This window comes from Deltaproteobacteria bacterium (genome assembly GCA_016218975.1).
Classification (GTDB): domain Bacteria; phylum Desulfobacterota; class Deferrimicrobia; order Deferrimicrobiales; family Deferrimicrobiaceae; genus JAENIX01.
The window spans coordinates 1-57671 of record JACRCO010000053.1; the positions used below are offsets into that span (position 1 = coordinate 1).

Below are 57671 nucleotides of genomic sequence, written 5' to 3' on the forward strand. Positions count from 1 at the left end.
GTCAAAAACAGGGACGAGTCAAAAACAGGGACGTTCTTAAAAACTCGAACCAAAGACGGCAGTCGATGTGTCACCCGAGTTTTTAAGAACGTCACTGTTTTTGACTCGTCCCTGTTTTTGACTATTTTTGAGTTTTTAAGAACGTCCCTGTTTTTGAGTTTTTACCTGTTTTTGCGTCCCGGTTTTTAAGTTGTTGCGTGCTTCCTTCGTTCGGAGAGGAAGAAGAGGATCGGGACCGTCATGCGCGAAATCAGCAGGGAGGCGACTTCGCCCGCCATCAGGGATATAGCCAGCCCCTGGAAGATAGGGTCGAACAGAATGACGGAAGCGCCGACGATGACGGCCGCGGCGGTCAGCAGCATCGGGCGGAACCGGACCGCACCGGCATCGATCACCGCCTTGTCCAGCGGCATCCCCTGGGAAAGCCGCAGTTCCACGAAGTCCACAAGGATGATGGAATTGCGGACGACGATCCCGGCTCCGGCGATGAATCCGATCATGGAGGTGGCGGTGAAGAAGGCCCCCATGAAGCCGTGGCCCGGGAGGATCCCCACCAGTGAGAACGGAATGGCGGCCATGATCGTGAAGGGCGTGCGGAAGGACTGGAACCACCCCACCACGAGGATGTAGATCAGCACCATCACCGCGGCGAAGGCCAGCCCAAGGTCGCGGAACACTTCGTACGTGATGTGCCACTCCCCGTCCCACTTCATGGCGATCTTGCGATCCGTCTCCGGCAGGGAGGCCACGTACCGCTCCATCCCGTACCCTTCGGGCAGGACCAGCTTGTCGAGTTCCCGGTTGATCCCCAGGATTGCGTAGACCGGGCTTTCCACTTTCCCCGCTACGTCGGCGGTCACGTACACCACCGGCATAAGATTCTTGTGGTGGATGCTTTTCTCCGCAATCTCCTCGCGCACCCGAACGATTTCTCCGAGGGGGACCAGGTTCCCCTGCCTCCCCGCTACCCGGACCGCTTTAAGGCTCTCGATCTTCGAACGTTCTGCCCGCGGGAGGCGCAGGACGATCGGAACGTCCTCCTTTTCCGAGGGCTGGTGAAGCAGCCCCGCCGCCGTCCCATCCACGGCAAGGCGCAATGTCTCGGCCGCCTGCCCGGTCGACACCCCGTTCTGTGCCGCCTTGGCCTGGTCCACCTCGAACCGGAACCGCGGCTGGTCGTCTTCCACGTACCAGTCCACATCCACGACACCCTCGGATTTTTCCAGGATATCCTTTACCCGCCTCGCGGCCTCGATCTGCCCCCGGTAATCGGGACCGTACACCTCCGCGACAAGCGTCTGGAGGACAGGAGGCCCCGGGGGGACCTCGGCGACCTTGACCCTGGCGCCGTGGCGGGCCGCAGCTTCCTGGATCTTCGGCCTGACACGGGTGGCGATATCGTGGCTCTGCGCCTTGCGCTCCCCCTTGGGAGCCAGGTTCACCTGGATGTCCGCGACGTTCGCCCCCCGGCGCAGGAAATAGTGCCGCACGAGCCCGTTGAAGTTGTAAGGAGAAGAAGCGCCTACGTACATCTGGTAATTCGCCACCTCCGGGACGGTGGAGAGGATTCCCCCGATCTCCCTGGTGACGGATGCGGTTTCTTCCAGCGTGGTCCCTTCCGGCATGTCGATCACCACCTGGAACTCGCTTTTGTTGTCGAAGGGGAGCATCTTCACCTTCACCCACTTAAGCGCGACGAGAGAAGCCGAGCCCAGAAGGAGAAAAACGACGAGGAGGAGAAATCCGTACCGCCATGCGGGCCGGTGGAGCAGGCGGCCCATCGCCTCCCGGTACAGCCGTGTGGCTCTCCCCTCGACGCCGTGATCCCCGCGTCCATCATCCGGCTTCAGCAGGCGCACGCTCGCCCATGGAGTGATGATGAACGCCACCAGCAGGGAGAAAAGCATCGCGGCAGTCGCTCCTACCGGGATGGGACGCATGTACGGGCCCATGAGCCCCCGCACGAAGGCCATGGGGAGTATCGCGGCGATCACGGTGAAAGTGGCGAGGATGGTGGGGTTCCCCACCTCGTCCACAGCCTCTATGGCGATCTCAGACAAGGGCCGGCCGCGGTTTTCCGGGAGACGGATGTGCCGGACGACGTTCTCGACGACGACAATTGCGTCGTCCACCAGGATGCCGATGGAGAAGATGAGCGCGAAAAGCGTCACCCGGTTCAGTGTGTAACCGGCGAGGTAGAAGACGGCGAGCGTAAGCGCAAGCGTTACGGGAATGGCCGTGGCCACGATTCCCGACTCACGGAACCCCAGCGTGATCCAGATGAGTACCGACACCGAGATCACGGCGAGCAGCATGTGCAGGAGCAGCTCGTTCGACTTGTCCGCCGCCGTCTCGCCGTAATTCCGCGTCACGGTGAGGCGCACGTCGCCGGGCAGGAGGGCTCCCCTGATCCCATCCACCTTCGCAAGGACCCTATCCGCCACCGCGATGGCGTTGGTACCTTTACGTTTCGCTACCGACAGCGTGACGGCGGGTACCGCGGATTTCGCTTTCTCGCGGGACGAAGGGCCGTCCGCGTGGAGCACGTAGTCTGACGGCTCCTCGGGCCCGTCCACGATACGCGCGACATCGCGCAGGTACACCGGCCGGCCGCCGGAGACTCCCGCAACCACGCTCCCCACGTCGTCGGCGTTTCGCAGGAAACCGCCGGTCTCCACCAGGAACTCGCGGTTCCCGGAGGCGAAGCTTCCGGCCTGGAGCTGCCGGTTGGCCTGCCCGATGGCGCCGACGAGCCCGGCGGGCGCAACCCCGCGCGACGCCATAGCCGCGGGGTCGAGGAGCACGCGCACCTGGCGCCGCTGCCCGCCGATGATCTTCACCTCCGACACGTCCGGGACCGTTTTTATCTGCTCGTGAAGCTGCACGGCGACACGGCGCAGCGTGAAGGGGTCGTACCGTTCGCCCGAAAGGGTGAGAGCCAGTATGGGCACGTCGTCTATGGATCGCGGCTTGACCAGCGGAGGCGTTGCGCCCGGCGGGATCAGGTCGAAGTTGGCGAACATCTTCTGGTTCAGGCGGACGATGCTCTTCTCCTCGTCCTCGCCGACCTTGAACCGTACGACCGCCATGGATTGCCCCGGCGACGACGTGGAGTAGATGTATTCGACACCCGGTATCTCCCAGAGGAGTTTCTCCATCGGCCTTGTGACCCGGTCCTCGACCTCCTTCGCGGACGCCCCCGGCATCTGAACGAAGACATCGATCATCGGAACGACGATCTGCGGCTCTTCCTCGCGGGGGAGAAGCAGCACGGCCCCCACGCCGAGCAGGATGGATGCAAGGACGATGAGCGGCGTCAGGCGGGAATCGATGAAGGCCGCGGCGATCCGGCCCGCGATCCCGCGCCGCGCGTTCTTTTGCCGGTCCGTCACTTGCGGACCTCCGCCCGGACGCCGTCGGCAAGCCGGTCTACGGGCGACACGGCTATGCGAGCCCCGGCCGAAAGCCCGGAAAGAACCTCCACCCGGTCGCCTTCGGGAGCGCCGAGGGTGACGGGGGAAAGCCGGACCACGTTATCGTTCGAGAGGACGAAGACCCAATCGCTCCCGCCGGATCGGACGACCGCCTGTTTCGGGACGGCAATCCCGGAGCCCTTCCCGGCGGCGTACCGCACCCGGCCGGATTGGCCGGATCGGACCGATCCGGGCGGGAGATCGACTTTCACGAGGAAGGTTCGCGTGGCTGGGTCGATCGCGGGGACGACCTCCGTGACCGCCGCGGGTATTTCCCGCTCAGGGTCGGCGTCGAGCGTCACTCGGACCGGGGAGCCCGCCTTGAGCAGCGGGAGGTGAGACTCGGAGACGGCCGCTTCGATGCGATGCCGCCTCGGGTCCTCGAGGATGAACAGGGGCACGCCCGGCGTCGCCATGGATCCGGCGTCCGCTCTCTTCTCCACGATCACCCCGGCGAACGGCGCGGTTACCCGCGTCCAAGCCAGCGCCGTACGCGCGGAATTTACATGGCCCCTGGCCTGCGCGATCCTGCCGTCCAGCTGTGCACGCCGCCTCAACGCACGCTCTCGCTCCTGCGCCGCTACAGTCCGTCGCGCCTCGACCTCGTCGAACTCCTGGGGTGTGATCACCTTCTCCTCCAGGAGTTTCCGGTAGCGCCCGTACGTTTTTTCGGCAAGCGACCTGCCGGCCTCGGCCTGCTCGACGCCGCGGTCCGCCTCTTCGCGCGCCGCTTCCGCCTCGGCAAGCGCTCCATCGGCCGAGGCAAGCTGCGCCCGGGCCGCCTGGTCATCGATGGTCGCCAGCAATCCGCCCGCTTCGACACGCGCACCGGCCTCCGTGAAAACCGCGGTCAGGCGCCCCATCGCCTGCGGAGCCACCGCGGCGGTCGTCTTCGCCCGCACCGTGCCCACCGCCTCTCCCGCCGATTCCCGGGAGGACGGCGCAACCGTGAACACCTCAACGCCCTGCACCACGTGAATCGGAGAGACCTCTTTCCCATGTTTCGCCCTATCCCCGCAGGAAGCGAGAAGGATCGCGGCCGAAACAAAAGCCGCCACGGTCACGAAGTGTCCGGTTGTTACGGCGCGAAACCTCACTGTCGTGCCTCCTTCCCTTCCCGAAAAGCCCATTCCAGCAGCGTCCCCGAAGCGAACATCAGGCGGGCATGCGAGCGGCGCACGTCGTTCTCCGCCTTTACGGCTTCCGCGCGTGCCCTGTCGAGCGCCGCCTGCGCATCAAGGACGTCGATCATCCGGCCGATCTGATTCTCATACCTGCTGCGGATCAACCTCGCCCCCTCTTCCGCGGCCGCAACCGCCGCCCCTGCGATCTCCGCCCGCCGCTGCGCATCGCGGACTTCCAGGTACGCCTGCGCCACCTGGAACGATGCAAGGTCCTTCTCTCCCCTGTAATTCTCTTCCGCCTTCCTCCGTTCGGACGCCGCCCTTGAAACCGCCGCCTCCCTCCGCAGTCCGTCGAAGACGTTCCAGGAAAGCCCCACGCCCGCCTTCCAGCTTCTGTTGTCGACCGAGAACGGCCCGTTCGCTGCGTCGAGCCTGTACTCGCCGATGAAACCCAGGGTGGGCAGGTACTCGGACTTCCGGAGGGTCTCGCCCGTAGCGGCATTCGCGACGCGCATGGAGGCCGCCCGCAGGTCCGTACGCCTTTCCACGGCAGCCTGCAGTTCCTCGAGCGTTTCCGGGGGGGGGAACGCCGGCGGCGGTCCCAGTGCGTCCGTCGGGGGGGCGTTTTTCTCCCCCATCGCAAGCGACAACCCGCGGCGCGCCAGTTCGAGCCGGCTCTCCGCGGTCACCATCTCCCCTTCCGCCGCTGCAACCGACACCTTCGTCCTAAGGACATCCGCGGACAAGCCCGTTCCCGCTTTTTCGGCCGCCTCCGCCAGCCGCCTGTGCTCCTTCGCATCGGAAAACCCCTGCGCCGCGACGCCGGCGTAAGCCTTCGCGGTAAGAACGTCGAGATACGCGGCGAGCACCTTGTAAACCGCCTCCTCCCTTGTCCTCGAGTAGTCGAACTCCTTCGCGCCGGCCTCCTTCCGCGCCATCTTGTATCCCAGGTACGCCTGGGGCGCGAAGATCGGCTGCCGGAGGGTGAATGTCGTGAAGTAGCCGTTCAGGGGTGGGGGATTGTTGAAGTTGTTCACATCCAGGAAGTCTGACGCGGAGAGCTTTTCCTGGTTGATCTTGAGTGCGAAAACTTCGGCGGGTACGTCGGTGCGCAGGAACTGGAGCCCGGCGGAGAGTTCGGGGAGATAGCGGCCGCGGGCGGCCAGGACATCGTGCCTTGCCGCCGCCAGATCATGTCCTTCGGCGGACACGGCGGGATTTGCCTTCAGGGCTCGCGCCACCGCCTGCGGCAGGTCGACGGAATCCATGGCCTCCGCAGCGCGAAGAGGCAAAGCCGTCGCGGCAATGAAAACGAATAAAATGGCCGGTCCCGATATTTTCGGCAACAAGGATATTTTCGACGATATCGATATTTTCAACATTTTGATGTGCTCCCTGCCTCCGGCGGATCGGTTCCCCCGGCTTGTTTAGCATCCGCCGTGCCATAACCGATTTCTTTGAAAACATTGCGTTTTGGCGAATTCCGGATTATGATTGCAACATGAACCGCAACGATATATTGCAAATAGAGGGCGGGGCTGCGCTTACCGGCGAAAAGAAGCTGACCGCGATTTTGAACAGCGTGTGGGAAGCCGTGATCACAGTCGATCGCGATCACCGGATCGCCTCCTTCAACCGGGCCGCCGAACGTCTGGTCGGCATCCCTGAGAATGAGGCTATCGGCAAGGATTGCCGGGATATCCTTCGAGCCAATTTCGGACCGGCGCAATCCCAATGCCCGATGGGAGACATCTCCGCCGCGGGTAAACCGCAAACCGAAGTCACCGGAACCCTGGTGCGCGCCGACGGAGGTATCGTTCCCGTCAGCGCAAGCTGGTCGTTCCTGGAGGAACCGCCGGGCAACATCCTCGGGTTCGTCATCTCCTTTCGCAGTTTCGAGGAAATCGAACGGCTTGCCGACGAACGCCGGTCCCGGTTTCCTTTTCGGGACATCGTCGGGAAAACGGCCCGCCTCCAGAAGATCTTCGACCTGGTAGAGGCGGTAAGGGACACCGATTCCACCGTCCTGATCGAGGGGGAGAGCGGCACGGGAAAAGGGCTTTTCGCCCGGGCGATACACGACCTCTCGCCGCGGCGCGACGGACCGTTCGTCAAGGTCAACTGCGCAGCGCTCACTGAAACACTGCTTGAATCCGAACTGTTCGGTCACGTAAAAGGCGCCTTCACCGGAGCCATATCCGACAAGACGGGCCGCTTCGAAGCGGCTTCCGGCGGAACGATCTTCCTCGACGAGATCGGCGAGATATCCCCTTTCCTGCAGGCCAAGCTGCTCCACGTCGTGCAGGACCGGGAATTCCAGCGGGTGGGCAGCAGCAGGACGCTCCACGCCGATTTCCGGATCATCGCCGCGACCAACCGCAACGTCCGCGAGGCGGTGAAAGAAGGCCTTTTCCGGGAAGACCTTTATTACAGGCTGAACGTCATACCCTTGCGGGTTCCGCCGTTGCGGGAGAGGACGGAGGATATACCCATGCTCGTGGAACATATCCTGGAAGGGCTTCGCAGGCGCGGTCTGGACCGGGTGCGCGGAGTGTCGCCCGAGGCGATGCGGCGCCTTATGGCCTACAGGTGGCCGGGCAATGTGCGCGAACTGGAAAACGTGCTCGAACGGGGCGTTGTCGTGGCCCGGGGGCCCGTGATGTCCGTCGCCGACCTTGCGGAGGAAGTGGCCGACGCCGGGCATCGCGAACCCGCCGCGGATTCTGCCGCAACGGAAACCAGCCGGGACGATGAACGGGGGCGCATCTCTCATGCCCTCGAAGCAAACCGTTGGAACCGCATCGCCGCAGCGGCAGCGCTGGGAATGGATCGCACCACCCTTTGGAGGAAGATGAAGCGTCTTGGCCTCGCCTGAGCGTGAATTTCATCGGCTGGCGTTGGGATGATCCTGTACGCATTCCGTTTCCGTTCGATTTTCCATAGCCGCGGCTCCCGGCCGCGGCATCAGCACCTTGGGCCTCAACCGCCCCCGTCTCCCCTGATAAGCACGAACACTACGACCGCAGCCGCAATCAGGACCACCTGAAGCCAGTCACCACCCATTGCCTACCTCGTAGACCGGATTCCGCCGCTGCAACACAAGCTCCGTGTGAGATGCGGGTGTTCCCGGCGACCGCCGGGCGATACGATCACACTCATCCGAAAGGCGAGCGGCGCGAGCCGCCTCCGCAGGACGATCCGCCGGAAGAGCCGCTTCCGCTCATGCGGAACAACGAGATCCTCACCCGTTCGGCGAGGCCGCCGCAGGAGGGACACGTTTCATCCTTCCCCGTGTCGGACAATTTCCGGAACGATTCGAACTCCCGCCCGCATTTCTCGCACCTGTACTCGTAAAGCGGCATCTGCGCCTCCTCCCTATCGCTCGGGCACGCCCAGTTTTTTCAAAAACGTCTCCATCAGGCACCAGTTCGTCCAGCCCGACTGGAACAGGTTCAAGCCCACGAAGGCCGTGAACAGGAAAAACCAGGGGGAGATGTACCATCCAAGAGAAAGGCTCACCATCACAAACGTTCCCGCGATCACGCGGATCCATCGCTCGACATTCACAGCTATCCTCCTTAACCAATCCCCCGCAAGAGTTGCAACGGGGGATGATCGATGAAATCAATGAAAGCATGGGGTATGCCAACCCGGGAAAAGCTTGACGCAATCATCCATATCTGGTCGAAAATAAAAGCGTATATGATGGTAATTTCATCGGCCTTATGTAGATGAAACACGGAGCGGAAACGTTTCACAAGCACCGATGCAACTAATTGTTGCGATCAACCCGATGCGATTTCAACATTCCCGGATGGAATAAAGGATGCGTGTGAAGCGATCTATTTCCCCTGGATCTTAGGACGTCCGCTTCTCGTTCATGGCTGGTGTAAGGCTGATATGGACGGCGCGTCTTCCGCTTTCCCGCCGTATTGGAGCATGTAGAGGCGGCTGTAGATGCCGCCGGCATTCATCAGTTCCCGATGCGTGCCCGTTTCGCGAACCTTCCCCTTGTGCAGCACTATGATTCGGTCCGCGGACAGGATCGTGGAGAGCCGGTGTGCGACTACAAGCGAAGTGCGGCCCGCAAGGATGTTCGCAAGCGCTTTCCGGATATCGCTCTCGGTGACGGGATCCACGCTCGAGGTTGCCTCGTCCAGGATCAGAACGTCCGGGCTCCTGGCCAGCGCGCGCGCGAACGCCACAAGCTGGCGCTGTCCGACGGACAACCTTCCGCCTCGCTCTCCTACGGCGGTCTCGAGACCCTTCTCCCATCTTCCCGCAAAATCGGCGACACCCGATGCGGCGACCGCATTTTCCACGGCACTCCCCCCCGCCTCCACGTTCTGGAGGACGGTTCCCGAGAAAAGAAACGGATCCTGCAGGACAAGCGATATCCTTCCGCGCAGTTCCTCCCGGGGGATTTCCCGGATGTCCTGCCCGAACAGAAGGATCCTGCCGCGCTCGATTTCGTAAAGCCTGCACAGAAGAGAAAGGATCGTCGTCTTCCCCGCACCCGTTGCGCCGACGATCGCACCCATCTCACCTTCCCCGATGGAGAAGGATACCCCCCGCAGTACAGGTCCCCTGTCCGGCGTATTTCCCGCGCCGCCGTCGCCGTAGGAAAACCAGACATCGCGGAACTCGATGGCGGGCGCACTCACGTGTCCGGGCGTCCCCACATCCGGCTCATGCCTCGCCGCCTCGTGTCCGGGGTCCTTGTCGGAGCCCGGGTCCGGAGTTGCCGCAGGCGCCGCGGCGCGTGCGGGTGCGCGAACGTACTCGGGAGAAGGTTCCGCATCCAGGATATGGAAGATCCGCTCGCAGGATGCCAGGGCCGACTGGAGTATGTTGTACTTGTCGCTCATGTCCTTTATGGGGTTGAAGAACTTCTGCGCGTACTCGAGGAAGGCCACCAGCGTGCCGAACGTAATGGCGCCGGAAATCACCTGCCCGCCGCCACGCCATAGCAGCAGCGCCACGGCGATCGACGAGAAAAGCTCGACACCCGGGAAATAGAACGAGTAGTAATTGGTCAGGCGGACGCTCACGGACGCGTAATCTTCGTTCAGCGCGTCGAATTGCCGGTCCGATTTCTTTTCCTGCACGAACGCCTTGACCACGGCGACGCCGGAAATGTGCTCCTGGAGGAATGCGTTCAGCCGCGCAAGCCTCTTGCGCATCTCCCGGTTTCCCTCGCGTATGAATTTTTTGAGCACTTCCACGAAGAGAACCAGGGCGGGAAGTACGATGAACGTGACTAACGCCAAGGCGGGGTTCATGAACAGAAGGATGACCGCAATCCCCAGCAGGACCGTCACGTCGCCTACGGTCGACACCAGCCCCGATGATATGAGCTCCTGGAGCGCTTCCACATCGGAAGTGAGCCGCGTCATCAGCCGTCCGGTCGGCGTCCGATCGAAGAAGGAGACGGGCAGGCGCTCCAGCCGGGAGAACATCTCTTTCCGGATCGAAAGAATGACCCGCTGGCCGAGTATCGAAACCGAAAGCATCTCGAGATAAAGGAATCCCATCGCCCCACCGAGGGAAGCGAGATAGAGCGCGATCCACCCGATCATCCCCTCGAAGCGGCCTGCGGTTATGTGCCGGTCGATGATTATCTTGATAAGGTAAGGGCCGGCGAGCTGGCAGACGGTGCCCAACGCCAGCCCCAGGAGAGCCAGGGCGACCAGCGCCTTGTGAGGCCGGAGGTACGAGAGAAGACGGCGCAGAAGCCGAATGTCCAACGCCTGCGCGTCTGCCCGGTCTTCGAGGAAGAAAAGCTCGTGCCCGTTGCTCACGTCGACGCCTCCAGCTCGCGGGAGAGCATCTGGCGGGAGTACATGTCGAAGTACACTCCGCGAAGGGAAAGCAGCTCGTCGTGCGTTCCCTGCTCAGCGATCCTCCCTTCGGAGAGAACCAGGATGCGGTCGCAGCGCGCAAGCGACGATAGCCGATGCGTGCTGTAAAGGATCGTCCTGAAGCCGCGCAGCGAGAGGATCTCGCGGAAAATCTCCTGTTCCGTTTCCGCGTCCACGGACGAGAGAGCGTCGTCCAGGAGAAGGACCTTCGCTCCGGTGCCGAGCGCCCTCGCGATGGTCGCCCGCTGCTTCTGCCCGCCTGAGAGGGAGACCCCCCGCTCTCCGATGACCGTTCCGAACCCGTCCGGCATTTCTTCTATCTCGGCAAGGAGACGCGCCTGCCCGGCCGCCCGCCGCGCCGTTTCGGGATCCGTTTCCTCCAACCCGAAGCAGAGGTTGGCAAGGACCGTGTCCGAGAAGAGGAAGGGATCCTGCGCGACGAATGCCACGGAGCGTCGAAGTTCCTCCACAGGGATGCCGTTGATGTCCTTGCCATTGAAAAATACCGTCCCCGGAGCGACCGGATAAAGCCGCAGGATCGCCGATAGCAATGTGCTCTTCCCGCTGCCCGTGGACCCCGCAAGGCCGACCACCTCGCCCGCGCGTATGACGAACGATACGTCCCGAAGCGCTTCTCCTCGTCCTTCACCCGGATAGGAATAAGAAAGATTCCGGAATTCGAGAGCGGCTTCGCCATCCCTGGCCGCCTCGGGCGCTTCGGAGCGCTCCGTCTCATCCATTGAAAGCTCGGTGGGGAGTCGCAAGAACTCGTTGATGCGGCCCATGGCGCTTCCGCCCCTCTGAACGAGGTTGATGACCCATCCAAGCGCCATGGTCGGGAACGAGAGCATCGCAAGGTACGCGTTGAACGCGACGAATCCGCCCAGTGTCAGGCGGCCGCGGATGACGAGCCATCCGCCGGCCAGCAGCACCATTGCGATCCCGGCGCCCGCGAGAAATCCGATCGCCCCGTGGAACACCGCGGATGTTTTCGCGACGGCCACGTTCTTCCGGAGATATTCCTCGCAATCGAGGGCGAACCGGTCTGCTTCATGCTCCTCGAGACCGTACGCCTTGACCAGCCTGATGCCGCTCAGATTTTCCTGGAGAGTTGCGTTCATCCCTGCGAGCGTTTCCTGGACATTTCGATAGAGGCGGTGGAACGTTTTTCCGTATTGCTTCGACACAAGGATGACCGCAGGCGCCAGCACCAGGGAAATGGCCGTGAGGAGAACGCTGATCCGGAACATGAAGCCGAGGGCAAGGACGTAGGAGATGATCGTTCCCGCAAGCATAAGCAGCCCGGGGCCCAGGAAGAGCCACACCGCGGAAATGTCGTTCGTCATCCGGGACATGACGTCCCCGGTGGGGGTTGCGCCGAAAAAGGAAAGCGGCAGGCGGATCACATGGCGGAACACGTCTTTTCGAAGCTCGAGTTCCACCAGGCGCGCTACGACCAGCAAGCCCCGGCGGGAAAAGTATCGGAACGTACCGTGCAGGGCCGCGAAGAGCAGCATCCAGGATACGGCTCGCGCCAGACGCGCCGCCCCGTCGGGCGCGGCGATGCCGTCGATCGCCTCCCGCGTCATCCAGGGGATCAGAAGCCCGAAGAGGCTGGAAGCCAGCAGTCCGAGGGCGCACAGGACGAACGCCGTCCCGTGGCGCTCCAGGTAAGGACGCAGGGTAAAGAGCTCGCGGATGGCTCATCCCCCCTTACATGGGAACCGGGGTGGGGGTGAAGCAAACCAGGAAAAGAAGCCCGGAAAAGATGCCTACGGCGCGGCGCCCCCGTGACAGGGGGATCTCCGCGTGCAACGGCGCCGGATGGGCCGTTCCTATCACGAAAAGCATGACCGCCCAGATGATCCACCCCCCCCAGAAATACCCCATGGGAAGGAGCAGGTACGGGATCGCGCGCGCGAATTTCATATACGAACCGCCGAAAAGGGCATACGCGATGTGCCCCCCGTCGAGCTGCCCCGCCGGCAGGAGGTTCAGGGCCGTCACGAGAAGGCCGATCCACCCGGCGAATGCAACGGGGTGGAGGACGACGTCGTAGCCCTTCGGAATATCGCCGAGAACAAGGTTCGATGCGGCGCGGAAAAGTAGAGACTCTCCGAGCGGGATGCCGGTGAGACCGACCGTCGGGCGGATCGCCGACATCTTCAATCCTATAATGAGGATGGGAACCGCGATCAGGGCTCCTGCTATCGGCCCTGCCGCGCCGATGTCGAGCAATGCGTCCCGGTGCGGAACCGGCGACTTGATGCGTATGAACGCCCCGAACGTGCCGATGAACGATGGCGCCGGGATGAAATACGGCGGAGTCACCGCGACGTTGTGCCGCCTGGCGGCAGTGTAGTGTCCCAGTTCGTGGATGCCGAGTATCGCCAGCAGGGGGATGGAGAACGTAAGCCCCACGACCAGTTGCGCCGGGTCGCGCAGGGGATCGGCGCCCGAGAGGTACGTCCCGGCGACCAGGGTGGAGAAAAACGTCGCTACGAACAGGAGGACCTGTAGGCCCATCGCTTTTCCTCCTTCTTTTCCATTCACGATTATATGATAAGGAAGAGAGAGGTTGGGTTCCGCAGATGAAGCTGCTTTCGGACGTTCCGGACGGCGAAAACGTTCTCCTGCATATCTGCTGCGGACCGGACGCCTGTTACGGCGTTCCGGCGATGCAGGAGAGGTTCCGCGTCACCGGGTTCTTCTTCAACCCGAATATTCCGCCGGGCGATGAGTACGACCGCCGCCTTCAGGCGACCCGCCAGGTGCAGGATTTCCTTCCGTTCGCACTCGAAACGGAAGATGGGGGTCGGGAGGATTGGGAGGACGCCGTTCGGGGGCTCGAGGAGGAACCCGAAAAAGGCCGCCGCTGCGAGGAATGCATCCGGATGAGGCTCCGCCGCACGGCGGAAAAAGCCAAAGCGATGGGGATTCCGGCCTTTTGCACCATCCTGACGGTAAGTCCGAAGAAGGATGCCACGATGGTGAACCGCATCGGCCGTGAAGAGGGACAAAAAGCAGGGGTACGGTTCGTCGAGGCTGACATGAAAAAAAACGACGGGTATCTAAAGAGCGTCAAAATATCGAAAAAGCTGGGTATTTACCGACAGGACTTCTGCGGGTGCCGATTTTCGAAACGTCCGTAAAGAAACGCTTCCCCGCCTCCGATAAGCTTTACATAATGCAAAAAGACTGCCCTCCAAAGCCCCGAGGCTACTTTTTGGTTCTGCCGAGGAGCGCAGGAGGATGGCGGAAGCGTGAGGGAATCGAACCCACCGGAGACATTGCTGCCTCCCGACCGGATTTGAAGTCCGGGGGGGCCACCAGCGCCCCATCCGCTTCCGTAGCCGGGAACATTTTCCGCCGGGAAACGAAACCGATCTTTTATTTGCTCCTGGCCGCTTTCTTCGAGCGTTGTTTCCTGGACTTCTCTTTCCGGTGCCTGCGGCGCCGGATTTCCCGTTTCCGTTCCGTCGTCATGCAACCCTCGCGAAGTGCGAATTTTCAAGGCGGACCATTATAACAATATCCTGCCCGTGAAAGGAGTATCGATGAAACGACCCCTTGTTTTCCTTGCCGTCCTCTTTCTTTCGGCGGCGGTCCCGGCGCATGCGTCGCCCGGTTTCGAGGTAGGCGCCCGCGGAATGTACTGGTTCCCGGACCTCGATGCGAACGTAAAAACGACGGTGAGCGGAGTGACCGGCGAGTTCGACGCCAAGAGCGACCTTGGCGTCGGGGACGAGAACTTCCCGTCGGGCGAGGCGTTCCTGCGAGTCGGGAGGGCGCACTTCCGGGTCGGGTACACCCCGGTGAGCTTCGACGGCAACAATACGATTTCGCGGAATATCACCTTCAACGGCCAGACTTACACGTCGGGCACCAACGTCATCACCGACCTTGAGCTGAAGATGGCGGATGGCGAGTTCCAGTTCGACATCGTTCGCCCGAACGTCGCCGTCGCAAACTTCAACCTCGGTCTCATCCTGAAGGTCAAGTACGTCGACGGGAAGGTCGAGCTTCGGAGCAGCGCCCAGACGCAGACGAAGGACTTCAAGGCGCCGATCCCCATGATTGGGCTCGGTGCGGGCGCCGGCTTCCTTAAAAATATGGTCCGCGCCGATGCGCGTGTGACCGGCGTGTCCTACTCGGGCAACCACCTCTTCGAGGGCGACGGATTCGTTTCCTTCTCTCCGGTTCCGTTCGTAAGCGTGCAGGGCGGTTACCGCATCATCGACTTGAAGATCGACGATGACGACATCGTCGCCAAGCTCAAGCTGAAGGGGCCGTACGTCGGCGTCCGGCTCTCATTCTAAAAAACAGGGACGTTCTTAAAAACTCGCAAGCAACAAACGTGCAATCAAGCTAACGCAGGGGGACGGGAAACCGGACCGTCCCCCCGCCGGACTTTTAAAGAACGTCCCTGTTTTTGTGTTTATGATTTGTGTCCTTGATTTGTGTTCAAGTATCTTGTTGAACGGGCATCGCCTCCCAAGTAGAATGAACATCCTGGACGGGCGCTTAACTCAGCGGTAGAGTGCCACCTTCACACGGTGGAAGTCACAGGTTCAAATCCTGTAGCGCCCACCATTCCCCACTTCACCAGGTGGCATCGAAGGCGCTTATGCCTTTCGTCTCCTCCTTTTGATGCCTACGAGAGCCACGACGCCGGACCCGAAGAGCCACACCGCGTTTGGGATCGGGGTCGCGGCCACGCTCGATTTGTCGTAGAAGGTTCCGCCGGTGCCGAACGTCGCGCCCAGCCAGGAAAAAGAGGATGCCAGTTGATCCTTGCCGATCGTCCAGGTCAGGCTGCTTCCGTTCGCCGAGAAAGTGGGCATCGGACTGAAATTGGGGGAATCGAACGTCCCGTTTTCAAGGAGTCCCTTGTACTTGCCGTACACTATGGAATTTGTATTTCCTCCAAGTGTATAGTTGACGTACGTGTAGGCATCGATATTCTCGCCAAGGGCGGTCGAAACGCCGAAATATTCCCCCTGGTTGCCTGGAGGGTTCGGCGCCCCCCCGATGAAATAGATCCCATACGAATTCGCGTAATCGTCCGCCCCGGTACCCCCGGGCGCTCCTGCCAGCTGTAAATTGAAATAATACTTCGTCGCATCGGATGTAAAGCTCGATCCGACGATGTCCTGCCCCGGCGTCAGCGCAGCATGGCATGGCAACGACGATAACGCCGGTAGAAAAATCGAAAACGCCAGGACAGTTTTCAGCAACGCGCGCAACATGTGTTACCTCCTTTTTTGGTGGTTTTACGACCACTTGTATATACTTTGTATACACGGTGAGAACACCGTCTCACCTGGTGAAATTAACGACAAGGATAGATAATCCACTGCGAAATATAAGCATTCCCGCGCCTTAACTTCACGCATGTCCATAATTCAGCAATACGTGTGCCGATAAGTTGCCAGGAACATTTATTGCTGTACCGGTGGGCTATCATTTATGATGGCCATGTAAACAGACGATTCGGAAGGTATGAGCGTATTATGAAAAGGTCGTTGCTTACCTGTGTGTTTGCCGTCCTGTGCCTCGTCATGTCTGAATGGAATACCGCGAATTCGTTCCCACGACCGGGAAAGGATCCGCAATCCATGCAGGGATGGCCTATCGTTTCGGGAACGGTCAACTGTCGCGAACGCGCCGATCTTCCCCGAACGGCTATGGTCCACGTCGAACTTATCGATTTATCGCAGAAGGATCCGACGAAGGCGTTATTGGGAGAAGAGTCGATCTGGCCCGCAGGAATAAAGTTGCCCGTCACCTTCCGGATTCCGTACGACCCTTCGCGGATCGATCCGTCGCACATCTACGTTTTGCGCGCACGCATCACAGATGGCGAGAAGACCTTGTTCGTAAGCTCGTCGATGTCGTACGTACTGACCAGGGGAGCGCCGAACATCGCCGATATCGTTGTCGTGCGGGTGATGATCCGTTATTGAACCTGGCTTTTTATCAGGCGGCCGTACGGCAGGTGGCCTGCATTTCCAATAACGAAATAGAAGCTGTTTTGGGGGAATTCCCCGATCCACTGGGGAAAATCACCCAATAGTTCCGGTCGGATCGCATCCCGCCCGAGTATTTTCTTTCGCCCTTCCATGCAGTCCCCCTCATACGGGGTTTACGGTTCTTCCCGCCGGAACGATCCGGGAGCGTGTATGCAATCGTAATCATTATATTTAAGGCTTGGCATCTATAGATGAAGTCCGTTCAGGCAAAGCGAACGGCCTGATTTGTCAAAGGAAAATAACTTCCCTTCTTTCCCTAAAATATCGGCTCCAGGCGGGACATCGTTCCCGGGTATGCATCTTGCTGTTTCCGCTGGTCCTGAAGTTTTAACTGCCGCGAGTTACTTCGCTTTTTCATTCATGAAGGGGGATGCAGATGGGAACGTTCACCGGATTGGATCATGCCATGTCGAAACGAAAGCGACGGGGGTGGACAGACCCGGTCATGCCCTTGTGCCTCGTACTTCTCTTTCTGTCGGTTGCAACAGCGCACGCACAGACAGGCATCTTCTGCGGGCCGACGGGAAGCGAAGCGATCCGCACCGACAAGTACGAATACCAGCCCGGCGAAGATGTCTACATAACCGGCACGGGCTTCCAGCCGCGCTGCGACGTATACGTCCGTGTGACGCGACCCGACGGGAAGGTCATGAAGGGCGACGGCACAACAACGCCGGGGATGGATATCGCAACAACCGACGATTCGGGAAATTTCGTCTCCGTATATGTCCGCCAGGGCAATTCCATCTCCGGGGAACACGTGGTCGATGTTCTGGACGGCGAAATAAACGTCGTCTCGTACTCCATCTTTTACAATCCCGAGCCTCCTGCGCCTCTCGCATGCCCCTTTACGGTCGATCCTTCGATCCCCGCGGACAACCTGGACGCGAGCACCTTCAAGACGATACAGTCCGCCGTCACCTATCTGCCCAACCCCGGACCCTGCACGATCGAAGTGCTCCCCGGAACGTACGACGAGTTCGTAAACCTCGTAACGAAAAATACCGCCGCGGCCGACGAATCGCAGAGGATCACGCTCGAAGCGCCGTACGGACCCGTCATCGTTGCCCCGAAAGTCCTGAATTCCGTCGGTTTCACATTGACCAATTCGAAATACATAACGATAACCGGCTTCACTGTGAAGGGAAGCAGCGTCCACAGAGGGATTTCGCTTAGCGGCGCAACCGGAAACTCCAACTGGGACATATCCATCGACGGGAATTTCCTGCAGGAAATCGGCACGCCTTCGGCCGCAGGGTCCGCCGGCATCGCGGTAGGATCGGGAAATCCGCGCACCTGGATAACCAACAACCTGATCAGGAACAACGCCAGGGGCGGCATCGACATTTCCAACGGGTCGGGCCCGACGTACATCGTCAACAACACGATTCACGGAAACGGATGGAACGGGATAACGCGGGCTTCCGGATCCGGAACCAATGCCGTGGCATCCATGATCAACAACCTGGTAACCGGCAACGGAGCCGCCGCGGACGTGGCATGGGGCAGGTGGGGGATTTACCAGTCCGGCACCGGCAACGCCGCCCAGGCGACACTCCGGAACAACATGTTTTTCTACAACGGAGCTTACTCGGGAGGTGCGTTGTCCAGCGGCGGAGACATCTCGACCGCAGGGCTGCTCGATTCCACCGATTGGGACAATTACACGACGAACGGGCGCGCTTCCAGTTCATCCAGTCCGGCGACGGGCATCGCGGGGTGCATCTTCACGGACTGCTACCCATCCCACCTCTTCACGGAAATATATTCGGACACGGTGGATTACGTCCCGCTGAAGACCGCTTCCCTGTTATCGCCCGCCGTAGACAAGGGGCTTAACTCTTTCTACGACTCGGGATATGAATGGGTTCCGGCAGTCGATCTTTACGGCGGCCCCCGCGTACTGGACGGAGACGGGAACGGGACGGCCATCGCGGACATGGGTTATTGCGAGGCTCCCGGAACCGATACGGCCCCGCCGGATACGATCATCGACAGCGGGCCTTCGGGGAGCGTAAATACGACATCGGCGACTTTCACTTTCCATGCGACGGAACCCGGCAGCACGTTCCTGTGCAGCCTGGACGGCGGCGCGGAAGCCGCCTGCAACACCCGCTCCGCGAGCTACGGCGGCTTGACGGAAGGCAGCCACACTTTCTCGGTCCGGGCGACCGACGGTTCGGGAAACGCGGACCCGGATCCGGCGATCCGCACATGGACGGTCGATACGACGCCTCCCGACACGATTATCGACACCGCTCCTCCATCGCCGGGAGGAGATACCGCCGCCTTTACGTTCCGCGCGACCGAGAGCGGAAGCACGTTCGAGTGCGGGATCGACGGCGGGCCGTTTACCGCCTGCACCAGCCCGAAATCGTATTCCGGACTGGCGGACGGCGGCCACAACTTCCAGGTGCGCGCAAAGGATCCGGCAGGCAACACCGACGCTTCGCCCGCCGTTTTTACCTGGACGGTGAACAACTTCCCCGATACTTTCATTACGATAAGTCCCCCGGCTATTTCCGGCAGCGGCAGCGCCGCATTCTATTTCACCGGGACCAAGGCGGGATCCAGCTTCGAGTGCAGCCTCGATGCCGCCGTTTTTGCGCCCTGTTCGAGCCCGGCAACCTGGTCCGGCTTGCAGGACGGCAGCCACTCGTTCTCCGTCAGGGCGATCGACGGAGCGGGCAAGATCGATCCGACTCCCGCAGCTTTCTCCTGGACGATCGACACGGTTGCGCCGGACACGATCATCGACAGCGGCCCGGCCGATCCGGCCAACCTGCTGAGCGCGACCTTCACGTTCCGCTCGACCGAAGCCGGCGGCACGTTCGATTGCAGCCTTGACGGGGAAACGTTTTCAGCGTGTTCAAGCCCTAAAAGCTACATCGGTCTCGCTTCGGGGCCCCATACCTTCCAGGCAAGGGCAAAGGACGCGGCGGGCAACGCCGATCCATCGCCCGCCGTATCGAGCTTCAACTGGAGCGTCGACACGTCCACACTGACGGTCGTGACGGACGTGACGAAAACCTACCAACCATATAACCAGGTGATTTACCTGACGGCCGCGATCAGTTCCTCCGCCGGACAGGTGAACGAAGGAAACGTGGTCTTCACGGTTAGGAACGCGTCATCCACCGTGTTGGGGCCGATAACCTCGCCGCCGGTTTCCGGGGGAATCGCCACGACTTATACTATCCTTCCCGCCGGCACGCCTGCGGGCATCTACACTATGGAAGCCAGGTACAGCGGCGGCCCTACATTCAAACCAGGCGTCGGGAACGGCGTACTGATCGTCAACCCGTGGCCCGCCACGATCACGTTGAGCAACCTGACCCGGAACTACGACGGCACGCCGAAGCAGGCAACCGTAACCACGAACCCGCCGGGGATCGCCGTCTCGGTGACATACGACGGCTCCGCATCTCCGCCGATAAACCCCGGCAGCTATGCGGTCGTGGCGTCCCTGGCCGATCCGAACTATGCGGGCCCGAATGCCGGCGGCGTGCTGAACATAATAGGGATGGCCGTTCCGGCGATTTCCTGGAACAACCCGGCGGACATCGTCTACCCGACTCCGTTGAGCAGCCTTCAGATGAACGCTTCCGCCGACGTTCCCGGCGCCTTCACCTATGCGCCGTCCGCCGGAACGGTGCTCGATGCCGGCACGTCGCAGAGTCTGAGGGTCGATTTCGCGCCGGTGGACACCGCGAACTATATCGCCACATTCAAGGTCGTTTCGATCAACGTCCTGAAAGGAAGCCAGGCGATAAACTTCGGTCCTTTGGCGGACAAGGCATTCGGAGCCCCGGACTTCAACGTAACCGCGACCTCTTCATCGAACCTTCCCGTTACATTCGCCGCGAGCGGAAGCTGCACCGTCTCCGGGAACACTGTCGCCATAACGGGGGCGGGCTCATGCACCGTGACCGCATACCAGGCGGGAGACGCCAATTACAACCCCGCGCCTGAGTCGGCACAATTCTTCGACATCGCGAAGGCAACGGCGACGATTTCATTGGCCGGCCTTGCCCAGGTTTACGACGGCTCTCCCAAACCCGTCACCGCCTCCACCGATCCTCCCGGAGCGGGTTTCGTCGATATGACATATGACGGCCTGCCGGCGGCTCCGGCGGAAGCGGGCAGCCATACCTTAGTCGCATCGCTTGCAAGTTCGAATTACGAGGCTCCTGATGTCACCGCCACATTGCTGATTCTGAGGGCGGAGGCCGGCCAGGACCAGACGGCTGCCGAAAACAGCGGTGAGGTATCCATAGGCAGCGCGGCGAGCTTCGGAACGGTGTATGAATGGATCCAGCTTGCAGGGCCGCCCGCGGCGTTGAGCGATCCGGCGATTCCGTCCCCTTCCATTTTCGTTCCGTCGCTTGAAGGAGGCTTCGGATCTCAAGTCGTAACGTTCCGGTTGTCGGTGAGCGGCGGGGGCCTGTCGACATCGGATACGGTCAATATCACCGTCGTAAACGTCAATCACTCCCCCGTGGCCGAAACCGGCGGCGACCAGACCGTGAACGAAGACGCCGTCGTGACGCTCTCGGGAACCCATAGCTACGATCCCGACGGAGATACCGTCTCGTATCGATGGGTACAGACCGGCGGGCCTGCGGTGGCGATCGCCGACGGAGATTCCGAATCCGTATCTTTCATGGCGCCATCGGTTCCCGGCGGCATCGGAGGGCGGGCCGTGTTGGCGTTCCAGCTCACCGTTTCGGACGGCGAGCTCTCCGATACGGAAAACGTCGTCGTAACCGTCGAACAGGTCAACCACGTCCCGACTGCCGACGCGGGCGCGGACATGACCGTCAACGAAGGCAGTGAAGTTACGCTGAACGGCTCAGGCGCCGATCCGGACGGGGATTCCCTGGCCTATCGCTGGACGCAGACCGGCGGACCGGCCGTCGTCTTGACGGATATCCAAAGCGCTTATCCATCCTTCACGGCGCCGCTCACGGGGCCGGGAGGCGCCACGCTGGCGTTCAGTCTCGTCACGAGCGACGGGGCTGCCGAAAGCATCCCGGACACGGTTACGGTCGCGATTCTCAACATCAACGATCCTCCGGTATGCAACCTTGCCCGTGCGAATCCGGAACTTCTCTGGCCGCCGAACCACAAGCTCGTCGAGGTCGGAATCACGGGTGTAAACGATTCCAACAACGATTCCGTGAAAATTACCGTAACAGGCGTCATGCAGGACGAGCCGGTGAACGGCCTCGGGGACGGAGACACGGGTCCGGATGCCGTCTTGCAGGGAGATAAGGCGCTGTTGCGCGCGGAACGGTCGGGAAGCGGGAACGGAAGGGTTTACAGGGTCGACTTCGTGGCGGAGGACAATAACGGAGGATCGTGCACGGGATCGGTCCGCGTGACCGTTCCACAGAACATGGGGCGGGGAAAAACCGCGACCGACGACGGCCAGTCCTATGTATCGACGAACTAAGCGCTCAGGCTATTAACGACTGCAACTCGCAGTGGAGGAGCGAGCCGCCTCGCGGGGTGCCCCTCGCGGGGTACCCCGCGAGGCGTGCATAGCACCTCCCCTACTCGACGATCGTGAACGCCTCGACCCGGTTGTTCCCACGGTCCGCGATGAAGACGTTGCCGATTTCGTTGACGCACATGTGTGCGGGGTAGCGGAGAAAGCCGTCTTTCCATCCCATGCTCAAACGCCGTCCGCGCACTGCGCCGTCTTGCCCGAGGATAAGAATGCCGCCGCCGTTCTGGTCCACCAGGTAGATGTTGCCCCTCCCGTCCGCGGCGATCGAAACCGGGAAATACGCGTCCTCCTTCAGGCTGGCCGATAACGGCAAAACGGCCGCGGAATCTTTCGCCGCCTTGTACACTCTCCCCTGCACGCTGTCTACCAGGAGGATGTTCCCGCCCGAATCGACGGCAAGATCGGAGAAGAAACCGTACTCCTTCGGGAACGGGATCTGGCGCTGCATCTTGCCCGCGGGATCGAGCACCAGTATCCGGGCTGAAAACACGTCGAGAACGAAGAGGTTGTCGTTTTTATCGATCCGGAAGCTCCTCGGCACGACAGCGCCTTGGACATCGCCCGAAACGGCGATGTACCCCTGGAACTCGCCCGAGGGAGAAATGCGGGCGATCCTGCGCACCTTCCCGTCGAGAACGAAGATCTCACCCCTGGAATTCGCCTCCGCCCGGATGGGATTGGGCAATTGGGGCAGAACGATTTCGGCTCCCGGGGTCCAGCTCCCTTCCGACATCGCGTACCGCAGGATCCGGCCGTTCCCGGTATCGGCTACAAGCAGGGATCCGCCCCTGCAGCCGACGCCTTCGGGAAGCTTGATCCCCGCTCCCTTGCCGTCCACGTAAACTGGAGCGTTCATCCTGAATTTGACGGCCTCCGCGGCATGGCCGTCGGCGCCCGCGGCAAGGAGCACCGCCGCGAACAGGGCCGCTTTCGGTATATTCCGCATCCTGGTCACCTCTTGTATTTCTCGTGGCACTGAACGCAAAGATCCATCTTTATGTCGTAATGCACGAACCGCTTGTGCCCGGAGCCGTGGTTGCTGTGGCAGCTCTCGCAATCCATGCCGAGATTCCTGTTCCGCTTGTCGACCACCTTTTCGCCGATGGGATGGCTTGAGTGCTTCTGCCAGTCGTGGCACGCGCCGCACACGTTGATCGTGCTCGCGTTGTCCATAAGGAAAACGGAATTGGATGAGTGCGGCCTGTGGCACTTGGTGCAGTTACCCTCCTGAACGGGCTTGTGCTTTGTGAGGGATTTCTCCTGCTTCTCGATGGTATCGCGGTGGCATTCGCCGCACAGGGCCAGTTGGGGGCCTTTAAGAAGTGCGCTTTCCTTCGAGGCGTGCGGGTTGTGGCAATTCCCGCATGAGTTCCTGTCAAGCACGGGCCAGTGCATCCGGTTCCTGCCGAACGTCTCGTTCATCATGTTGTTGTGGCATCCCCGGCAAAGTTCGTACCCGGCCTTCCTGGTCTTCAGCGCATCGGGGGAAGCCGCATCCTGGTGGCACTGGCTGCACATTTTATTGACGACCGGCTGGTGCCCTTTCCCGAGGAACATCCCCCGGCTGCCGGACCCGTGCGGGTCGTGGCACGATGTGCACCGCGATTTCGCCACGGGATATCCCATATGCTGCTTTCCGAAGGATGGGGTTTCCGTCCTGTGGCATTTGACGCATATGCCCGGGACGTCTTCCTTGAGCAATGCCCGGGCATTAGATGACGCATGGGGGTTATGGCAGTTGAGGCATCCCTTCTCCACGGGACTGTGCTTGAATTTGTTCCCGGCCACCGCCTTCGCGACGCTTTCATGGCAGCCGAAGCACAGCTCGTTGCCCGCCCGCAGAAGGTTGTTCCTGTTCGCGGCCGCATGGGGGTCATGGCATTTTACGCAATTCCCCTCGACCGCCGGCCTGTGGGCGCTCGGCGCCTTGTCCGGAACGATCCCGTCGTGGCAGGAAAAACAGATCTTCTTCACGTCGTCCGCAAGGAGCTTTCCATGGGTGGAAGTGTGCGGATTGTGGCAGTCGGAGCAATCTCCCTTCTTTACCGGCGTGTGGAGAAACGGGAGCTTAAGCTTGTCCTTGAAGGTTTCGTGGCAGGTCACGCAGACTTTACCTTTCGCCCCCGGCTTGAGGCGGAACTTGTCCTGGGAGTGCGACAGGGAGACCGCCCCCAGGGATACGATCGCAAGGAGAACCAGTGCGAATTTGGTTCGAAGCGTCATGTCTTCTCCTCTGTCATCGCTTTTCCGCGATATGGCATTCGTCGCAGGACCGGCCGGCGAAAGGCGCGTGCACATTTTCCTTGAAGAACTTGGGGTCCTTCGAAGCGTGCGGATCGTGGCAACTGCGGCAGTCGATCGCCGCCGGGTCTATATTCAGATGCGCCTTGCCGAAGGACGCATCCTTCACATTGTGGCACTCGCCGCACAGCGCCTGCACGGGCTGCGACAGGAGAGCCGCCTGGCCGGAGTAGTGAGAGGCATGGCACCGCAGGCAGTCGCGTACGGCCGGGGAGTGGCCCTTTTCCTTCTGCATCTTCTCCTTCAGATTCCTGTGGCAGGTAAGGCACAGATCGGGAGATTCCACGAGCAGAAGCTTCGAAAGCTTCGACTTGTGCGGGCTGTGGCATTTTGTGCACTCTCCGCCCGATACCGGCTTATGCCCGCTTTTCCCGGCTTTCAACCCGTCCTTCAGGTCCGAGTGGCACTCGAAGCATACCTTGTCCTGCTTCGCGACGATCATCCCCGCGATGTTCGACGCGTGAGGATCGTGGCAGGTCAGGCATTCCCCGCCCTTGAAGGGGTCGTGGACCGTGCCCCCGGCGACCTCTTTCATCAGGTCTCCGTGGCAGTTCGCACAGAGGGCGGATCCGGCCTTGCGCACCAGTTTCTTTTCCTCCGATCCGTGCGCGAAGTGGCACGCTGTGCAGTTGCCTATCATTACCGGCCGGTGGATGTTTCGCTTGAGGAAGTTCGACTCCGAGTCGGAGTGGCACCCGTAACAGACCTTGTCGGTCCGGTCTTTGAGGATCGCCGGAAGATCCGACCCGTGCGAATCGTGGCAGGATGCGCAATCCCCCTTGGCGAACGGCTCGTGCCGTGTTTTCGCTTTCTCAGCAGTCCTGACCTTCGCATGGCAGGAATAGCAAAGTTCCCCTACCCCTGCGGAAAGAAGTCCCTTGTTCTTCGCTGCGTGGGGCTTATGGCAGGAAAGGCACCCCTTCCCTTTATCGACCGCGGCGTGGGGCCTCGAAACCGTTTTCCCCTTTTCGGCGTGGCATTCCACGCAGAGCCCGTTCCCTTTCCTGGCAAGGAGTTTCGGGTTTACGGAAGAATGGGGATCGTGGCAGGATGTGCACTCGCCCTCCTTGAAGGGATTGTGCAGCACCGTTCCGTCCGCCTTCAGCTTCGCCTCGTCATGGCACTGGTAGCAGAGCTTGCTCCCCTTCTCCGTCGCCGCGAAGGGCTTTTCGGACGTCGGTGACGGATGGCATGCATCACAGCTTTTTTCGACGACGGGGTTGTGGGCGCTCGCTTTCATCAGCTTCGGCCGGGAAGAGGAGTGCGGGTCGTGGCAACCTGTGCAGGAGGCGGACTCCACGGGATAGTTCCCGTGCGCTTTCCTGAATCCCCCCTTTCCCGCGTCGTGGCAGGAAAGGCAAAGAGGCGTCTTCGCCTTCACGAGCAGGTCGTTCTCGCCGGAGCCGTGCGGATTGTGGCAGGCGCGGCACCCCTCCTTTTCGAGCACGGCATGCTTCACATTCTGCGTGTACGCCTCTTTCTTGTGGCACTGGAAGCAGGCTTCCGATCCTTCCGCTTTCAGCAGGTGGCTTCCCTGGGAGGCGTGCGGGTTGTGGCAGGAGGTGCATTTGCCGGTTTTCAACGCCGTGTGGACCTTGGGGCGGTTCAACCCGACCTTTTCCTTCGCGTGGCATGCGTAGCAGATCTCGTTCCCTTCCTTTTTGAGGAGGAGCTTGGGGACGATCCCGTGACGAAGATGGCAGTCCTCGCACTTCCCCTGCTTGACGACGGCGTGGACGTCCTTCATCGAGAGATACTTGTCCGCGAACTTCTTGTGGCAATCGAGACATCCCTTCCGCTCGAACTTCCGTTGCTGCGCCCACGAGGAACCCTGGTGGAAAAGTGCCGCAGCCCCTCCAAGGAGCAGGAAAATTCCAAGGATGGTCAAAATCCTTTTTCGAAAGGCTGTCCTCATACGCACTCCCGGGTCGATGGCGTTGCGCTACCTGGCGAGGGGTTTCACGATCCTGTCGAGCTTGTCGCCGGTGGCATAAATCTTCACTTCCGATGCCTTCCTCAGCTTCTCTTCCCAATCCCGAAGCGTCCGTTGGCGTTTATCGAGGAACAATTTCTGCCGGATGCCGTCTTTAACCGATTCGTATTTCTGCGGCTGCGGGGGAAAAACTTCACGGACGTACAACACGTAAGCGGGTCCTTCCGCTTCCGAATAAATCCGGAAATCCCCGCCGGTCGCCCCCGAGACCGCCTTTCGCGCTCCTTCCGGCAATTCCGTCACGATCATCGTCCCGCCGAATCGAAGCAGGTTTTCCGCCTTGGCCGGATCCACCCTGCCGTCGGCGTTCTCTTTCGTCCAAATGAAATCCGCGCCCTTCCGCAGCTTTTCGACAGCGTCCTCCGCATCCGCCCTCTTGTGAAAGGCGATGCTGTCCATCCGCATCATCTCCGGAGTCGTGTATTCCGCGATATGACCCTTCAGGTACTCCCTGATTTCCGCTTCGTCCACCTTGATTTCCGGGTCGATCGCTTTCCTGACGAACGTCCCGAACACCAGTTCGTTCCTGTAGCCATCGACCCGGGTCTTAAAAAACTCCGCCCGGTCCAGTTTTTTCAGTCTCGCCTCCTTGAGCGCGACCCGCCTTGCGAGGATCTCGTCGAGGACAACAGGTTTCCTTTTGTTTATTTTCTTTTTCTCCGCCGCCTTTTCCGCACCGTGAAAGAATTTCCGCTGAAGCGCCGTCGTAAGGTCGGCCACCGTGACGGGCGCCTCTCCCTTCACCTTCGCCACGACGCGCTTGTCCTCGAGCAGTTTTTCGAACCCCGGCTGAATCGAGTCGTAATCGAGGCCATCGAGGATCTTACCGTTCACCTTCACATATTTTTTCTTGAGCTCTTCCGAGTATTTGCCGAGAACGACGACCCTTTTTGCCTTCAAGGCTTCCATTCCGGCCTTCTCTTTCGCCGCCGGATCGTCAGGGTAACGTACCCCCTCGAACTTGAGCATCGAGTAATGGTTCCCCACCTTTATCAGAGGGCTTATTTCGCCGGCCTTCATGGAAGAAACGGCGGCCGCCACATCGGGAGACAACGATTCGAATTTCATGTACCTGCCTTCCAGGCTCCCTTTCGCCTCTCCGGCGTCGAGCATCCGTTTCGCGGCGGATTCGAAATCCCTTCCGGACTTCACCTCGGCTTCCAGCCGCTTTCCTGTCTCCTCTTTCTCCATGAGCACGGACTTGACCTTGACCTCCTTGACTGTTTCGCGGTAAAGCCTGTCGATTTCCTTCTTGTCCCCCTTCTTCACGTTTTTAACCCGTTCTCCGTACAACATTCCTCTCAACGACTCTTCCTCGTAAGCCTTTACCGCCGCCGTCACCTCCGTCAATGAGTCCAGGCCTATATTCCGCGCTTCCTGCAGGATGAGCTTCGCGTTTATTATCCGTTCCAGTATCGCCGACGGGCTGGAGTGCGCCTTCGCCGAATTGTCGGACACTCCTTCGTGAATGGATGCAAGCACGTTGTAGAATTCATGGAGAGTGACCGGCTCGCCGTTGACCGAGGCAAGGGCTGGTTTTCCGCCGATTTCAGGCAGCTTCGGGTCTGCGGCGCCCCCTTCGATCGCGGCGAATGCCAGGAAACACACCACGATCGTCAACAGGAAACATATTTTTCTCATGTCATTGCCTTCCGTGGGATACCCGGGATTGTCGACTGTGTGCATTTTAACAAAGAATGATTCTCGGTATTGAAATAAATTCTTCGGAAAATAAATATTTCACCCGGATCAGCGACGCTCCGGGCTTCAGAAAGTTTCCGCCGCATTCCCGTCCTCGTCCATCATCCTCTCGACCACGGCGCGCGTCATGCCGGATGCCAGCGCATATGCGGTATTGACTCTCCCCTGGTTGAAGAAGATCACCCGGTCGTCGCCGCGGTTGAAACTTATCGACGACCATACGACCTGCCTTGTTTTCGTGTCGTATATGCGGACCGTAAAGTTAACCTTCGGATTCCCTCCCGGGCCGCTATAATCGTCGTACTCGTAAACGTTACCCGACATGACCAGATCGACACCGAGCATTTCACGCAGCAGGTCCGCCTGGGGGATGGACAGGCCCCCTTCCATGATCGTCCTCGACATGAGCAATGCCTGCCTCACCACACCTGGCTCCGAAACTTCGAAAGATCCATGCTCCGAAAGTCTTCTCACCAAATGCAGGGCCATGATGTCGCCTGCGTTTCTCCGTGTGCTGTCGTTCGCAAGGGGAAGGACGGCGATCGACTTTTTTTCTCCTTCGAATGCACGGTTCCCGAGTCCCCTGAAGATATCCTTCGGCCGATACTTGTCCATCTCCTCTTCATGCTTTTCAAGGGCTAACGCGCCTTGCGGAACGCTTCGCGGATTTTTTCCCGCAAGCCGATCCGCAAGTGAATCGACGACTTCGTCCCTGACCTTGTTCCACAGCGCCCATGGATCATTGATCATGCCGAGAAGAAGGAAGCCCGGAGCATCGTTTCCCGCCATCGCCACGCCTTCCATCCAGAGGACCGCCGGCATCCCTGCGGTGGAAACCAGCCTCGCCGTCAAGGCCATTTTCGGCGGCGCCGCCTCATCGTATTGGTCGAGCGAGACGAAAAGGACGGCTTTCGTCCCTGTCTCGGAAAGGAAATCCTTTCCAAGGGCTTCGGTCAGCCCGCCGGCGTACCGGACCCGGTGCCTCTCCATGAATTTTTCCATCGAATCGTCATCCAGGAGAAGGAAGCCTTTCGACCGCAATCCCTCCTTCAGGGATTTCTCGATCCCCTTGAGCGGAACGGACGTTCCCGACAGGTTTTCCATCGGCATTACCGCAATCCGGAAGTCGCCGGCGGGGGCTCCCGTTTTCACGGGAGAAGCGGCGCAACCCGAAAACGCAAGCAACCCGATGAATATGACGACGGGGTATTTACTTGCCGAAAAGTTTGTCAAGCAGTTCTTCCACCGCCTTCTGCGTCACGAAATTCATCGGTTCTCCGCCCCCGCCGAAAAGGCGGTCCGCCGTCGTCACCCCCCCCTTGGTGGTCGCCGCCGTCCAGACCACCTTTCCCGTCTGCGCTTCCATCATCTGGAGGCTCACCGAGATGACGTTCGCACTTGTCGATCCGGACCTCACTTCGCCGTATTCCGAGACCGTTCCGGTTATCACCACGTCCGCGTTCAGGTTCTTGGCGAACTTGACGATCTCCTCGGCGGTGGGCGTCGCCGGACGCTCCACATTGGCCCGGGAAATTCCGCGCGACACTTCCCCGGGAGGGATGACGTAGAGGCCGCCCGTCGCCTGGAGCATCGTCATGAAGACGTCGCGCACCCTGTCGGCCGCAAGCTGCTCCCTCGTAAGGTTCGTGAACGGCAGGACGGCCACGGCCTGGATGGATCCGAAATCCATGTTCGGATCCCGGAACACGTTATGCGACGTCCCGGCGCACCCCGTCGCGACGAGCAGAAACAGAAAGACCGCCCTCAGGCGCCGCATCGGCTTTTCTTTCATGATCCGGGTCCTCCCCCCATTAATATTACACTGCCCGCCTCAGGCCGGCCCGCATTCATCATGCGGGTTTAGAACCCCACATGGAACGTCCCGCCGTATGACTTCGTTGCGGTGGACAGCGCAGGACCTACGGTCTTCAGGTCCTGGTATGAAATGTCGAGGTACGATCGCGACGAGATGTTCCATCGCAAGCTCGGGATGACGGACCTCTCCCGCGAGTTGTCCTCCGGCCGTACGGTTTCGTTGTAAAAGAAGTTCAGGTGCAATGTCCCGTCCGGGAACGGCGCCCAGTTGGCGGTGTAGTTCCTGATGCGCCTGTCGCTTTTTTCGCCCCCCTCGTCCCGGTGCTCTATCCGGTAGGAACCGAACAAATAAATGGTCCGGACGGGCGTCAACCCCGCATTGGCCTCCCACGACCGGGTGATGTCCTTCCTTTCGCCGATCGTCTCCCCGCCTTTCGTTTTCGCCGAGGAATCGGTGAAGCCCAGGTTGAAGACGGCAACCGGATGCGGAACCAGGGTCGCGCTCGCGTTGACCTGGGTCTGGTCCGTCCTCCTCCCCGTGCCCGAAATCGACCGGCTCGCCCCTCCTCCGAGGTTCGCGTCGATCCCTTCGTACAATCTTGCGCTGTTGTAGAGATACAGGGAATTGGCGGTGCTGTTGCTTCCCGCCGTCGTTTCATCGCTTCCGCTGAAGACCAGGCTGTGCCGCAGCGTATCGTAGGGCACTGCCGCCACCGAGGCGGTGTACAAGTAGGCTACCCTGGTGCCCGCCCTCTCCTTTCCGTCTTCACGCGAAATCCGCGCCCTCCCCGAGAATACCCTCGAGTACTGCTGCTGGTACGCCAGCCCGTTGGAAACCGTGTAGATGGACGGGGACGGCTCCGCCTTTCTCAAAAAATAGGAAAACTCGTGGTAAAGGGAGGGCGAATCGAGGATCCGGGTCCGGATATCCAGGTTGTACAGGTGAGAGGTCGAGACGGTTTTGCCCGTGATTTCGGACGCCGGCCTTCGGACTTCCGCCTGGAGCTCCGTGACCAGGATATCCGGGAACCTGGTGGCGTTCGGTGTCGCAAGCGACAGGGGCGAGACGACAACCTTGATGAACCGCGCCGTGACGTTTAAGAAACGTATCTCGAACCGCTGGAGAAAGGCGTTGAACGTCGCGGGAGAAACGGTCTGGCGCAATACCCAGTCCTGGTTGTTGGAACTGGTATAGATCCTCCAGGAAAACGAGTCGGCGACCTCGGCGGCGTCCTGGCCGCCCGCAACGACCGTCACGAGCATGGTGTTGACTTCCGTATCGGCGCCGAAGTCCAGTCCCATGTTCCTCTGATTCGCATCTTCGCCCGCGGACGGGAGGCCGAGATCGATTCCGGCGCTTGCGACCAGGTCGCCGTTGGTGAGGAGCGTATTCGTTTCGAGCCGGACGTTTTCCGGGGTATTGCTTATGCCGGACAGGCCCGTTGCGAAGAAGATGCGGAACCCCACTTCCCCACCACCGCCGACGGCGGTTCTCACTTCATCGCGAACGAAGCTGTAATCGGAATTCACGGAAACGCGGCGCTGCCACAACCGGTCGGAATACACGATCTTCCCCGTATGGTTTACGTCTTCGACGGTCGTGTCGGTCAGGCGGTCCTCGCGGTCCCCCACGGAAAGCTGGTAGCGCAGGAACAGCGGGGTGACCGGACGGTATTGGGAAGTAACCCCGAACCGGCTGTCGGTCGTGTCCGTGACCCGGCGTTCCTTGTCGAAATTGTCGGTCCGGAAATACTCAAGCTTGACGTCGGGAAACCCGTCCGGCTTCCACTGGAACGCGGAAGACCAGGTTTCCCTCACCGTCGCGAACGGCGCAAGCCCGGAAGTCTTCCGTTTCTCCTCGCTTCGGTTGTATCCCGCGTCGGCGGAATAGAGCGGGGTGCGGAAATTGAGGCCGACGAACGGCCTGATGCGGGTGCTCGTCGAATCGGTCTCCACACCGCCCGATTCGAAAGCCGAATCCTGCTTCTCGAACAAACCTCCCGCAAGAAGTCCCAGGTTGGGATAGATCTTTCTGTCCAGGGTGATGCTGTACTTTTGCGTGAAGGAATCGGCGCTTGTCCTGGCGGACTGGCCCGCGGCATCCACGTTCGTGGTGTCGGTCCTGTTGATGCCGGCCTCGAGGTACCCGCTCAAGCCCTCAGCCGAGCACGTTCCGGCGATGAGACCAGAGACAGCCATCAGCGAAAGGAAAACAAGGAGGGCGCGCGATTCCACAACGCTACTTCTCCCCCATGACCGCCGCCTGGTAAGGGTCTTCGCCGACGTCGATCTCCGCCGCCGTCCCCTTCCCGACAAGCTGCAAAATCCTGAGGCGGCCGCTCTCAGGGAGTACGGAAAGGAGCCTGTTCCCGTCCCCGTCGATCGTCATGTACGACACTTCGCCTGCCCCCTGCAGGAAATCGACGGGAAGGAAGGAAAACGGATCGAAGACGTCTATTTCGCCGGTGAACCGTTTCGCAAGGTACACGAGGTCCGTGCGCTGGTCGACTTTAAGGGCGGCTCCGCCGGCGCCTACGTTGATCCTTCGCACGGTAGACAAGGTAAGCGGATCCACGACGGTCAAAAAGGGGGAATCCCGGTGGAGCACGTAGAGACGGCTTCCTGCCCTGTTGAACTGTCCCCTCACCGGCCCCGACTCGGTGGCGACCGTCGCCGCGACCGCTTCCGCTGCGATGTCGATGACCGATATGCTGTTGGCAATCGCACTGAAGACATACGCCTTTCTTCCGTTGCGGTCGATCAGGATGGACTGCGGCCCCGCTCCGACCTGCAATCTCTTCCTCTCTATCAAGGACGCGCTATCGATAATGCTCACCGTGTTGGAGCCGTTGTTCGCGGAGAGCAGCGTCTTTCCGTCGGGGGTCAGCGCCAGCTCCTGCGGGTTGTCCCCCGCGGTCAGCCGCTGCCGGTCGATGACGGCTGCCTCGAGCAGGTCGACGGCTTCGACCGCGTCCTCCCCCTGGAGCGCGACATATGCCTTTCGGGAAGCCGGATCGACCACGATCCCCGCCGGAGATGCGCCGGTCGGTATGACACCTATTACCTGGCCGGTGTTCTTGTCGAACATCGTTACGGCGTTCTCCCGGCGGCCGGTAACAAGACCGATTGTCCCTATAGGGATTTTCCCGGGGACCGCCCCGGTAAACGAAGGAGCGAAACGGAACCCCTCCCGGACGGACTCCGCGTAAAGAAAACGCAATGCAAGCACCGTCGCTTTCTTCCCGGCCACGGCGAAGGGCATCGGGACCCGGGGTGAATCCTCAACCGGTTTGAGCGCAGTTTCTCCTTCCTCCCCCATGAGAGTCGCGCTCTTTAGCTGTAGAGTGAACCCCTCGTACTGTCCGGGAGGCATATCCCCCGATGCGAGGAGCCTCTCCCTTTTCATTTCCCTGCCGCTTAGATCTTTCACGTGGAGAGTGAGAGGAACCGTTCCTCCTCCCTGGCGCACGGCGGAAATCCCTTCCAGTCGAAAGGAGAGCCTGCCGGCGTCCTGGGGAAAGGTCTGGAGATATATGTACAGCGCCCCAGAATCGCCCAGTGGCGGTTTCACCAGTGACGGTCTGGGCTGGCAGGAGGAAAAGACCAGGGAAAGGGCGACCAGGGCCGCCGGGAGAGCCGCGAATCCATTCCGCCGCCCGGATCCGTTCTCCGTCATGATCGTCTTCCCTTTCCTCGTACGGGTAATTCGAATGCCGATGCGATGCTCCAGGCCATTCTATCGAATCAAGAAAAAGGGAAGGGGGCCTTTTTGCATGCTGGCCCCCTTCCCCGGTTTACTTCAGCCGGACAAGACGATTCCGGCTACACGATCGACATCAGTCCTTCGCGTGGCACTTGTTGCAGAACACACGCTGATACGTCGCAAACTGTGTTACCGGCCTGTCATAGTATGCCGTCTTCCACTCGGCCATCGTCCGGCCGCGGTGCTGGAGCGGTGCACGGGAACTGGTCATGGCGGGGTTGTCGCTTCCCAGGTAATTCGAAGCGACTGTCATGAATTCATAGCCGTTGTCGTAGCGAAGCATTTCCGCCACGCCGGAGGCATGCGCCCTGTGGCAGGACAGGCACATGACCTGGTCGGTGCTTCCCGGACCCGCTTTGAGGGCGGAGGAGCCGTTGTTTCCGGCAAGAGCCGCAAGGGCCGTGTAATCGCCGCTGTTCGTCGCGAACGGAGCAAGGGACGAGAACGCGGTCGCCGAGGTTCCGGTCAGGTCGCCGGATTTTACATAGGAGTTGTAGTTGGCTGCAATGGTGCTGCCGAGCGATTCATCGACCGGGTGCACGTAGTTGCCGCTGGAATGCATGGCGCCGTGGCAGGTCGCGCACCACTGCCCCCAGGTTACGTGCCCGCTGGCCGTGGCGACACCGTATGCTACGCGGACCTGGTTGTCGGCCTCGGTCTGGTTGTAGGACGACGGGGCCTTGGCGGCGGGAACGCCGTTGAAGGTTATCCCGTCTTTCGTGTATCCCGCGCCGGCCAGGAGCCTGTACACGCCGACCGCCTCGGTCGCCGTAGGCTCGTTGCTGGTGCCGTTATAGGAACCGGAAGCCTTTATGGGTGCTCCGGTCTTCGCGATCGTGCCGCTCTGGAGTCTCCTGTACTGGCCGTGAGGGTCATGGCAGGAATTGCAGGCGAGCTGCGCGGAGGGGAATGTCCCGCCCGGGGCCGCGGCATTGATCGGATCCACTACGTATCCGAAGTCGCCCGCGATGATGTTGTGGCCGTGGATCGCGCCATCCTCGGTATTGGTAGTACCCTGATACGTATAGGTGTAGGTCTTCCTCAGCCAGCCGAAGTCGCCGCCGGGAGTCCGGTTCACGGGCGACACGCCGTCGCCCATGGCGGAGGCGGTGGTGCTGATATGGTAGCTCGACAGCGTGGGCCCGTCGTGGCAGGTAAGACACGTGGAGCTCTGGTCCCCTCCGACAAGCAGGAAGGACCCGCCAGCCTTGGGGCTGTGCATGCTGTGGCAGCCTTCGCACTCGGCGACGCCGCCCGAATGGAACGCGTAAGCCGTGGTGCCCATTCCGACCGCAAAAAGCGCGGCCGATAGAACGATAAGTGTGATCTTTGCCGCTTTCATTTCTCCTCCTTCAGTTCTCCGGCAGCCCGGCCGTCCTTGCCTAACGCAAGCACCCGTTGGCTTTGTGCCCCCGCCTTGCGACAGGTTTACCTTTTTCGGAGGAGTTTTCAGGGTTCATTGCGACTACCGACCCGACATTGCGTAAATCCAGGTTGCCGTTCCCTCCACGATCTTGCCGGCAGCACCTCCTTTCGATAGATGGAATCATTGCCGTCCCCCTTCCGTTCCGTAGGAAGACAGAGAAAAAACTGAAACCCCCCGGTTTCTCAACTGCGTCACGTACAGCTTTCCCGAATTGCCCACGGCCACTTCGTTCGGCCGAATCAGGTTCCAGGGTTTCTCTCCCCGGTATCCGAACTCCTGGACGAACCTGAATTCCCTGTCGAACACCATCACGACGCTGCGAAGCCGCTCGACCACCAGGTAATTGCCTTCGTCGTCGACCGCTATGCCGCTTATGACTCCGAACATTCCGGGAGCGGAACCGGACTTGCCGAAAGAGACGATCAGCTTCCCTTCCGGCGACACTACGTACGCCTTGAAATGCACGGCGACCGTGAACAACATGTTCCCCGAACGATCCACGCTGAAACCGAAGATTTCGGTGGTCAGCCTGTCCTTCTCGGGAACATCGACGATCCGGCCGAAGTCATAACCTTTTTGGAATTTGCCGTTTCGATCGGTGACTATCGCCTGCATCCTGCTCGTGCTCACCAGGAGCAATTCCCCGCCGCGCATAAACATGCGGTTCGGGCAGAAACCATAAAAATCGCCCGGAAGACCGCCGATCCTGACCGTACCTTTCAGATCTCCGCGGTAATTGCACTTCGAAATCCAGTAATCGGGACCGTCTGCGGGGTGGCTGAAATCGAAGGAAAGGAGAAGCAGGTCACCCTTTTCATCGACGGCGATATCGTAAATCGTGCCGAGCGCCCGATTATCGCCGAACCAGAACACTTCCATGCCGGTTTCGTTGAAAACCTTTACGATTCCGCGGTCAAGGACGTATACCTCATCCCTTGCCCGGTCCACGTGAAGCCTTACATCGCTATAAGGAATCTTTCCCGAAAAATTAGAAAGGTTGTAAAGGTACGCGGACTTTACGTTCGTTGCGAACGCCGGGAAGGAACAAACCAGCAGAAGAAAGAAAGCCGGCAGAATCCTGATCGCTTGTTTTTTGTTGTAACTCCTCATGGCGAATCGTTATCAGCAAGCCATATGCCAATCCAAATATAGGCATATTGGCCTTATATAACGACATGTTATGAGTTGCAGATTTCCGAAGGGACCGTTTTACGGGGAAATAACGAGTGCAGCTTGGGGTTTTCACCGATGCCGGCTGATTTCAACAAACTGTCATATTTTTGACGCTTTGATATAAATTCCCACTATCGACCTTCCGAAATATCCACGGGAGGCGCCATGAAAACAATTTCGGACACCCCCTTATCGGCGGCATTCGTCATGACTGCACTTCTGGTTGCCTTCCCCATTCATCGAGCGGCAGCGTTCCACGCAGGAGGCGTGGGTGAGTGCTCAGGATGCCACTCCTCCCACAGCGCGGGGGCAAACAATCCCTTCCTTCTCGTTTCGGGCGACCCGAGTTCCACATGCCTCATGTGCCACATGCAGGCAGGAGAAACAGCCCCGAATGCGCATCACGTGGCAACCGACGAGTCGGACATGCCCTCAGGATCCCCTCCCGTACAGTTGACCCCCGGCGGAGATTTCGGATGGCTTAAGAAAAATTACAAATGGAATGCGGCCGACGGAGGGCCGGGCGGACAGAGCGCCGGCGAGCGGCACGGGCATAACATCGTGGCAGCCGTTTACGGATTCGCGGCGGACACCACGCTGACGGCCGCCCCGGGGGGCGCCTACCCCGCAGCCGGTCTGTCCTGCACAAGCTGCCATGACCCCCACGGAAGATATCGCCGCCTGGCGGACGGAACCATACAATCCAAGGGATCGCCGGTAGTCGATTCTGGGTCGTACAAAACCAGCCCGGATCCCACGGAGACGACTGCGGTCGGCGTTTACAGGATGCTCGGCGGCAAGGGATACTCAAGGCCCGGGGCAAGCGAAACGTTCAACTTCGATCCTCCCGCGGCTGTCGCCCCGCCGGATTACAACCGGTCCGAAAGCGGTTCCGACACGCGGGTCGCCTACGGCGGCGGCATGTCGGAATGGTGCACGAATTGCCACGGAGCCTACACCGGGAACCGCAACGCGCCCGGCCACCCGGCTGGAAGCCTCGTCAAGATGACGCCTCGCGCCGTCTCGAATTACAACGCATACGTGTCCTCCGGAAACGTCACCGGAACTTCTTCGACCGCCTACACGTCCCTCGTGCCGTTCGAAATGGGCACTTCCGATTACGCTCTCCTGAAAAAAGCGGCATCCACGGACGGTTCGATGAAAGCGGGGCCGGATACCAACTCCAACGTGATGTGCGTCTCCTGCCACCGGGCGCACGCCTCCGCATGGGACCAGGCGGCCCGCTGGAACATGAAATCCGAATTCATCCTTTACAACGGAGACTATCCGGGCGCGGACAGGACCGATCTGCCCTTACGCATGTCACAGGGTCGCACGAAGACGGAAACCAGGCGCGCTTACCATGAAAGACCGCCGATCGCTTTCGCGAGCTACCAGCGGACACTCTGCAACAAGTGCCACACCATGGATTGACCGGGGATTGACCGATAGAATTAACATCGCGCATTCACCAATTGTGGGGAAATCCCCCTGCACAAGAGGGTATTTCGCCGAAAAAAACAATGTGATTCTTTCGATCCTGCTCCGCTCCTACGTTCAACATGCCGAATTATTAAAACAAACTTGCTATTGAAAATCCTTTTCTTTAATAGGCATATAAATTGCTCTCTTGCGGAGCATGCTCGAAACCGCCCTTAAACGGGTCCTCGTCGTCGACGACGACAACCTGATCTGCTGGGCTCTCGATAAGGAGTTCAACGGCTCCGGCCTGACATCGAATTCGGTGGAAAATATCGCGGATGCCCTCGAAGAATTGAAAAGGGAACACTACGACGTCGTGTTCCTCGACATCCGCCTGCCGGACGGAGACGGAATCGAAATACTGGCGGAGATCGGCAGGATATCGCCGGAGTCGCGAACCGTCGTCATGAGCGGAAACGCGAGCGAGGGAAACCGGCAAAGGGCGTTCGAACGGGGGGCGGTGAAATTCCTCGAAAAACCTTTCGAGATCTCCGAGGCTCACGCCATATTGAGGGACGCATTGGCCGGACGGCTGAAGAAACGGCGGCATGTAAGGAACCCTTGCCGCGTCCCCTTGCGCATCACGATCGTGAAACCGTCCCCGGAGGAGGAGAGGTACAGCGTCACGAGCATACGGGCGGTTATGGCGGATGTGGGATTCGGAGGATTCGGCATTCGGACGAAATATCTCCTGTCAGTCGGGCAATTCGTTCAGGCGCATGTCGACCCGGCGGGAGGGGATAACGTCATGAAGTATTTCACGCCGCAAACGACGGCCGAAGTGGTGTGGGTCGCGCCGTCCGTCGAAAGCTTAACGGCAGGCCTCAAGTTCGTTTCCTGACCCGGACCGCCTGACTTATTCCAACCCGAACTTCTTGATCTGGTACCTGAGGGAGTCGTACGTGATGCCGAGGAGCTTCGCGGCCTGCGTCTTGTTGCCGCCGGATTTCCCCAGCGCCTGGAGGATAAGGTTCCTTTCGACGTCGTCGAGCGACAGCCCCGCTTCAGGGAGGGAAATTCCCTTGCCTGCCGCCGCGCCCACTACGCCTTTCCCGAAGAGGATCTCTTTCGGCAGGTGATCGGGGAGGACCGTCTCGCAGCTTTCCAGGACGACGATCCTTTCGACGACGTTCCTCAGTTCCCTCACGTTGCCCGGCCAGCCGTAGGACAAAAGGAGCTTCCCGGCCGCGGGTGATATGTCCTTTATGGGGGTACGGTTGTATTTCGCCGCGAAAAATTCGAGGAAATGCCTTGTCAATGGAACGATGTCGTCCTGCCGCTCCCGCAGCGGAGGTACATGAAAAGCGAAGACGTTCAGGCGATAATACAGGTCGATCCGGAATTCTCCCTTCTCCACCGATTCCTCGAGGTTCCGGTTCGTGGTGGCGAACACGGTCGCGTCGATGGCGATGTCGTGTTTCCCACCCACGCGCCGCACCTTTCTTTCTTCCAGCACCCGAAGCAGCTTGGCCTGCAGGCTCGGCTTCATGTCCCCGATTTCGTCGAGAAGGATGGAACCTTGTGAGGCCAGCTCGAAGACGCCTTTCTTCTCGGTCTTGGCGTCGGTGAACGATCCCTTCTCGTGGCCGAAGAGCTCGCTCTCGATGAGGGACTCCGGAATCGCCGCGCAATTGACGCCCACGAAAGGCGCGTACCCGGAAGCGCTTTCGCCGCGCATCGTATTATGGATGAATCTCGCGAATATCTCCTTGCCAGTCCCGTTCTCTCCGGTGATCATCACGGACGGGACGCCCGCCTGGGCGAGTTTCTCCGCCTTTTCCTTCAGCTTCCGTATGACGCTCGAGCCGCCCACGATCTCCTTGTAGGCCAGGTCGGTGCTGATCTTCCTGAGGTATTCGACTTCCTGCTTGAGGTTCCCTTTCTCCATGATGGCGTTGACGACTATCTTGACCTCGTCCATGTCGAAGGGCTTGGTGAGGTAATCGACCGCGCCGATCTTCATCGCCTTCACCGCGCTTTCCGCGCTGTCGTCCGACGTCAGCATCACTACCTGGGTGCCGATCCCCCGGTCGACGATCTCCTTCAGTATCTCCATGCCGCTTATGCCGGGAAGCTTGAGGTCCAGCATCACGATATCCGGGGCGAACGGACGAATCCTGTCGAGGATGCCCTGGGGGTCGGTTTCCGCCTGCACTTCGTACCCATCGGCCTTCAACGCCCTCGCCAGCATGGAGACTATCAGGTCGTCGTCGTCCAGCAGGAATACCCGCCCCTTCGTCTTCATGTGGCCGTCTCCGCAGCAACGGCGGCGACGGGAAGCAGGATCCGGAACACCGTGCCGCCTCCCGGGTTGTCTGCGGCAGAAATTTCTCCGCCGTGCTGTTCGATCAGCTGTTTGGAAATGGCCAGTCCCAATCCAGTGCCCTTGGGCTTTGTCGTGAAGAACGGCTGGAAGATCTTTTCGATGTTTTCCCTCGGGATCCCCTTGCCGGTGTCGGCGAATTCGATCCGAAGGAAATCCGTTTCCTTTTCATGGGAGGTGCGCACCGAGAGCGTTCCCCCGTTGGGCATTGCATCCACGGCGTTCAGGACGAGGTTCAGGAAGATCTGCTGGAGCTGCATGGGATCCGCCATCGTTTCCGGGAGCGGCTGAAGGTCCTTCTCTATACGGACGGCGTTCGGGCGGTCCGGCGCAGACGGGCGGCTTTTCATGTAAAAGGCAAGGACGGTGTTGACGAGGCTGTTTACGTTCAGATCCGCAAGCTGCGGCTTGGCCGGCTTGGCGAAGTTAAGGAAGTTCCTCATCAGGGATTCCACGCGCACGACCTCCTGCGCGACTTTGCGGATGACTTCCCGGTCTTCCGCAGACATGCTCGTTTCCTCGGACAGAACGTGCATGGCCACCTTGATGCCCGCGAGCGGGTTCTTGATCTCGTGGGCAAGGCCCGCCGCCAGCTCGCCGACGATCACCATCTGCTCGGTCCGCTGCATCTTCAACATCTGTTCCTTGAGCGATGCCGCCATCTCGTTGAACGATGCAGCCAGCTCTCCGAATTCGTCCTTCAGGGCCTCGACCCGGTGATCCAGGTTTCCGGCTTTCAGCTTTCTCGTCGAATCGAGCAGCACGTTGACCGGGTTCGTCAGCCCGGACAGGAATATGTAGCCGAGGAACGCCGACATCAACGGGCCGATCCCGACGAGGAAATACAGCATATACTTCGTCCGCGCGATGCGGATCATCGCCCTTTGCGTATTCTCCGCAAGCTTCGAGCTCGTGATCGCGATCACGTCCCGGACCTTGCCGATCAGGTCCTCTCCGATCTGGAAGGCCGCATCCTCCTCCGCCAGGATCCTTGCGGTGTTCGCGCGAAGCGTCAGCACGCGGCTCAATGCGTCCTTGTAGGTCTCCGTCTGCTTTTTCAGGTCCTGGAGCCTCTCGGTCGCCTGCTGGTTGTGATGGCAGTCGAAACAGGTATCTACGATCCTTCCCATGCTGACGACGTTCTGGACGACGGTGTCGAAAGTACGCTTATGCCGCGTGTCCTTGAGGGTCAGGTCCGTTTGGACCCTTTTTACCTGCAGCAGGTAGTGCTCCCTCAGGATTTCCACCTGGTGGAGCGTTATCAGCCTGTCGAGCTCAGTCGTCGCGGACTGGATGATGTAGATGATGTAGATGCCGCAGAGGAGAAAAAACAGCGTATAGATGCCAAGGCCGATGATTATCTTCTTCTTCATAAATGAACGTCAGTCGTTGATGTAGTCGTAGGTGGCCAGGTTGAGATGGATTTCACTCGCGTAGTTCACGACGGGGGTGTAATCCGCGTTCGTGGTTTCGATGAACCATCGCGCCCCGAACTGCTCCAGGACCGCCTTCCCCTCCGGATCTTCGTGCATTTTCAGAAGCGCATCCTTCATGCTGCTTCTCAACGCCTTATCGATATCCTTCCGGAGAGCCAGGCCGTTTTCGGGGACGTCGGGAGACTTCGCGAGAATCGTCAGCTCCTTCAGGATACGCGGGTCCGCCTTCGCGACCCGGTAGTACACCGTATTTTTCGCCGCTCCGACATCGGCTTTCCTGTTCAACACGTCGTATACGGCATCCTCGTGCGTCCCCGAGAAATACGCTTCCCCAAGGTATTTCTTCCAGTCGTCGATTCCCGCCTCGTGAAAATACCGCTTCGGGAACAGGTAGCCTGCGGTCGTGGCCTTGTCCACTAAGGCGAACCGCTTTCCCTTCATCTCCCGTCTGGACGCGATGCCGCTGTCCTTCCGCACGAAGATCAACCCGTGGTAGCTCGAGGTGTTGTCGAGCGCAACCGGCCTGGCCAGCACTTCCACCCCGATTTTGGCGTGGGCGAGCGCATATGTGAAACTCCCGAAGAATGCGCCGTCCAATCCCGCCATCTTGAAGTTGTCTATGATGTTCCCGTACCTGGGGAGGATCTTAAGCGTGATCCTCGTCCCGGTTTTCGACGAGAGATAGACGGCAAGGGGCTCGTATCGCTCGATCTGCTTGAAAATGTTCTGTTCCGGAATAAGGCCGATCAGTATGGTCTTTCGCTTGTCCGCGGAAGGCTTGAAAGGCGTATTTTCCTGGCTGCACCCGGCGAGAAGAAAAAGGAAGAGGCATGCGGCGAGCAGATGTCGGGCCATCTTTTAGAATACTACCATATATTTCGATTACTTCGCCATAAATCAAGCGTCAGTCATTTATGTAGTCGTAGGTGGCGAGGCTCAGGCCGGCTTCTTTTGCATACCTTGCCACGGACTCGTAATCCTTGTTCGTGGTCTCGACGAATCTCCGCGCACCGAACTGCTCCAGCACCGACTTTCCCCTGGCGTCGAGGTGCATGTTCAGGAGCGCATCCTTCAAACCGGTTCGGAAGGAATCTTCGATATCCTTCCGGAGCGCCAGGGAGTTTTCCGGCATGTCGGGGGATGTTTCCAGGATCGACAACTCTCTTTTTATCCGCGGGTCGGATACCGCGACCCGGTTGAACACCGTGTTCTTCGACGCGCCTATGTCGGCCTTCCTGTTGAGCACATCGAAGATCGCGTCCTCGTGCGTTCCCGTAAAATAACCCTCCTTGAGATATTTTCTCCAATCGATTCCCTTCTCATGGAAATATTTCAGGGGGAAAAGATAACCGGCGGTCGTCGCCTTGTCCACGAAAGCGAACCGCTTCCCTTTCATGCCGTCGATCGTCCTGATCCCGCTGTCCTTCCTTACGAAAATCATCCCGTGGTAGGTGGATGTGTTGTCGTTGTATTCCGGACGCGCAAGGACTTCCACCCCAAGCTTCGCGTGGGCAAGCGCGTACGTGAAACTCCCGAAAAATGCGCCGTCCAGCCCCGACATCCTGAAATTGTCGATGATGTTCCCGTACCTCGGGAGAATTTTAAGAGATATATTCATCCCGGTTTTCGCGGAGAGATACGCGGCCACGGGTTCGTATCTCTCCAACTGCTTGAATATGTTCTGCTCCGGTATCAGCCCGATAAGGACGGTCTTCCGGTTGACCGCCGGGGATCTTGAAGGAGGATTGTCCTGGCTGCACCCTGCCGCAATAACAACTCCCAGGATAACGATAAAAGCCGATCTCCGGAACATTAATGGCCCCCGTTCATCAACATGAGGATATTGAAAGTTGGCTATAGTTCATGCTGGCCTTTCTTGTGGCAGCGCTTGCAGAGATCGGCCCGCTTGTTCGCATTCGTCATTTTTTCGAAATCGGATCCGTGCGGGTTATGGCAACTGATGCAATCGATGTACTTACCCGTTTTCGCATCCACGTATTTCCCTTTTCCCATCCCGTGGAGGTGAGTGTCGGGAACCTTCGGATGGCAACCAAGGCACAGTTTGTTCATGTCCGCCGAGAGCAGCTTGGGCTGTTCCCCCGTATGCGCCACGTGGCAGCTTTCGCAACCCTTCTCCACGGGTGGGTGCTTATAGGTAACCTTCGCCATTTCCGCGCCGTGGCAATCGAAGCACAGGCCCGGAGAAGAACGGTAAAGCAGGCCCTTCGCAGGCGCGGAGTGCGGCGAATGGCAGCTGCCGCATTTTTTGTCCGAATCGATCGGGAAGTGGCGTGTTTTCCCCGCAAATCCCTTTTTCTTCACATCCTGGTGGCAGTTGAAGCAGAGGTCCGGGCCTCGGGCCGAAAGCTCCTTTTTCCCCTCTCCCGCATGGCATGATACGCACTTCCCCTCGGAATACGGCTGATGTCCGAAGTTGTGCGCCAGCGCCTTTGCGCCCTTTGCGCCGGCATGCGGGTCGTGGCAGGTGAGGCAATCGGCCCTCGAAATATCCATTCCCCTGTGTTTCGGGGCCGCTCCGGCGGCATCGTGGCAGGTCCAGCAGATGTCCGGAACCGGCTTCGAGAGCAGCCGCCTCTGGTTCGTCCCGTGCGGATCGTGGCAGGAACCGCAGGCGCCTTCGGCGACCGGGTCGTGGAGTTTTTTCCCCGCGAGCCCCTGCCTGAACGATTCGTGGCACCCGTAGCAGAACTCCTTCTCCGGTTTCGGCAGAAGGAACCTGTTCCCCGCCGAGTGGGCGGCGTGGCACGCCTTGCACGATCCTTCCTCGAGGGGCTTGTGCCTGTATTTCCTTTGCGGAATGTCGGCCTTGTCGGAATGGCATGCGTTGCAGAATTTCGCACCCTGCGCGACGAGCAGTTTATCCCCCGAAGATGCATGCGGGTCGTGGCATGATACGCACTCTCCCTTCTTCACCGGTCCGTGCACCACAGGGTCCTTCTGCGTCTTCTCCATCCCGGAATGACAGGTGAAGCAGAGCTTCTCCTTCGGCGCGGCCAGCACGATTTCGCCGTTCGCCCCCGCCTTTCCGTGGCATGAATCGCATTTGCGGGTTTTGAACGGCTCGTGGGCCTTTGCCTTCATCAGCTTTCCGGTTACCGAAGAGTGCGGGTCGTGGCACGAGGCGCAGTTGGATTTCCTGTCCGCCATGTCCCGGTGGACCTTCCGGAATTCATCTTTCGTGAGGCTGTGGCAGGAGGCGCACAGGTCCCCCACCGGTTTCACGAGGCTGCCGGGATTGCTGGAGCCGTGTGGGGAGTGGCAGGTGTCGCACTTCTCCTTCTCCACCGGAAGGTGGACCTTCCCCTCCCTGAACCGCTTCTTCTCCTCCTTGTGGCAGGAGTAGCAGAGCTCGGCGCCGGCCAGTGAAAGAAGCTTCGGCCGGTCCGCGCCGTGCGGATCGTGGCAGCCGGCGCAGTCTCCCCGGGCCGCCGGCGTGTGCACCGCCCTTCGCTTGAAGATCTCCTTCAGATCGTCATGGCACGAAAGACACAGCGATTTTTCATCCTTCGCCAGCATTGCCTTCGTGTCGCTGCCGTGAGGACCGTGGCAGGAAACGCACCCTTCCGTGGCGGGGGAGTGGGGGAACTTCTTCGCCACGGCCTTCTTCATGTCCCCGTGGCACGTGTAGCACAGGCCGGCGCCTTCCTGCTTCGTTAGCCCCTTGCCCTCCGAGCGGTGCGGAGTGTGACAAACCGAACACCCCTGTTCGACAAGCGGTTTGTGCTTGCGGCGATATCCCCCGGCTTCCTTCAGGTCGCCGTGGCAGCCGGTGCACAGGACGGCTTCGGCCGCGACGAGCAGCTTCCCGTTCAGCGTCGAGTGGGCGCCGTGGCACGTCAGGCAGCCGTTGTCGTCTAAAGCCGCGTGGCGCGTCCCGGTCCGGGCGAGCTCCTTCGCGACCTTTTCGTGGCAGGAAAGGCAGAGTCCTTCCCCTGCGGACCTGACGAGTTTTTTGTTGTCCGATCCGTGCGATTCGTGGCAGGCGTCGCACCGGCTTTTCGCCATAGGAGCGTGTACCTGCGGCTTTTTGAAATCGTCGTCGAGGCGCAGGTGGCATTCGAGGCATATTCCCTTCAAATCGCCTTTCAGGAGGGGACGCGAAGCGCTTTTGTGCGGCGAGTGGCATTTCAGGCAGTCCCCGTCCCTGGCCGGGAAGTGCGAAACCGGTTTCTTCGTCTTTTTCGAGATGTCGTCGTGGCAGTTGGCGCACAGCTCCTTGACCGGCTGGACCAGGGAGCTCTTCACCTTCCCTTCCGTTCCGACCTCGTGGCAGTCGGCGCAGTCCCCGCGCGCATACGGCTCGTGGACTTCCGGCAACACCCCGCCCTTTTTCGCCGTTCCGTGGGGGCTGTGGCAGGCGGTGCAGGACTGGTTCTTCACCTCCGCTATGTCGTGAGGCTTTTTCCCCGCCGTTTTTTCCGCCGCGTGGCAGGAGAAGCATAGGTCATTTCCAGCCTTCAGCAGCAGCCTCGGTTCGTCGGTCGAGTGAGGCGGGTGACAAAGCGAACACTCCCCGTTCCTGAACGGCGAATGGATCCAGACGCCGGACGAAAGCCGCTTCATCTCCTTGTGGCATTCGAAGCAGACGGAGGACTTGTCGGCGGTTTCCCTGACGAGCCCTTTGAGGTTCGAAGCATGGGGGTCGTGGCAGGCGGTGCACTCGCCTTTTTTCGCCGGAGAGTGCATCGTTTTCTTCCCGAACTTGTCCTTCAGGTCCTTGTGGCACGAATAGCAGAGCTGCGCGCCCTTTTCCTTGAGGATCAGCTTGTTCGAGAAGCCGTGGCGCCGGTGGCACGCCTCGCAGTCCTCCTTCGCCACGGGAGCGTGCACGAATTTCCTTTGATGCGCCGCCTTCGCTTTCGGGTGGCAGTCGTAGCAGCCCTTTTTCGCCGCCAGGATATCGCCCGCGCCACCGGCGAAAATGCAAAGGATTGCGACAGTAGATAAAGCGCCCAGGACCGCTATCCGCCGAACCGTTTTCATCTTTTGCGACCTTCCCTGCAGCCTATTTTCGAAGCGACGCGGAGAACGCCCTGGCCATCTCGGCCGCCGTCTCCTCCGCGAGGTTGTTGATGGAATGGATCCTGCCTATCCCGAAAACCGTTTCCCTGTCGCTGCCTCGCCGGGAGGCGTTGCCCGCCCAGACGATATCCCCCGTGGAGGCGTCGAGTATGCGAAGGGACATCGAGACCACCGGAATCTGTCCCGAGCCCCCCGCCCCCGTGGCGATCTGCATGTCGAAGTCGTGCACCGTTCCCATCATGAACAGGTCCACTCCGAGCCCTCTGCCCAGGGCGACGAGGGTCTCCCTGGGTATGCTGGTCGCCAGCCGTACCCTCTCCTTCGAAAGCATGGCGTTAACCTCGCCGGGATCGAGGACCATAACCGGGGCGTTTTTCAGGAGTTCCACGAGGATGTAGCTTTCCATCGATTTCCCCGCCCCCTGGGTCTTGCTCAAATTCTCGAACGGCAGGATCGCCATCTTCACCCCTTCGCCTTTCCTGAGGCCGGCGCCGGTGAACGGCTTCAGGGTGGGTCCGCACCCGAACAGCAGCGCGGAGACCAGCAGCAGGGCGGCGATCCGCAAACGAGACGATCGGCGTCCGGTAACGTGTATTCCCATCTTCGTACCCGCTTTCTATTTCGAATATGCCTTCTTGTAGAAATCCTTGACGACGATTGCGCACGATTTTTGCGAAAGTTCCCCGAGCGTGAACGTTTCGCCGATGCTGACGACGGGGAGATACGGACCGCCGGTGGCATTTATGCTCCCTTGCCACGCCACTGTTCCGGTGGGAGCGTCGATGAACTTGACCGTCATGGAGATCATCGGGTATTGATCCCCGCCGAGCTGGATCAGCTTGAAGTCGTGGACCGTCCCCGTGAATACCCCCTGGACTCCCGCGACGCTCGCAACCTGGGAAAGCTGGGAGGGACTCAATTCGAGCGTCGACGTCGGAGCGTTCGACCGGACGACCTGCGCCACCACGGCGTTGAACTGCCCCGGGTCCATCACTTCCAGTTCTCCGGCGATAAGCAGCTCGGTCATGAAATTCTCCGTCACCTTCTCCCCCGCGAGCCGGTCCTCGGCCTGGTTGCGGAACGGCATGAGCCCTACCTTCTTGTAAAAAGCAAAGTCCGCCTGGGGGTTCAGGAAACTTCGAGTGCTGACCAGCGAAGAGCAGCCGGCCGCGCACGAGGCGAGCAGGAGCACGAAGCCGAAAAGCATTCTTCTTGCCATTCGATCTCCCATCAGAACGATTTGCTGAAACGGACCCGGAAGAAGTCTGTCCGTTCCTCCCTGAAAAGTTGCGTGCCGGAATAGGCAAGCTCCAGGCTGACACGCTTCCTGAATGCGAGCCCCAGCGTCCCCGAGAAGGTATGGTCGCTCCTGCCTGCCGCCTGCCTCGCGCCGTAGTTCAGGCTCATCTGGTGCCCGCGCCGGAAACGGTAGGCCATCGTTCCAGTGGCCGAATAAGACGATCTCCCGGTCTCCGGCAGCGACACCGTCCCGGAAAGGCCGTAGATGGTCCGCCGGTTGGCCATGTATGAAAGGGAAGTGTTGAAGTTCTGGTTGCCGATCCTGCCGAGGTCCAGCCGTTCGGCGGACGATGCCGAGGAATAGCTGAGCGCCAGGTTCGTCTTGTCGGTAGGTATCGCGTTCACCTGGACCGACTTGTTGACCGAATAACTTTCCGTGACCGGTTCGACGTGGGCCGTAAGGACCCAGTCTCCGATCGCGGTCGAGTTCTTCGTGTACAGGTCGTTGCCGACGACGTCGAAATAGGTGAAGCCGGGAGGACGGTCGTCGAACAGGACCCTGTCCGCCAGCGTCCCGGAAGCGTTGTAGCCGGCCGTGCTTACGAAAGTGCGCGACTCGCTCCGGTTCGCGTTCAGGTTCAGGCGCAGCGAGATCCGCTGCGTCAGGTCCATCGTGGAGTTGACCCCGAAATTGTCGCTTACGTTCCTGCCCTGGTCAGGGTCGGATTCGACGCTCCGCGAACCGCTCGCCCCGAGAAGTACCCCCTCCCTTAGCTGCTTGCTGACGTTGGCGGCGTAAGTGACGAAATCGACGCTGCGCATCGTCTGCGCGTCGTTGAAACGCCTGTTTCCCGTCGTGCCCGAGAACCGCAGGAAGGGATATGGGTCGAGGTTGGCGGTCACGTCGGAGAACTGCTGCGTGGTCCTGGTCACGGCGGCGGACGGGGAATCGAAGTCGGTGTCCGTCCTCGAGTAATTCCCTGTGAATCCGAGCCACGGCAAGGGCCGCGTGTCGGCGCTCATGCGGAAGGCGTTGCCGATCGTCGCCGTCTCCTGCCCCGCGCCGCTCGTGGCGGAAAAGCGGTTGTAATCGTAGTCGCCCGTCAAGGTCGTCCTGGGCAGGATTTCGTAGCTCCCCCCGAAACCCAGCAAGACGGTAGACGACTCCAGCCCCGCCTGCCCTCCGGACGTTCTCCGGTCGTTGGAATACCCCCCGCGGAAGTTCATCCACTTGTACCGGTAGTCGCCGAAGAAGGATGCCGTGTCGCTCGACGTGACCGATCCCCCGGTCGCCGACTCGGTGCGCGAGAAGCTCGCCGAGAGCCGGGGGAGATCCTTGGGGGAAAGAGAAAGGGCCGCCCTGGAATTGCTCGTCTCGGTCAGCTGTGCGGCGGAGCTTATGGTGGAAAAACGGCTATGCTGGAGATTCAGGGCGAACGCCTCCCCGGACAGATCCATACCCAGGTTGCCGACGGGGGATACGTTCAATACGCTCTCTTCGTCGGACCTGGTGTAGTTGAGGCGGAGGCTCAGGCGCGCCTGGATCTTTTTTTTCGTGGGCGGATATAAATCGAGGTTCACTCCGCCCTGGAAAAGCCTGGTGTCGTCCCGGGGCCCTCTCGCGTATGTATCATCGAGGAAGAAATTACCGTTCACGCGTGTTATCGCCTCCGCGCGCTGCGGCGCGGCCGCCGTCAGCAGCGATGCAGCCGCCGCAAGAGCCAGAATTTCGAGCCATCCGGACTTCAACCTCCGCCGACCTATCGCGGGTAGTTGACCGCGTACGATTTCGTCGCATGGCATGTCGGAGTGCAGCTTCCGCCGCCTCCGCCCGGGACGAAGCTCAGGATCCCCGGGCTCCTCCCTGTTGCTATAAGCGCCGGGAACTGCGGCGAGCCGTGGGAATCGTGGCATGCGTAGCACGGGATGTTCCGCTCTCCGACGTGGAAAGCGTGCCCCCTCGTCGAGGATGGGGGGTTGAACCGGCTCGCCTGCTGCTCCGGCGCCGATGAAAACGGATTCGCATACGTCTCGAAGTTGTGGCAGAGGAAACAGAGCTCCTGCCTGGTGACGACGCGGTTGAAGCTTCGTGCGTCGTACGCCCTGCGGAGCAGGTTGGGGAACTGCGATCCGTGCGGCCCTTTAAGGTTCGAATCGTCGGAGCCGTGGCAGTCGGCGCAATGGATGACGCTCATTGCGTTCCTCCCCGCCACGAACGCTGCCGGGTTGATCCCCGTGTTTTTCCCCTGTGCTTCCACCGGATGGAAGGAGGCGTTGTTCACGTTGAACAAACGGGCCATGTCCTGCTCGCCCGGCGGCTGGTTCGTCCACGACGAGTGGCACTTGAAGCAGATCTCGTATTCCAGCACCGGGGTGCTTACGTCGTTCGCAGGACGGTACTCGTAGAAAGGAATGGTCCCAGCGGCTCCGTTCACGACCCTTATGCGGCTCACCCTCGAGTTGCGGTTGGAGGCCGCAGGCGGGGCCGGCGGCAAGGGGTCCGCGGAAACGGCGTGTGCGTTGTGGCAGTCGGCGCATTCCGCATGCCGGTTGCCGCCGACGTAGGAAAAGAGCGCAGGGTCGCCTCCCTCGCCGGCACGGTGTTTTCCGGCCGTAATGACCGCGGGGTGGCTGTACGGCTTGCGGATCTCGCGCGCGATGTCGCGGAACGAGGGGTCTCCGTCGTGGCAGGCCGTGCAGAGGCTTTCCTCCCGTGCGACCATCTGGCTCGGTATCGCTCCCCGACTGTCCTGGCGGCCATGGGGGTCGTGGCAGTTCAGGCATTTGCCCGCTGCGCCAGCCTCCCTCCTCGAAGGCGGATACGGTCCCGGCCAGACCGTGCGTCCGTCGGTGCGATGGTTCGATGATTCGTAAGCGATCCGGCCGGGGTAGGTGCCGGCTATATTTTCGTTCTGGTGGCACGTAAAACAGAGTTCGTTGTCGTTCTCCCGCCAAAGCGCCTTGGGAAACCTGGCCTGGGCGTCTTCGTCCACGTGGCAATGGTTGCACCCGCCCCTGGATATCGCAGGGTCGCGCAGAACGCCCGTGACGGGGTTTCCGTGCCCGGTTTCGGCGTAAACACCCGCGGCCGCCGGCAAGGCACAGACCGTCCCCGCCATGATCGCGATCGCGAAGTTTACGAGCGCATGCCGCCTGCGGCTCATGCCCGTGGCGATCCTCCTTCCGGGCGCGTCTATCGGTTGTGGCACTGCTGGCACCCCGCTATCGAATCGGCGGGCCTACCGGGTTCCTTGTACGGCCACACCAAGCCCTTCCGATATTTCCCGCCGTGCGCCAGGTGGCAGCTTCCGCACATGACCTGGTTGCTTGCCGACACGGTTTTCGACGAGGCGAAATCGACCGCCCCGGCCGCCTGGAACCGCAGCCTCGGCACTCCTTCCACAAGGTCGCCCGTCGCAGTTCCGAAGCCGGCCCCCGAGCCGTCCGCCCAGTGGGCCGGATCCGTCGGCCACCCGGAGGGATATCCCGCTCCGTCGATCGGAACGTCGGAAAGATGGTGGAGCCGGTTGCCCGGCAGGTTCACGCTCGACTTCAGCCGGTCGTGGCACTCGGCGCACCATGCGGACGTTCCGGCCTTGTATCCTTCGTTCGACTCCTTGTATGCGGCGGCCGTGGCCGCGGCCGACGGAGGATCGCCGGGAGGCGCCTCCCTGAATACGTCCTTTCCCATCTCCGTTCCGATCCCCTGCCCTCCCGCCGGCGCGGTGAGAACGTTCCTGTAGTTGGGGGTCCCATGCGGGTCGTGGCAGGAGGCGCAAGTAAGGGTCGCGTTCGAAAGGGTGCTGAAAGGGACGGACGTCGAATTAATCCCGAGATCGTGCCCGTTCTGGTTGGCGGCGCCTCCGCTGTTGGAGAAAGATCCGGCCCCGGAGTGCTCGTCGCCGCTTCCCGAATACATCGTCACGGGTTCGAGGACGTCGGGAGCCTTGGGGTCGCTGCCGTCGTGGCAGAAAAGACAGAGCTTGTTGGTGGTGGCCCGGACCAGGAGCCTGGGAAACGGCCCTCCCGGCTCCACCTTCGCGGGCACGCCGCCCGCCTCGCTGTAGTGAAGCGTGTGGCAGTCGCCGCACGGCTGCCGGTTCTTCTGCAGGTCGTGATAGTAGGCGTGCGACACGTGCCCGGCGGCCAGGAACAGGAAGAGTCCTCCCGCGATCGATCCGCAATACAGGGACGCTCGTCTCATCCGCCTAATCCTTCAGGTCTCCCACCTGGAAAACCTGGACGCGCTCCGCCCCTTTCTCGAGGACGAAGAGCTCCCCTTTCTCGCCGAAACAGAGATCGACCGGAAAGAAGAACCCCCCGCTTTCGGTCGTCTCTTCCAGCCGCCCGAAGTTGAAAAGGAACTCTCCTTCCGCGGAGAACACCTTCAGCCGGTGCTGGAACGGGTCGGCGATCCAGAGCCGGCCCTTCGCGTCGGATGCGAACCCGGTCGGAAACGACATGTTCCTGTCCGACTTGTCGCCATGGTCTCCGAAGGAACGCAGGAGCTTGCCGCCGTCGTCGAAGAGCTGCACCGCCTTCCCCTGTGCGCTGACGCCCACGATACGCCCGCCGCTTTCCCTCCCGGCTTTCTGGAGGTAATCGAACTTTCCCATCGACCGGATAAAATCTCCCCGCGAGGACAAGAGAAGGATTTCATTGCCGTCCAGGTCGGCGACATAAACCCGGTCGTCCCTGCCAAGCGTGATCCGGCCGGGTGAAACCTTGCGGCCCGCCGCATGGGCGAGGTCTATTTCGTCGGAGATCGCCCCCCCCGGACTGAAGATCTTCAGCAGGCCGGTCCGCACCTCGCTGACGTAGATCCGGCCCGCGTTGTCCAGCGCAACGCCGTACGGCGTGACCAGGCCCGCATCCGCGCCCATCCTCTTGACGATAGACCCGGCTTTGTCGAGGATGACTACCTCGCCGGACTCGAAGCTCGAAACGATCAGTTCCCCGCTTTTTCCGTCCCGGACGATCGCGAGAGGGCTCCTCAACGCCCGCTCTCCACCCTCATCCTTGAAGACGGCGATCCGCCGGATCTCGGGAGCCATGACCTGCGCGAACCCCGGATGCGCGGCAAAAAGCAAGTTCAAACCCGCTGCTGCGAGCAGGATCCGCACCATGAACGTCGCGCCGCCAAGCCGGCGGGCGAGCCCCCGCGAGGGACACCCCGTGAGGCGTGCGTAGCCCGGCACTGTAACGGAAAATATTTTCGGAGCGGAAGACATCGGCTGTCGCTCAGATACCGGCGATCGAAAACACCGAGATCCGATTCCCCCCTTCTTCAAGGACGTACAGGTTCTCGTGCGGATCGACGGCAAGGTCCGCCGGGGAGAACAGGCCCTCTCCGCTCATCGAGAAGATCACGTTCCCGAGCGGATCGAGCGCCTTTATCCCGCGACCCCCCTCCTCAACGACCCATATCCGGCTTCGCGCGTCTACCGCGAGGGCCTTGATCCTGAGCGGCTCCCTCGAGCGCAGGGTTGATGTTCCGATCGTCCGAAGCTGTTTCCCGCGGTCGTCGTACACCCGGATCCCCCCGAACCCCGGGTCCGCCACGTATATCTTTCCCGTACGGTCGACCCATATGTCCGCGGGCTCGCCGACGTCTGCGATGGAGAAACGCAGCTTCTCGTCAGCCCCGAAGGCAAGGACCTGCCGGTTCCCCCGGTCGGCGACGTAAAGATCGCCGTTCCAGTCCGCGAAAAGCGCGGCCGGCTGCACCGGCGACGTTCTTCTGTATTGCTTGAGATCTATCTCGCGGTACGCCTCGGCGGCAACGGCGTCGTACCCGTCGAGCGCCTTCACGATTTCGCTTTCCCTCCCGGCGATGAAAAGCTTCCCTCCGCGCGTTGCGGCCACAGCCCTCGGATATCCCAGCTCGCCGCCTTTCCCCAGGACCTTGACGATCTGTCCTTTGCGGTCCAGAACGGAAACCTGGTGCAGCAGCGGATTGGCGACCGAAAGGTATCCCCTTTGCTCGTCGTACCAGAGGCCTGTCGGGGAAAGTAAGGCGAGGTCCGGACCGGAAGGAACGATCGTGACGGACCTTTCCAGGCACAGCGTCCGGGCGGGTGCCGGCGCAAGGATCATGAGTGCGGCCGTCAGCACGACCGCGAAAAGATCCTTTCGTGAAAATACATGGCGCATCCCTGCCGGTTCCCTTCCCTATTCCTTTGCCGCGGGGTCGACCCGGCCGGGCTGCGCCGGTTTCAGGAAGAATGGTCTTTTATCCGAGCCGTCGCTGTTCATGACGAACAGGCGCTCGTCGTTCTCATCCAGCGAGACGTAAACGATGGTCCCTTCCTCCGGAAGAAGCGCGGGGAATATCGCTCCCGTCTCCGTCAGCGGCGCCGGCTGGCCCCCCTCCGCCTTCACGGCGAATACGTTGGGAATTCCGTTATGCAAGGCCGTGAATATGACGTGCTCGTCAGTCGCATCGAAAAACGGCCGGTGGGTATATTCCGGCTGGAACACCTGGAACTGGCTGTCCACCTCGCTGGAATGAAGTTTTTTCGTTTCCGTTCCGTCGGCGTTCGATGCGATGAGCTCGCGAACGACCTTCTTCCCGTCGTAAACTGTAAAGGTGTATCCGATCTTTTTCCCGGCCGCGGACCAGAACGGATGGGAAGCCGTGGACGGAGGCCTGTCCTCGCCCTTGTTGCTCTCCGCGAACGATGTCACGCGAACCCTGCCGGTCCCGTCTCCCTTCATCGTCCAGACATCGACCCCGTCCGTGAATGCGATCTTCTTCCCGTCGTTGGACCACTTCGGCTGAAGGTAAAGCTCGGCCGCGACCTCAGGGGCCGAAGGATAGCGCAGATCGCTCAACCGGAACGCATTGTCCGACGCCGTCAGCATGTACAGGCCCGGCGTCTCGCCGTATCTCGGTATGGCGCTTACAAGGACCTTGTCGTCCTGGATGGAAGCATCGGCGTCGAGATAGGACCTGAGATCGCCATTGTTGGGAAAATCGATCGGGCCCTTCTCCGAGAAGGCGTGCAGCCCCCTTGCCGAAAACACAAGGAGCCCCTCGCTGCGCGGAAGCCAGAATATTCGGGTGTCGCCTTCAAGCGCGAAACCGGGATAAGAAGCCGATTCCTCTCCCGCGATACCCGCGACCTTCAAGAATTCGACCCCTCCCTCGTTGGTGAAGAAGGCCACCTTCGTCGCGTCCGGAGAAGGCACTGGCATCCATGCGGAAGGCCTGCTCTTCGCGAGCGGTTTTACGCTTCCCGTAATCCCGTCAAGTAGGTAGAGCTCGGCGGAGCCGCTCCTCTCCGAAACCCCGGCGAGGACGATGTCTTTTCCGCCGGGGGAAAGCGAAAAATCGGACAGGTGCAGTTCGGGGGGCGAAATCCTCCTCTCGATGCCGGATGCCATATCAAGCCGCCAGAGCGCGTTGACGCCCACCTGCCTGTTGCCCGACTTCCTGGTCTCATGCGGCGCCCGCGGTTTTTCCCTGTCATCGTCCACCTTCGCGCCTGCGGTGTTGTCGGCTGCGACGGCGTTATCCGCAGGCACGATCTCTATATCCTGCCCGATGTAAAAAATCCCCTTGCCGTCGACATCCCATGCGATACGTCGCCCCGCGAGCCTCGGGGCCTTGAGGACCGTGACCTCCTTGCCGGACAGATCCATGGTGCGGATCTCGAACTCGCCGGGGCTGGTGGGGAACGGATAGGCTATGAGCCCCGCCTTGTTCGAATAGGCCGGTGTCCCGATGTACTTGTTCAGAAGCGGCTTGCTCTCCATATCGGACAGGTCGATCTCCCAGATTCCGACTCCGTACGTCTTGCCGGCCTCGTAATAGACCTTTCGGCTGTCCGGGCTAAAAAAAACCGATCGGACGCTTATCTTTTCGGTCACCGCCTCGACCCTCGATCCGTCCGAGGTGCCGATCCACAGGTCCCGTACGTTTTGCTGTTCCCCGGGGGCCGTGAAAGCGAAAAGCTTCCCGTCCGGCGACTCGATCGGGATCCCTGCGTTGGGAGGGATACCGGGAATCCGTTCTTCCGGCCTGCCTCCGTCGATGCCGATCCGTAAAACCTCCTCGTACCCCTTGCGCCTGGCGGAGAACAGGATGGTTTTTCCGTCCGGCGCCCAGCGGAAATGAGAAACCCCGCGAGTCGTAAGCCGCCGTTTTCCGGAACCGTCGGCGTTCATCACCCAAAGGTCCGCAGGCGTATGCAATGTGGAGGAAAGAAAGGCTATCTTGCTTCCGTCGGGAGAGTGGACAGGGCTTCTGCCTCCGTTGGGTTCGGCGCTGTTGGCCGGGTTGAACGCAGACATGACAATTATAAAGATAACGGTTAACGACAGCAGATACTTTTTCATACTACTTCACCACCCTTACGGCCCATTTCTATCGCATGTGATGGGAAACGGAAATCCACCGGGAGAGAATGGAATTCTTCCATGTTTCCGACATGATGGAAATGGAAATATAACAATTTGAACCGTAGTTTGCAAGGCATAATTAAGAACCGTTATCAAACGATTCCCTGTCCTTTTTTCCCCAAAGTAACTATTATCAAAATCCCTTGACGTAAGCTTTTGTCCCGCCCTTCTGATGGCACTTTCCGCACCCGAATGCAGGGTTGTCCCCGATCGAGACCGCGCCCGTGAAATCCTGCTGCCCGGCGGGGAGAAACGAGTGGGAGTTCGTGTCCCACCGGGTCATGTTTTCGTAGTTCGAAGCGTGCGCCTTGTGGCATGTGAGGCACATGATACGGTCCGTAGCCGCAAGCGTTGCCGGATCGGAGGCGGAGGCGACGTTCGCCCTGACGGAGAAGTCGGCATCCCCCTTAACCAAAGGGTATTTCCAGTCATAACCAACGGGGTTCGGGTTGTTCCCCTGTGAATTCGTAACGGCCGCATTGTAGGTATCGATGCCGTACTTGCTTCCGGTCGATCTATCCATAGTCACGTTGGTCGGGTGCCGTATCCATGCATCGCCCGACCGGGTCTTGTCGTTGTCGGCGTTCCTGTTCTCGCCGTTTCCTCCGTGGAAGTCGCCATGACAGACGGCGCAGAACGAGGAGAAGCCGCCCCGGTAGACGTTCTTGTTCGTGTCCGACTCGGCCGTGTTCGGGTACAGTTTCGCGCCTTCGAGCGGGTTACCGTCCTTGCGAGTATTCAAATACGTGGTCTCGTTCGGGCCTCCCCGTATGTCGCCGCGCGAGTTGGAAAGGATCGGCTCGTATCCCGGCGCGGTCGTCCCTTCGTTACCCCCATAGCTCTCGACGCCTTTCGCCGCCGTCTCGCTCCCCGTGTGAACGATCCCGTTCACCTTGCGGCGCAACTGTCTCCATGCCGCCACGTTTTCACCGAACCGGTTGTGGGGATCGTGGCACGAGGCGCAGTCCCAGTCGTTCGTCGAAAATCCTCCTCCGGGAGACGCCGTCAACACCGGGTCCGAAGGCATGACCATCGACTGAACCCCCCTGCTCTTCCCCGGGTTGTGTCCCTTCTTCGGATCGTTGAAGCTCAAATGGAAATCCCCGCCCGGCAACGCGTAATTCGACGGGATGTTCCCGGCGCTGCTCATCACCGCCGGGGCCTTGAATGCGGTGCTCGCGGGATAGAGATGGCATTGCAGGCATATGTCGGTGACCGTTGGCTGCTTGAGAAGTCTCGCGTACGGCCCGGGATTCCCCGTGGTCCCGGCGATGATCGGAGCGCCGTCCTCGCTGTTGTGTATCGTATGGCAGTCGTAGCAAACCAGCCCGTCGTACGAGTGGTAAAGCCGCGTGTTCACGCTCCCGGTTATATAGTCGATAAAAGCGTATGCCGGAGGCGCGGCGCCGAAGCAAAGCGCGGCCATCGAACAAGCGAGGACGAAGCCGGCGGCGGCTCTGGTTCTTTTATTCATGATCACCCCCCGGAGGTGGTGAAGCCCTGCGGGCGTGGAGTCACGCCCGCAGGGCGGCATGAAACATTCTCAAATGGACAGGCGATTTAGAACCCCT

41 protein-coding genes, 2 tRNA genes and 1 riboswitch (1 of these 44 running past the window's edge) are annotated in these 57671 nt (G+C 60.4%); of the genes, 8 read left to right on the forward strand and 35 right to left on the reverse strand.

The features are described from left to right. Positions 1-185 precede the first annotated feature (185 nt). The 3 genes from HY896_06590 to HY896_06600 are packed head-to-tail and all read right to left on the reverse strand — an operon-like array spanning position 186 to position 5865. Positions 186-3392 carry an efflux RND transporter permease subunit gene (locus tag HY896_06590; GenBank protein MBI5576018.1) on the reverse strand — a complete coding sequence of 1069 codons (3207 nt, stop codon included), beginning with the start codon at positions 3390-3392 and terminating at the stop codon, positions 186-188. Then, a complete protein-coding gene (locus HY896_06595) occupies positions 3389-4570 on the reverse strand; it encodes an efflux RND transporter periplasmic adaptor subunit (protein ID MBI5576019.1) in 1182 nt (393 codons plus the stop codon). The genes HY896_06590 and HY896_06595 overlap by 4 nt, the downstream gene beginning before the upstream one ends. Continuing rightward, positions 4567-5865 carry a TolC family protein gene (locus tag HY896_06600; protein MBI5576020.1) on the reverse strand — a complete coding sequence of 433 codons (1299 nt, stop codon included), beginning with the start codon at positions 5863-5865 and terminating at the stop codon, positions 4567-4569. Before HY896_06600 ends, HY896_06595 begins: the two co-directional genes overlap by 4 nt. A 233-nt stretch (positions 5866-6098) precedes the next feature. On the opposite strand from HY896_06600, the gene HY896_06605 reads away from it, so the two are divergent. Next, on the forward strand, positions 6099-7472 hold the full coding sequence (locus HY896_06605) for a sigma 54-interacting transcriptional regulator (protein MBI5576021.1): 1374 nt from the start codon (positions 6099-6101) through the stop codon (positions 7470-7472). 280 nt (positions 7473-7752) lie between these two features. Here HY896_06605 and HY896_06610 read toward each other — a convergent pair whose 3' ends face one another. The 5 genes from HY896_06610 to HY896_06630 form a co-directional block, all read right to left on the reverse strand. Continuing rightward, positions 7753-7959: a zinc ribbon domain-containing protein gene (locus HY896_06610; protein MBI5576022.1), complete on the reverse strand. Its 207-nt coding sequence runs from the start codon at positions 7957-7959 to the stop codon at positions 7753-7755. Between the two features lie 13 nt (positions 7960-7972). Then, the gene (locus HY896_06615) at positions 7973-8164 is read right to left on the reverse strand and encodes a DUF2892 domain-containing protein (protein ID MBI5576023.1); all 192 of its coding nucleotides are present in this window, start codon (positions 8162-8164) and stop codon (positions 7973-7975) included. Positions 8165-8475: 311 nt separating this feature from the next. Beyond that, complete coding sequence (locus tag HY896_06620) at positions 8476-10398, reverse strand: ABC transporter ATP-binding protein (GenBank protein MBI5576024.1); 1923 nt, start codon at positions 10396-10398, stop codon at positions 8476-8478. Then, on the reverse strand, positions 10395-12047 hold the full coding sequence (locus tag HY896_06625) for an ABC transporter ATP-binding protein (protein MBI5576025.1): 1653 nt from the start codon (positions 12045-12047) through the stop codon (positions 10395-10397). Before HY896_06625 ends, HY896_06620 begins: the two co-directional genes overlap by 4 nt. A gap of 124 nt (positions 12048-12171) precedes the next feature. Further along, positions 12172-12984: a site-2 protease family protein gene (locus HY896_06630; protein ID MBI5576026.1), complete on the reverse strand. Its 813-nt coding sequence runs from the start codon at positions 12982-12984 to the stop codon at positions 12172-12174. Positions 12985-13049: 65 nt separating this feature from the next. On the opposite strand from HY896_06630, the gene HY896_06635 reads away from it, so the two are divergent. Further along, positions 13050-13610 carry an epoxyqueuosine reductase QueH gene (locus HY896_06635; GenBank protein MBI5576027.1) on the forward strand — a complete coding sequence of 187 codons (561 nt, stop codon included), beginning with the start codon at positions 13050-13052 and terminating at the stop codon, positions 13608-13610. Positions 13611-13711: 101 nt separating this feature from the next. Here the strand turns inward: HY896_06635 and HY896_06640 are convergent. Continuing rightward, a tRNA-Sec gene (locus HY896_06640) sits at positions 13712-13807 on the reverse strand. Between the two features lie 208 nt (positions 13808-14015). Here HY896_06640 and HY896_06645 point away from each other — a divergent pair. After that, positions 14016-14777 carry a hypothetical protein gene (locus tag HY896_06645; protein MBI5576028.1) on the forward strand — a complete coding sequence of 254 codons (762 nt, stop codon included), beginning with the start codon at positions 14016-14018 and terminating at the stop codon, positions 14775-14777. 199 nt (positions 14778-14976) lie between these two features. Beyond that, positions 14977-15051: transfer RNA gene (locus HY896_06650), tRNA-Val, on the forward strand. Positions 15052-15083: 32 nt separating this feature from the next. Here HY896_06650 and HY896_06655 read toward each other — a convergent pair. Continuing rightward, positions 15084-15707 (reverse strand): hypothetical protein, encoded by a 624-nt coding sequence (locus HY896_06655; GenBank protein MBI5576029.1) that lies wholly within the window; start codon positions 15705-15707, stop codon positions 15084-15086. A 369-nt stretch (positions 15708-16076) separates the two neighbouring features. Between HY896_06655 and HY896_06660 the strand changes: the two genes are divergently transcribed. Both HY896_06660 and HY896_06665 read left to right on the forward strand, forming a co-directional pair. Continuing rightward, entirely contained in the window at positions 16077-16424 is a 348-nt protein-coding gene (locus HY896_06660; protein MBI5576030.1) for a YbaY family lipoprotein, read from the forward strand. Between the two features lie 442 nt (positions 16425-16866). Further along, positions 16867-21945 (forward strand): right-handed parallel beta-helix repeat-containing protein, encoded by a 5079-nt coding sequence (locus HY896_06665; GenBank protein MBI5576031.1) that lies wholly within the window; start codon positions 16867-16869, stop codon positions 21943-21945. Between the two features lie 100 nt (positions 21946-22045). Here the strand turns inward: HY896_06665 and HY896_06670 are convergent, their stop codons facing one another. The 10 genes from HY896_06670 to HY896_06715 form a co-directional block, all read right to left on the reverse strand. After that, complete coding sequence (locus tag HY896_06670) at positions 22046-22948, reverse strand: NHL repeat-containing protein (protein ID MBI5576032.1); 903 nt, start codon at positions 22946-22948, stop codon at positions 22046-22048. A gap of 5 nt (positions 22949-22953) precedes the next feature. Continuing rightward, complete coding sequence (locus HY896_06675; protein ID MBI5576033.1) at positions 22954-24225, reverse strand: cytochrome c3 family protein; 1272 nt, start codon at positions 24223-24225, stop codon at positions 22954-22956. Positions 24226-24238: 13 nt separating this feature from the next. Then, on the reverse strand, positions 24239-26218 hold the full coding sequence (locus HY896_06680; protein ID MBI5576034.1) for a cytochrome C: 1980 nt from the start codon (positions 26216-26218) through the stop codon (positions 24239-24241). Positions 26219-26245: 27 nt separating this feature from the next. After that, positions 26246-27937, reverse strand: a complete 1692-nt coding sequence (locus tag HY896_06685; protein ID MBI5576035.1) for a peptidyl-prolyl cis-trans isomerase — start codon at positions 27935-27937, stop codon at positions 26246-26248. A gap of 126 nt (positions 27938-28063) precedes the next feature. Then, positions 28064-29230, reverse strand: a complete 1167-nt coding sequence (locus HY896_06690) for a hypothetical protein (GenBank protein ID MBI5576036.1) — start codon at positions 29228-29230, stop codon at positions 28064-28066. Then, complete coding sequence (locus HY896_06695; GenBank protein ID MBI5576037.1) at positions 29208-29774, reverse strand: DUF799 family lipoprotein; 567 nt, start codon at positions 29772-29774, stop codon at positions 29208-29210. Before HY896_06695 ends, HY896_06690 begins: the two co-directional genes overlap by 23 nt. Before the next feature lie 83 nt (positions 29775-29857). After that, complete coding sequence (locus HY896_06700) at positions 29858-32047, reverse strand: hypothetical protein (protein ID MBI5576038.1); 2190 nt, start codon at positions 32045-32047, stop codon at positions 29858-29860. A 4-nt stretch (positions 32048-32051) separates the two neighbouring features. After that, a complete protein-coding gene (locus HY896_06705) occupies positions 32052-33488 on the reverse strand; it encodes a hypothetical protein (GenBank protein MBI5576039.1) in 1437 nt (478 codons plus the stop codon). Between the two features lie 160 nt (positions 33489-33648). Then, complete coding sequence (locus tag HY896_06710; GenBank protein MBI5576040.1) at positions 33649-34917, reverse strand: cytochrome C; 1269 nt, start codon at positions 34915-34917, stop codon at positions 33649-33651. Between the two features lie 17 nt (positions 34918-34934). Further along, a riboswitch (cyclic di-GMP riboswitch) is annotated at positions 34935-35018 on the reverse strand. 103 nt (positions 35019-35121) lie between these two features. Next, on the reverse strand, positions 35122-36111 hold the full coding sequence (locus HY896_06715) for a hypothetical protein (GenBank protein MBI5576041.1): 990 nt from the start codon (positions 36109-36111) through the stop codon (positions 35122-35124). A 228-nt stretch (positions 36112-36339) separates the two neighbouring features. Between HY896_06715 and HY896_06720 the strand changes: the two genes are divergently transcribed. Together HY896_06720 and HY896_06725 are read left to right on the forward strand one after the other, a co-directional pair. Then, on the forward strand, positions 36340-37608 hold the full coding sequence (locus tag HY896_06720; protein ID MBI5576042.1) for a cytochrome c3 family protein: 1269 nt from the start codon (positions 36340-36342) through the stop codon (positions 37606-37608). 205 nt (positions 37609-37813) lie between these two features. Beyond that, entirely contained in the window at positions 37814-38497 is a 684-nt protein-coding gene (locus HY896_06725) for a response regulator (protein MBI5576043.1), read from the forward strand. Between the two features lie 15 nt (positions 38498-38512). Here the strand turns inward: HY896_06725 and HY896_06730 are convergent, their stop codons facing one another. From HY896_06730 to HY896_06800, 15 genes are all read right to left on the reverse strand, one after another. Beyond that, positions 38513-39901: a sigma-54-dependent Fis family transcriptional regulator gene (locus HY896_06730; protein ID MBI5576044.1), complete on the reverse strand. Its 1389-nt coding sequence runs from the start codon at positions 39899-39901 to the stop codon at positions 38513-38515. Continuing rightward, positions 39898-41352 carry a HAMP domain-containing protein gene (locus HY896_06735; GenBank protein ID MBI5576045.1) on the reverse strand — a complete coding sequence of 485 codons (1455 nt, stop codon included), beginning with the start codon at positions 41350-41352 and terminating at the stop codon, positions 39898-39900. The genes HY896_06730 and HY896_06735 overlap by 4 nt, the downstream gene beginning before the upstream one ends. A gap of 9 nt (positions 41353-41361) precedes the next feature. Next, positions 41362-42270: a phosphate/phosphite/phosphonate ABC transporter substrate-binding protein gene (locus HY896_06740; GenBank protein MBI5576046.1), complete on the reverse strand. Its 909-nt coding sequence runs from the start codon at positions 42268-42270 to the stop codon at positions 41362-41364. A gap of 49 nt (positions 42271-42319) precedes the next feature. Further along, the gene (locus tag HY896_06745) at positions 42320-43228 is read right to left on the reverse strand and encodes a phosphate/phosphite/phosphonate ABC transporter substrate-binding protein (protein MBI5576047.1); all 909 of its coding nucleotides are present in this window, start codon (positions 43226-43228) and stop codon (positions 42320-42322) included. A 41-nt stretch (positions 43229-43269) separates the two neighbouring features. Continuing rightward, positions 43270-46419, reverse strand: coding sequence for a cytochrome c3 family protein (locus HY896_06750; GenBank protein ID MBI5576048.1), 3150 nt, complete (start codon positions 46417-46419; stop codon positions 43270-43272). Between the two features lie 22 nt (positions 46420-46441). Beyond that, entirely contained in the window at positions 46442-47059 is a 618-nt protein-coding gene (locus HY896_06755; protein MBI5576049.1) for a hypothetical protein, read from the reverse strand. Positions 47060-47074: 15 nt separating this feature from the next. Next, positions 47075-47677: a hypothetical protein gene (locus HY896_06760; GenBank protein ID MBI5576050.1), complete on the reverse strand. Its 603-nt coding sequence runs from the start codon at positions 47675-47677 to the stop codon at positions 47075-47077. An 11-nt stretch (positions 47678-47688) separates the two neighbouring features. Continuing rightward, entirely contained in the window at positions 47689-49446 is a 1758-nt protein-coding gene (locus HY896_06765; GenBank protein MBI5576051.1) for a hypothetical protein, read from the reverse strand. Positions 49447-49457: 11 nt separating this feature from the next. Further along, positions 49458-50861, reverse strand: coding sequence for a hypothetical protein (locus HY896_06770; GenBank protein MBI5576052.1), 1404 nt, complete (start codon positions 50859-50861; stop codon positions 49458-49460). Between the two features lie 29 nt (positions 50862-50890). Beyond that, positions 50891-51901 (reverse strand): hypothetical protein, encoded by a 1011-nt coding sequence (locus HY896_06775; protein ID MBI5576053.1) that lies wholly within the window; start codon positions 51899-51901, stop codon positions 50891-50893. A 4-nt stretch (positions 51902-51905) separates the two neighbouring features. Then, positions 51906-52895 carry a hypothetical protein gene (locus tag HY896_06780; GenBank protein ID MBI5576054.1) on the reverse strand — a complete coding sequence of 330 codons (990 nt, stop codon included), beginning with the start codon at positions 52893-52895 and terminating at the stop codon, positions 51906-51908. A 43-nt stretch (positions 52896-52938) separates the two neighbouring features. Continuing rightward, positions 52939-53850, reverse strand: coding sequence for an NHL repeat-containing protein (locus HY896_06785; protein ID MBI5576055.1), 912 nt, complete (start codon positions 53848-53850; stop codon positions 52939-52941). Positions 53851-53868: 18 nt separating this feature from the next. Continuing rightward, complete coding sequence (locus HY896_06790) at positions 53869-56037, reverse strand: PD40 domain-containing protein (protein MBI5576056.1); 2169 nt, start codon at positions 56035-56037, stop codon at positions 53869-53871. 196 nt (positions 56038-56233) lie between these two features. Continuing rightward, a complete protein-coding gene (locus HY896_06795) occupies positions 56234-57574 on the reverse strand; it encodes a hypothetical protein (GenBank protein MBI5576057.1) in 1341 nt (446 codons plus the stop codon). 86 nt (positions 57575-57660) lie between these two features. Then, on the reverse strand, positions 57661-57671 hold the 3' end of the coding sequence (locus HY896_06800; GenBank protein MBI5576058.1) for a hypothetical protein. 1387 nt of this gene lie beyond the right edge of the window; the window shows 11 of its 1398 coding nt (coding positions 1388-1398); its start codon lies beyond the right edge, outside the window — the gene reads right to left on this strand; its stop codon occupies positions 57661-57663.

Bases quoted from the DNA above. Each gene is read 5' to 3' on its own strand.
- HY896_06600 (MBI5576020.1), bottom strand. From the start codon at position 5,865: ATGGATTCCGTCGACCTGCCGCAGGCGGTGGCGCGAGCCCTGAAGGCA.
- HY896_06605 (MBI5576021.1), top strand. From the start codon at position 6,099: ATGAACCGCAACGATATATTGCAAATAGAGGGCGGGGCTGCGCTTACC.
- HY896_06610 (MBI5576022.1), bottom strand. From the start codon at position 7,959: ATGCCGCTTTACGAGTACAGGTGCGAGAAATGCGGGCGGGAGTTCGAA.
- HY896_06625 (MBI5576025.1), bottom strand. From the start codon at position 12,047: ATGACGCGGGAGGCGATCGACGGCATCGCCGCGCCCGACGGGGCGGCG.
- HY896_06630 (MBI5576026.1), bottom strand. From the start codon at position 12,984: ATGGGCCTACAGGTCCTCCTGTTCGTAGCGACGTTTTTCTCCACCCTG.
- HY896_06635 (MBI5576027.1), top strand. From the start codon at position 13,050: ATGAAGCTGCTTTCGGACGTTCCGGACGGCGAAAACGTTCTCCTGCAT.
- HY896_06645 (MBI5576028.1), top strand. From the start codon at position 14,016: ATGAAACGACCCCTTGTTTTCCTTGCCGTCCTCTTTCTTTCGGCGGCG.
- HY896_06655 (MBI5576029.1), bottom strand. From the start codon at position 15,707: ATGTTGCGCGCGTTGCTGAAAACTGTCCTGGCGTTTTCGATTTTTCTA.
- HY896_06660 (MBI5576030.1), top strand. From the start codon at position 16,077: ATGCAGGGATGGCCTATCGTTTCGGGAACGGTCAACTGTCGCGAACGC.
- HY896_06665 (MBI5576031.1), top strand. From the start codon at position 16,867: ATGGGAACGTTCACCGGATTGGATCATGCCATGTCGAAACGAAAGCGA.
- HY896_06670 (MBI5576032.1), bottom strand. From the start codon at position 22,948: ATGCGGAATATACCGAAAGCGGCCCTGTTCGCGGCGGTGCTCCTTGCC.
- HY896_06675 (MBI5576033.1), bottom strand. From the start codon at position 24,225: ATGACGCTTCGAACCAAATTCGCACTGGTTCTCCTTGCGATCGTATCC.
- HY896_06680 (MBI5576034.1), bottom strand. From the start codon at position 26,218: ATGAGGACAGCCTTTCGAAAAAGGATTTTGACCATCCTTGGAATTTTC.
- HY896_06685 (MBI5576035.1), bottom strand. From the start codon at position 27,937: ATGAGAAAAATATGTTTCCTGTTGACGATCGTGGTGTGTTTCCTGGCA.
- HY896_06695 (MBI5576037.1), bottom strand. From the start codon at position 29,774: ATGCGGCGCCTGAGGGCGGTCTTTCTGTTTCTGCTCGTCGCGACGGGG.
- HY896_06705 (MBI5576039.1), bottom strand. From the start codon at position 33,488: ATGACGGAGAACGGATCCGGGCGGCGGAATGGATTCGCGGCTCTCCCG.
- HY896_06710 (MBI5576040.1), bottom strand. From the start codon at position 34,917: ATGAAAGCGGCAAAGATCACACTTATCGTTCTATCGGCCGCGCTTTTT.
- HY896_06715 (MBI5576041.1), bottom strand. From the start codon at position 36,111: ATGAGGAGTTACAACAAAAAACAAGCGATCAGGATTCTGCCGGCTTTC.
- HY896_06720 (MBI5576042.1), top strand. From the start codon at position 36,340: ATGAAAACAATTTCGGACACCCCCTTATCGGCGGCATTCGTCATGACT.
- HY896_06725 (MBI5576043.1), top strand. From the start codon at position 37,814: ATGCTCGAAACCGCCCTTAAACGGGTCCTCGTCGTCGACGACGACAAC.
- HY896_06730 (MBI5576044.1), bottom strand. From the start codon at position 39,901: ATGAAGACGAAGGGGCGGGTATTCCTGCTGGACGACGACGACCTGATA.
- HY896_06735 (MBI5576045.1), bottom strand. From the start codon at position 41,352: ATGAAGAAGAAGATAATCATCGGCCTTGGCATCTATACGCTGTTTTTT.
- HY896_06740 (MBI5576046.1), bottom strand. From the start codon at position 42,270: ATGGCCCGACATCTGCTCGCCGCATGCCTCTTCCTTTTTCTTCTCGCC.
- HY896_06745 (MBI5576047.1), bottom strand. From the start codon at position 43,228: ATGTTCCGGAGATCGGCTTTTATCGTTATCCTGGGAGTTGTTATTGCG.
- HY896_06750 (MBI5576048.1), bottom strand. From the start codon at position 46,419: ATGAAAACGGTTCGGCGGATAGCGGTCCTGGGCGCTTTATCTACTGTC.
- HY896_06755 (MBI5576049.1), bottom strand. From the start codon at position 47,059: ATGGGAATACACGTTACCGGACGCCGATCGTCTCGTTTGCGGATCGCC.
- HY896_06760 (MBI5576050.1), bottom strand. From the start codon at position 47,677: ATGGCAAGAAGAATGCTTTTCGGCTTCGTGCTCCTGCTCGCCTCGTGC.
- HY896_06770 (MBI5576052.1), bottom strand. From the start codon at position 50,861: ATGAGCCGCAGGCGGCATGCGCTCGTAAACTTCGCGATCGCGATCATG.
- HY896_06775 (MBI5576053.1), bottom strand. From the start codon at position 51,901: ATGAGACGAGCGTCCCTGTATTGCGGATCGATCGCGGGAGGACTCTTC.
- HY896_06785 (MBI5576055.1), bottom strand. From the start codon at position 53,850: ATGCGCCATGTATTTTCACGAAAGGATCTTTTCGCGGTCGTGCTGACG.
- HY896_06790 (MBI5576056.1), bottom strand. From the start codon at position 56,037: ATGAAAAAGTATCTGCTGTCGTTAACCGTTATCTTTATAATTGTCATG.
- HY896_06795 (MBI5576057.1), bottom strand. From the start codon at position 57,574: ATGAATAAAAGAACCAGAGCCGCCGCCGGCTTCGTCCTCGCTTGTTCG.